This is a genomic window from Paracoccus onchidii (assembly GCF_028294535.1).
GTDB classification, from domain to species: domain Bacteria; phylum Pseudomonadota; class Alphaproteobacteria; order Rhodobacterales; family Rhodobacteraceae; genus Paracoccus; species Paracoccus onchidii.
The window spans coordinates 1-56,323 of sequence record NZ_JAQBIE010000009.1 but is presented as its reverse complement, the minus strand read 5'-3'; the positions used below and the strand labels follow the sequence as shown (position 1 = coordinate 56,323).

The window sequence follows — 56,323 nt, the reverse complement described above, 5'->3', positions numbered from 1 at the left end:
AACGGCGGATCTGATGGCCAAGATGGCCACTGGTCTGGCCGACGATCTGGCCTCGACGCTGTTGCTGGCAACGGACAAACCCGTGCTGATCGCACCGGCGATGAATGTGCGGATGTGGAACCACCCGGCAACACAGCGCAACCTGGACCTGCTGCGACGCGACGGGGTGACAGTTATCGGCCCCGATGAAGGGGACATGGCTTGTGGTGAATTCGGGCCAGGACGCATGTCTGAACCAGATGACATCCTTGCGGCCATTCGTTCGGCGCTGTCACCCACAGCGGTTTCCGTGGGGGCGGGGCCGCTGAAGCTGTTGCCGGAAACCAAGGTTCAGCGCGGTCCGTTGACGGGGCGCCATGCCATCGTGACATCGGGGCCGACGCATGAACCGATTGATCCCGTGCGATATATTGCCAATCGCTCGTCCGGGGCTCAGGGCAGGGCCATCGCCGAAGCTCTGCGCGATCTTGGCGCAAGAGTGACCTTCGTGTCGGGGCCCGCCAGCGTTGCCCCGCCCGATGGGGTGGATGTCGTGCAGGTCGAGACGGCGCGCGAGATGCGCGATGCGGTCGAGGCGGCGTTGCCGGCCGATGTCGCGGTGATGGCCGCCGCCGTTGCGGATTGGCGCGTGACCAACGCCACCGACCAGAAAATGAAAAAGGACGGATCAGGTCAGCCGCCCGCGCTCGAGATGGCCGAAAACCCCGATATCCTTGCCTGGGTCAGTCGTCTTGGGTTGAAACGGCCAGAACTGGTGGTTGGCTTTGCGGCGGAAACCGATGATGTGGTCGAGAACGCGACCGCCAAACGTCGCCGCAAGGGATGTGACTGGATCGTCGCAAATGATGTCAGCCCGGATAGCGGTGTCATGGGCGGGCCACAGAACACTGTCACGATTATTCGCGAAACCGGTGCCGATAGCTGGCCGCGGATGCCAAAGGCCGATGTGGCCATCCGGCTGGCGCGCGAGATTTCCGAGGTCTTGCAGTGAACCGTCTGTATCTGGATTGGAACGCAACCACCCCGCTGCGCGCCGAGGCCCGGACCGCGATGATGGCGGCGATGGATCGGGTCGGCAATCCGTCATCGGTGCATGCCGAGGGTCGCAATGCAAAGATGGCGATGGAACATGCGCGCGAAGGCGTTGCTCAGGCGCTGGGCGCCGATGGTGCCGACGTGATTTTCACCTCGGGGGCGACCGAGGCCGCGGCGATGGTTCTTGCGCATCGCGATCTTGCCTGCGCCGCCATCGAGCATGATGCCGTCAAGGCCTGGTGCCGCGAGATATTGCCCGTCTCTGCGCAGGGGCTGGTGCGGGTTGATGATCCGTCGCGCGCAAGCCTGCAATTGGCCAACAGCGAAACCGGCGTGATCCAGTCGCTGCCGGCGGGATTGGCGGTCAGCGATCTGACGCAGGCCTTCGGGAAAATTCCGCTGGCGTTTAACTGGCTGGGCGTGGAGGCTGGTTTCGTCAGTGCGCACAAGCTTGGCGGTCCCAAGGGGGTCGGTGCCTTGATCCTGAAGAAAGGCACTGATTTGCAAGCCATGATCCGCGGTGGTGGCCAGGAACAGGGTCGTCGCGCGGGAACGGAAAACCTGATTGGAATTGCAGGCTTCGCGGCCGCGGCACAGGCGGCCCAACGCGATCTTGAGGCCGGCTTGTGGGAAATGGTCGCAGAACGGCGTGACGCCTTTGAGGCGCGGCTGATGGATAGGCGCCCGGATGTCGTGATTGCCGGAAAGGACGCGCCCCGCTTGCCGAATACCACTTGCATTCTTACATCAGGGTGGAAAGGAGAAACGCAGGTCATGCAGATGGATCTGGCGGGATATGCCGTTTCGGCGGGATCTGCCTGTTCATCGGGAAAAGTCAGGGCCAGCGGTGTTCTTCAGGCAATGGGATTTGATGATAAGCAGGCGCAATCAGCTATACGGATCTCGATAAGCCCGGCTTTGGCCGATGATCAGATGAACCGATTTGCGGATGCGTGGGAAACCGCGTATTCACGCTGGCGCGACAGGAATGGCTAGGCGCGACGCCTCGCCTCAGGAAGGACAAGAGATGACCGAGCCCACCGATCTTGATGTACGCGAAGGCGTCGACCGTGAAACGGTCGAAACCGTGCAGAACATGGGCAGCTATAAGTATGGCTGGGATACCGAGATCGAGATGGAATACGCCCCCAAGGGCGTGAACGAAGATATCGTCCGTCTGATTTCGGAAAAGAACAATGAACCGGAATGGATGACGGAATGGCGGCTTGAGGCCTATCGCCGCTGGGTCACGATGAACGAACCAAAATGGGCGATGCTGAACTATCCTGAAATCGATTTTCAGGATCAGTATTACTATGCCCGCCCCAAAAGCATGGAAGAAAAGCCGAAATCCCTGGACGAGGTCGATCCCAAGCTTCTGGCCACCTATGAAAAGCTGGGCATTCCGTTGAAGGAACAGATGATCCTTGCAGGCGTCGAAGGCGCGGACGAGGCCCCGGCCGAAGGTCGCAAGGTCGCTGTCGACGCGGTGTTTGATTCGGTCAGCGTCGGCACCACCTTCAAGGATGAACTGGCCAAGGCCGGCGTCATCTTCTGTTCGATCAGCGAGGCGATCCGCGAGCATCCCGAACTGGTCAAGAAATACCTTGGCAGCGTCGTGCCGCAATCCGACAATTTCTTTGCCACGTTGAACAGCGCGGTGTTCTCGGATGGTTCGTTTGTCTATGTCCCGCCGGGCGTCACCTGCCCGATGGAGCTGTCGACCTATTTCCGCATCAACGCGGAAAACACCGGCCAGTTCGAGCGCACGCTGATCATCGCCGACAAGGGCAGCTATGTCAGCTATCTGGAAGGTTGCACCGCGCCGCAGCGCGACACCAACCAGCTGCATGCCGCCGTGGTCGAGATCGTGATTCTGGAAGATGCCGAGGTCAAATACTCGACCGTTCAGAACTGGTTCCCCGGCGACGAAAACGGCAAGGGCGGAATCTACAACTTCGTGACCAAGCGCGCCGATTGCCGCGAGGCACGGGCCAAGGTGATGTGGACGCAGGTGGAAACCGGTTCGGCCATCACCTGGAAATACCCGTCCTGTATCCTGCGCGGCGATGAATCGCAGGGCGAGTTCTATTCCATCGCGATCGCCAACAACTGGCAGCAGGCCGATACCGGCACCAAGATGGTGCATCTGGGCAAGAATACGCGTTCGCGCATCGTGTCCAAGGGGATTTCGGCGGGGCAGGCGCAGAACACCTATCGTGGTCTGGTCAGCATGCATCCGCGTGCCAGCGACAGCCGCAACTATACGCAATGTGACAGCCTGCTGATCGGCGATAAATGTGGCGCCCATACCGTGCCCTATATCGAGGTCAAGAACACCAGCAGCCGCGTCGAACACGAGGCGACGACCAGCAAGGTCGATGACGATCAGCTGTTCTATTGCCGGTCGCGCGGCATGGACGAGGAAGAGGCCGTCGCGCTGGTCGTGAACGGGTTCTGCCGCGAGGTCCTGCAGGCGCTGCCGATGGAATTCGCCATGGAAGCGCAGTCGCTGGTCGCGATTTCGCTGGAAGGCTCGGTTGGGTAACGGCCCGATCCGGGCAGACAACAAAATGATGATGGTGCCGGAGGCCGGCACCGCCGACACCATCTGATGAGGTAAAAATGCTGAAGATCGACAACTTGCACGTCAAGCTGGAAGAAGAGGACAAGCAGATCCTGAAGGGTCTGAGCCTGGAGGTTCCCGCAGGCGAAGTGCATGCCATCATGGGTCCGAACGGTTCGGGCAAATCCACGCTGTCATATGTGCTTTCGGGCCGCGACGGTTACGAAGTGACCGAAGGCGGTGCGACGCTTGAGGGCGAGGATTTGCTGGACATGGACCCCGAAGAACGCGCCGCCGCCGGCCTGTTCCTGGCGTTCCAGTACCCGGTTGAAATTCCGGGCGTGGGCAACATGACCTTCCTGCGTACCGCCGTGAACGCGCAACGCAAGGCCCGTGGTGAGGAGGAGCTGTCCTCGGGCGAGTTCCTGAAGTTGGTGCGCGCCAAGGCGAAAGACCTGCAGATCGACGCCGAGATGCTGAAGCGTCCGGTCAATGTGGGTTTCTCGGGCGGTGAGAAGAAACGCAACGAGATCCTGCAGATGGCCATGCTGGAACCGCGCATGTGCATCATGGACGAAACCGACTCGGGTCTGGATGTCGATGCGATGCGCCTGGTGTCCGATGGTGTGAACGCCCTGCGCGACGCGGGCCGCAGCTTTCTGGTGATCACCCATTATCAGCGCCTGCTGAACCATATCAAACCGGATGTTGTTCATATCATGTCCAACGGCCGCATCGTGAAGTCGGGTGGTCCTGAACTGGCATTGCAGGTCGAGGAAGAAGGTTATGGCGATCTGTTGGCGGAGGCTGGCTGATGTCCGAAACTGCTGTCCAGACCAAGGAAGTGACGCCGCAGGTCAGCGGTGCCTCCAAGGCGGCTGACGCCCTGGAAGCGCGGCTTGGTGCGCTGTCACTGCCCGCCGGCGGGTTCACCGCCGGTGCACGCGCCGAAGCATTGGCACGTCTGCGCGATATGGGTCTGCCCGGACCGCGCGACGAATACTGGCGCTATACCGATCCGCGTGCCTTCAACACCGCGCGTCCCGCCCCCCTGGCGATCGAGGAAAACGCGCCGGATTCGCCGTTGTTCGCCGATATCGACAAGCTGACCCTGGTCTTTGTCGATGGCGAGTTTGACGCCGAAGCATCCGATGACCTGTCGCTGGACGGGATCGTGATTGACACTTTGGCGCAGGCCGATGCGGCGGGCGATCACTGGGCAAGGGATTTGTATGGCGTTCTCGAGGCATCGGGACAGTCGCCGGTCAAGCGCCCCTTTGCGGCGCTGAACACGGTTGCGGCGCGCGATGGCGTGTTGATCCACGTCACGGGCAAGCCCTCCAAACCCGTGCATGTCATTCATCGCCGTGCCGATGAGGCCGCGGATGTGAACTGGCATCACGTGGTGCGGGTGGAAACCGGGGCCGAGCTGACCCTGCTGGAAACCGGTATGGTTGGCGCGCGCTCGAATGGTGTTCTCGAGGCGGATCTGGCCAAGGGTGCCAAACTGCATCACATCACGTCCAAACGTGCCGGGCATCAGACCGTTGGCCTGTCCCACATCTTTGCGCGCGTCGAAGCCGAGGCCCAGCTGAAAGCCTTTGCGCTGTCAGTCAATGGCACCGTGATGCGTCATGAAGGGGTGATCGATATCGTCGGGGATGATGCGGTCGCTCATATCGCCGCGGCGGCATTGGGCGATGGAAATGTCGGTCGCTTCCATCACGACGATACGGTTTTTATCACTCATGCGGCCGAACGCTGCGAAAGCCGGCAAGTGTTCAAGAAAGTCCTGAAAAACGGGGCGGAAGGCGTGTTTCAGGGCAAGATCCTGGTCAAGCCCGGTGCGCAGAAAACCGATGGATACCAGATCAGTCAGGCGCTGTTGCTGGACGAAGCCAGCCAGTTCCTGGCCAAGCCCGAGCTTGAAATTTATGCGGATGACGTGAAATGTTCGCATGGTTCGACGACGGGCGCGATTGATGAAACCGCGCTGTTCTACCTGCGTTCGCGCGGCGTACCCTATGAACGGGCGATCGTGTTCCTGGTGCTGTCCTTCCTTGCCGATGCCTTGGAAGAGATCGAGGACGAGGTATTGCGCGAGCAGATCAACGATCGGTTGGAAGCTTGGCTGACGCGCCGCGCCAAACAGTGACGCGCGGCGGCATCCTGCCGCGGATCGTCGAAAGCTGGTGGGCTCCGCGCCGGGTGGTGCGGGGCCTGTCGGCAATGCCGGAAAGTGGCAAGCTGATTGTCCTGATGCTTGCGATGTTGATCTTTCTGATCGCACAGGCCCCCCTGCGCGCGCGCGAGGCCCAGCTTGACCCCTCGGTGCCCTTTGATGCACGGATGGGCGGGGCGCTGTTGGCGGTTATGTTTCTGATGCCGCTACTGGCCTATGGGCTGGCATCGGCCATGTCGCTGATGATGCGTGCCACGCCCTGGCGGCTTGCGCCCGAACATTCGCGCCTGGCGCTGTTCTGGGCCTTGCTGGCAGTCGCGCCCGCGATGCTGCTTTGGGGAATAGTGGCGGGAATGATCGGACCGGGTGCGGCCTTGACCCTAGTGCAAATGCTGGCCGGGATCGGTTTTCTGGGTATCTGGTTCGGTGGAATATCAGCCCTGACGAGGCGAAAATGAGCTTTGATGATCTGAAAGGTTTGCTGGGGCTGACCCTGCGCAATCCCGAAGGTGCCGCCGCGGTCCTGATGCGAACGGGTTTGCCGATGCAGGCCCGCTGGATGGCGCTGTTCGTGGCGGTTGCTGTGTCCGCGATTCTGGCGTGGATCTCGGCGCAGATGTTTCCGTTGCCTGAAGGCGAGGCAATGGTGCTGTCGCTGACCGCGCAACCACTGGCGATGGCGGGGATGCAGCTTTGTGCCATCGTGCTGGCGGCTGGGCTGATGGCAACGATTGGCCGCCTGTGTGGCGGTCAGGGCAGCTTTGCCGACGCATTGTTGCTGACCGTCTGGATCGAGGTGGTGTTGCTGGTCGTGCAGGCGGTGCAAGTGGTTGCAACACTCGTCCTGCCGCCCTTGGCGGGCATATTGGGCATTCTGGCGGTCGCCCTGTTCCTGTGGCTGACCGTTCATTTCACCAAGGCGCTGCACGGGTTTCGCAGCGGTCCCAAAGTGTTTCTGGGCCTGATCGCGACGGCATTCCTTGCAGGCTTTGCCCTGTCCGTGATTGCCGCGGCACTGGGCCTGTTTCCGGAGATTCCGCAATGAGTTTCGACGTTCAGAAAATCCGGTCGGATTTCCCCATCCTTTCGCGCGAGGTCAACGGCAAGCCGCTGGTCTATCTGGATAGCGGCGCCAGCGCGCAAAAGCCCCGGCAAGTGATCGATGCTATCTCCACGGCCTATGCGGGTGAATATGCGAATGTTCATCGTGGCCTGCACTATCTGTCCAATCTTGCGACCGACAATTACGAACGTGTTCGCGCCACGATCGCGCGTTTCCTGTCGGCCCCCCGTGAAGACGAGATCATCTTCACATCGGGGACGACCGAAGGGATCAATCTTGTCAGCTATGGCTGGGCGGCACCCCGGCTGCAGGCCGGGGACGAGATTGTCCTGTCCGTGCTGGAACATCACGCGAATATCGTTCCATGGCATTTTCTGCGCGAACGGCAGGGCGTCGTTCTGAAATGGGTCGAGCCCGAGCCTGATGGCAGCCTGCCCCCCGAAAAGGTTCTGGCAGCCATCGGTCCGCGCACAAAGCTGGTCGCGGTGACGCATATGTCGAACGTCACCGGCACGGTCGTTGATGTTGCCGCGATCGCACAGGGGACCGATGTGCCTGTACTGGTCGACGGATCGCAGGCCTCTGTTCATATGCCGGTTGATGTCGGCGCCATCGGTTGCGATTTCTACTGTATCACCGGGCACAAGCTGTATGGTCCGTCGGGGTCGGGTGCGATGTGGATCCGGGCTGAACGTCAGGCCGAGATGCGGCCGTTTCTGGGCGGCGGTGACATGATTCGAACCGTGACACGCGACGCGATCGAATATGCCGATCCGCCCTTGCGCTTCGAGGCAGGCACGCCGGGTATCGTCAATCAGATCGGTCTGGGCGCGGCGCTGGAATATCTGATGCAGGTCGGCATGGACAACATTGCCGCGCATGAACGCAAGCTGCGCGATCATGCGCGCGACAGCCTGCGCAAACTGAACTGGCTGAGCATTCAGGGCGATGCAGCCGATAAGGGTGCGATCTTTTCGATGACGATGCAGGGCGCACATGCCCATGATCTGTCAACCATTCTCGACAAGAAAGGCATCGCGATTCGTGCGGGTAGCCATTGTGCGATGCCGTTGATGGATTTCTATGGAATCAATGCCAGCGCCAGAGCTTCGTTCGCGATGTACAATACCACCGACGAAGTGGACGCCCTTGTCGAAGGTTTGACCTTCTGCCGCGAACTTTTTGCCTGAATCTTGCAAAGTTTTCGACAACAGTCGAAGAAAGCGCGAAATTTCTTGCCCGTAGGCGACGGAATCTGCATCCCTCGAACAACGGTTCGACAAGGAGGCAGTCATGTCCGAGATTCTGGTTCTTGGCGCGGGAATGGTCGGGGTCACATCCGCTTTGGCGCTGCAGGCGCGCGGCCATGATGTAACGATCATAGACCGCAACGCGCCCGGGCGGGAAACCAGCTATGGCAATGCCGGGTTGATTCAGACCGAAGCTGTCGAACCATATGCAATGCCACTTGCGCCCGGCGCGCTGCTGCAAATCGCGCTGGGGCGTGGATATGACGTGAAATGGAACATTCCGGGCCTGTTGTCTCAGGCCAGTGCCGTGTTTTCGTATGCGCGCAATTCACTGCCCGCGGCGCATCGGCGCGCGTCCAAGACCTGGGGGCGCTTGATCCGTCAGTCGACCGACCGTCATGGTCCGCTGATTCAGGCAGCGGGTGCCGATAATATCATCCGCCGCAACGGCTATATCGAACTGCATCGCACCACCGCCAAACTTGAAAAGGCCCGCGTGGTGGCTGAAAGGTTCCAAACTGAATTCGGGGTCGAGGCGACGATCCTTGACCAGGCCGCGCTGCGTCGCACCGAACCCGCGATCCGGGTTGATGTCGCAGGCGCAACCCATTGGTCCGACAGCTGGAACTGTTCGGATCCGGGGGCGTTGGTCGCCGCCTACGCGGCATTGTTCCAGAAGAATGGCGGGCGCATCCTGAATGGCGATGCGGGCGATCTGCATCGCAAGGGTGCCGCTTGGGTCGCGGATGAAGCGCAGGCGGAACATGCGGTGGTGGCACTTGGCCCGTGGTCGCCGATGTTGCTCGGGCGCTTTGGCCTGAAGGTTCCAATGGTCTACAAGCGGGGCTATCACCGCCACTACCACATGGATGTTCCGCCCCAGCATCCGATTGCCGATTTCGCCAATTCCGTGGTCCTTTCGCCCATGCGTCGCGGCCTGCGTATCGCGACGGCCGCCGAGTTGACGCGCAACCCACGCATGACGCCGCCGCAACTGCGCCACGGGGAAGAGGCCGCGAAGGAACTGTTCGACATCGGCGCCCCGGTCGAGGCCGAGCCGTGGACCGGCCGGCGGCCCTGTATGCCCGACATGCTGCCGGTGGTGGGGCGCGTCCCCGATCAGCCCAATCTCTGGACGCATTTCGGTCATGGTCATCAGGGGTTCACGCTTGGTCCTGTCACTGCGGAAATCCTGGCTGACGAAATGGATGGCGGTCAGGGTTGGTCTGAATTGGCACCAGATCGTCTGGGGCGTTGATCCGATGACGCAAGGTTGACTTTCGCGAAGAAGGGCACACCTTCTAGGGGCCTTGCGACAATACGGATTCCCCATGGGTCATAACAACACCAACGCCCCCGTTGCGCGTTTTCCAGAAGTGTCCCGCCCCAAGCTGGAGGGCGGGAAACGCTTTGTCATGAACACCGAATTCAACCCAGCCGGCGATCAGCCCACCGCCATCAGGGAATTGTCGCAAGGCGTGCTGGATGGTGAACGCGATCAGGTTCTGTTGGGCGCAACCGGCACGGGCAAGACCTATACGATGGCCAAGGTCATCGAAGAGACCCAGCGCCCCGCCATCATCCTGGCACCCAACAAGACGCTGGCAGCGCAGCTATATGGTGAGTTCAAGGGTTTCTTTCCCGACAACTCGGTCGAATATTTCGTCAGCTTCTATGATTACTATCAGCCCGAAGCCTATGTCGCCCGCAGCGACACCTATATCGAGAAGGAATCGCAGATCAACGAGGCCATCGACCGTATGCGCCACGCCGCGACGCGGGCGTTGCTGGAACGTGACGACGTGGTGATCGTGGCCTCTGTCAGCTGCATTTACGGGATCGGGTCGGTCGAAACCTATTCGGCGATGACCCAAGACATGATCGTCGGTGAAAACTATGATCAGCGCGAATTTCTGGGGCAACTGGTGGCGCAGCAATATAAGCGGCTGGATACGGCATTCCAGCGCGGCGGATTCCGCGTGCGCGGTGATGTGGTCGAGGTCTGGCCTGCCCACCTCGAAGACCGGGCATGGCGTTTCGATTTCTTTGGCAACGAGCTTGAAGCGATCATTGAGTTTGATCCGTTGACGGGTGCCAGGTCCGACAGCTTTCAGCAGATCCGCATCTATGCCAACAGCCACTATGTGACGCCGCGCCCGACCATGCAGCAGGCCATCAAGGGCATCCGCAAGGAACTGCAAGAGCGGCTGAAACAGCTGCAGGACGAAGGCAAGCTGCTCGAGGCACAGCGGCTGGAACAGCGCACCAATTTCGACCTCGAAATGCTGGAAGCGACCGGGGTGTGCAACGGGATCGAGAACTATTCCCGCTATCTGACCGGGCGCGCCCCCGGCGAGCCCCCCCCCACCTTGTTCGAGTTCATACCGGACAATGCCATTGTGTTTGCCGATGAATCCCATGTCAGCGTGCCCCAGATCGGTGGCATGTATCGTGGCGATTTCAGGCGCAAGTTCACGTTGGCCGAGCATGGTTTCCGGCTGCCGTCCTGTATGGATAACCGGCCGCTGAAATTCGAGGAATGGGACGCGATGCGCCCGCAATCGGTTTTCGTCAGCGCCACCCCCGCGCAATGGGAAATGGACCAGACAGGCGGGGTATTCACCGAACAGGTGATCCGCCCGACAGGTCTTCTCGATCCCCAGATCGAAATTCGCCCGGTCGAGATGCAGGTTGATGATCTGCTGGACGAAGTGCGCCGTGTCACCGCCGCGGGTTACAGGACATTGGTCACCACCCTGACCAAGCGCATGGCCGAGGACCTGACCGAATACCTGCATGAGCAGGGTATCCGTATCCGCTACATGCATAGCGATATCGATACGATCGAACGGATCGAGATTCTGCGCGATCTGCGATTGGGGGCCTTTGACGTGCTGGTTGGCATCAACCTGCTTCGCGAAGGACTGGATATTCCCGAATGTGGGCTGGTGGCCATTCTGGATGCCGACAAAGAGGGTTTCCTGCGCTCTGAAACCTCGTTGATCCAGACGATCGGGCGCGCCGCGCGCAACGCTGACGGGCGCGTCATCATGTATGCTGATCGTGTGACGGGCAGCATGGAAAGGGCAATGGCGGAAACCGAACGCCGTCGCCAGAAGCAAATCGCCTATAACGCGGAACACGGGATTACCCCGCAAACCGTCCGCAAGAATGTCGATGACGTGTTGGCCGGGCTGTGGCAGGGCGACACCGATCAATCGCGGATCACGACCAAGGTGGACAAACCCTTGGTCGGCGCGAATCTTCAGGCACATCTGGACGCGCTGCGCACCCAGATGCGCAAGGCAGCCGAGGATCTCGAATTCGAAGAGGCAGCCAGACTGCGTGATGAAGTCAAGCGGCTCGAGGCGGTTGATCTGGCGGTCTCTGACGATCCCCTGTCGCGTCAGTCAGCCATACAGGAGGCCGTCGAGGTCGCGGTTGGTGGCTCTGGCCGCTCGACCGCTGGCCGGGCCGGACAGCGAGGGGGCAACAAACGATCCAAGCGTCGACGTTAGGGCGGGGGGGCAGGGTCAACCGCAGCTGATCCTGGTGATCCAGCCCTTGTCGTCCACATGGATGTTCAGGCGCCGGGGGTTCATGTCCTGCCTGATGACGCTGTCTGGAATGATCACGCGCTGGGGCAGGCTTTCGGGCAGTGACACATCGCCGATGTTTTTGCCGACAAGGCTTTGATGCGCCGAGGTCGAGCAGCTGGTCAGCGGTGTGGGTTGCGGTTGGCACGCGGCGGTCAGGCCAATGATGGCCAATGGCATGGATGCGGCACGAAGTCTCATCTGCTGCCCTTCTTCTGTTTGTCTGGGACCTGATCGTCAGGCTTGGGGACGGGGTGTGATCACCTTGCAAGACTAACCTGTGCCGGGGTCCGTTCAAGCCCTGATCCACGGTTGACCTTTGCCTGTGCAAAGGATGTGGCATACAGCGAACATGGGGCTTGATCCGGCTTGTTGCATTGGCGATAACATCGGCGGTCCAAGCCAGAGGAAGCCAGCTATGCGAGTCCGCATTTATCAGCCCGCCCGCAACGCCATGCAATCGGGCACTGCGCGCAGCAAGGGATGGGTGCTTGAATTTCCCGCCGCAGACCCCCGCGAAATCGATCCGCTGATGGGATGGACCAGCAGCGATGACACGCAAAGCCAGGTCAGGTTGCGCTTCGATACCCGCAAGCAGGCGATCGCCTATGCAGAAGATCGCAAGCTGGAATATGTCGTGCAAGAGCCCCACAAGCGCAGCGTGAATATACGTCCGCGCGGCTACGGCGAAAATTTCGCAACCGACCGCCGCTTGCCCTGGACCCATTGACTTCGTGTAAATCGGGATCAAGTTGCGGCCGTATGGACCACATGATCCGGCCGAGGTCTATTTTGAAGGGCGTGGATGTACCCGCTTTCAGTCGGCTTCGCGGTTTTTCCTTTCGGCATCTGGCCCAGTGAGACGCTTCGACCGACCATCGGCTCTCGCATGGACTGGCTTGAACGGTGCGCTTGTTGAAGCCACTGAAATGAGAGGCCGATCGCTTCGGCGAGGCGTAGTCAGAGAAAGCAGGTGAATGCGCAAACGGAAGCATAAGTCTGCGCAAGGGGTGTCAAGGGCGAAACGTACCGCCTGGTGTCTCTGGGCTGCTCTCTGAAAGACGGTGATAGAGGCGCTGGCGCTGATGCTCCGGCGCTTTTCGCGTATGGAGAGGATTCGGCGGTTCAAGGCATGGGGCCACGGATCCAGCGGAGTGCCGTTGTGCTCTCCCCGTATGAGCCTGAGCATGGCGCAGTGGGGCTGGCTTGCGATAGTGAGCCCCTGGACACGAGGTCGCTTGGAAGCGGTGGGAACTCCGATGAAGACCATGAAATCAACGCAAGCTGTCGCTACGATACTGACCCGATATCAGCGTTGGAGATCATGTCAAAGTCGCGCATGAACCGGCGTGCGAAGCTCTTGGCAGCCTCCTGATCCCCCAGTAGGTCGAAGTCAGTCCAGAGGGTGGCGCAGAGATACCGGTCACTTCGATGGCGGAGTTCGGTTGGCCCTGTCGGAGATGCTCGCATCTCTGCAGGCCATCCAGGACAACAAGGAGCACCTGCAGGATTGGACCCGGTGGGTCGAAGTCCGTGCACAAGCCAGCGGCGCAGGGCTTGAGCCCCTCGTCCATGCCGTCGAAGACGGCCAGATCGAGGGCGATGTCGATGCAGCCTTCACCTCGGCCTATGCGGCCTGGTGGTTGCCGCAGGCCATGGATGCGCAGCCAGAATTGCGGCGGTTCTCCCACTGGTCGCACGAGGATGCGATCAAGCGCTTCCGCGAGTTGGATGATCGTGCAACGGAGATGGCAGCCGGGCAGGTCCTGTCCCGCATCCAGCATGGCTTTCCAGCCCAGGATGCTGTTGCGCGCCGGTCTGAACTTGGCACGCTGCGGCATCAGCTTGGGCTGCAGCGGCCCAGCATGCCGATCCGAACGCTGATCTCGGAAATGCCCGACGCCTTCTCCAAGCTGGCCCCCTGCGTGCTGATGTCCCCGCTTTCGGTGGCGCAGTACCTCCCTGCGGGGCAAGCGGCCTTCGACGTGGTGATCTTCGACGAGGCGTCACAGATCACCACCTGGGACGCAATTGGTGCGATCGCGCGGGGCAAGCAGGCGATCATCGTGGGCGACCCGGCGGACCTTCTATGACCGGCGTGCAAAGCATCCAGATTTTGCGGAGGCGTGGGACGAGGCTCTGGCAGCTTTCGAAGAAGAATTGACCATGCGGGTGGTCCAGACGGCCTTAGAGATGGGGACCGGCAAATGGGTTAAGTGCTTCGATCCTGAGACGGGCGAACCCGAGTTGGATGATGACTTTGAGCCGGTTTATCGTTTCGAGACGGCGAGCGTTGATCCCCGTGTCCTGAACAAGCTCCTATCCCTGCGGATGAGTTCGGTGGATGGACCTGCCCAAACGAATGTCCAGATCAACAATGCCACGAGCGTTCAAACCTCCCTGCCAGCCAAACCCAGGCTGGTTCAGCCTGAAGGGGCTGTACGGAGGCCCGTGGTGACCGAAACGGCCTCAGGTAAGCCCCCGTCACGATCGACGCCGAAGTCGTCCAGGGGACGCCACAGGAGACCGGGGGGAGCATCTGATGACTGATCCGATTAACCAGATAAACCTGGTGCGACCTGGTGGCGTTGCCACTGTGGCATTTGCCGACGGCGGTGAGACCATGCGCATCTGTCTGGGCTATTTGCATGACCCCGACGATGGGCTTCTAGCGGAGATGAAGGCCAACCGCGATCCCGTTCCCTGGCAATCCTCCAAGGTTCGAGACGAAGCAATCGGGGCAGTCGAGAGGCGCAAGGACCTTGACGTCGAAACCCGCACTCAGTTGCTTGATTGGATCGTAGCCACGCCATATTTTGAGGACACATGAAGCATTCGGCTGTGCTCAGTGCTGTGTTCGTCAGCGAATGTGGCTGTTAAGCCATTGTCGTATATATGATTTTCCCAAGCTGTCCCGCTGATCCGTGATCAAATGCTGTTGACATCACAGTGCAACTGACGCGTGCTGCCTAAGAGGCAAGTTTATAGCGGGATGTTTCATGGAATTGTTTTTGGGTGCCATTAATGGAAACTACTTACGGAATATCACGGAAAATGCCGCTCAAGAGACAGATGAGGTCTTGGCCTCCGTTGCCTACGCGACCGACAATTCTCTCTTGTTTGATTGGTGCATTGAGCACGATATTCCACTAAAGTTCTGGGGGCGGTTGGACTCACAAGTTGCGGTCAACACCAACGTTCTTTCCAAATTCCTGAAAAAGAAATCAGCAAAGTTCACCTGCAAGCTTGTTAAGAAACACCATGCAAAAGTCATTTGGTGGCGAGGCTACGGGGTTTATGTCGGCTCGGCAAATTTGACTGGCGGCGCTTGGAACACAAATGTCGAGGCTGGGTTCTTTATTCAAGAAACAGATATTGATGATAGGCTCGCAAATGACCTGCAATCGATGTTCTCCGTTCTCGATAAGCATGCTACGCCGCTGACACAGGAACTCTTCGACCTGATGGTGAAACGCCAAAAAGAGCTAGCCATGAGAGCGCCGGACGACAAGGCGTTCTGGGAAAATTCCAGCATAAATAATTGGAGTGGATTGGTTACTACATCACCCAAGAAAGCCAGCGATGCAAAACGGGATAGCTTCCTTGCTGAATGGTACTCGACACTTCAAGTTCTCAGGGACATAAGTAGCCAGGTAATTTTACCTGAAAACCGTCCAACTTGGATCACTGACGATGCTCCATCCGGTGCACAGGCCGACCAATTTCTACATGCTTTCTATTACCAAAAGACCTTTGAAGGGCAGAAGGCACGCTATCTGGACTTCTTTGATCGAAACAAATCCAATCCGGACATAGCCAGAGCGGAAGCGCTCAGGTGGTGGGCTGGCCTTAAGGCTGCACCGCAAGGCGAAGACGTCATGCTAAACACCACTGCGCCGTTCCTCAGAAACGCATTGTCTCAAGAGATCCTGCCAACCTTGAAATACGATGACTTCAAGGAGGTTTGCTATTCAGTTCATTCGATCAAAGACTATGCACGCCGAGTAAGAAATACCTCGGTCGGATTACCGTCGACTGGTCAGGCGTACGACATTCCCCAAAAGGTCGCTGCGCTCTCAAAGACGATCTGGGAACAAAGAACGGACGCCGGGCTGGATGTTAAAGAGGTGCTTTCGTACATCTTCTACGGCGGCAAATTGGATGAACTGCCAGATCGTCTGTGGCAGGCGATAGATGATCCGAAGTTCAAGATTGACGGCCTCGGCATCAGCGCCTTGGGGGAGCTGGTTGGTTGGGCATTGCCTGACCATTACCCGCCCAGAAATGGCAGAACGTCAAAGGCACTGAAAGCCCTTGGGTATGATGTGACTGTTCACGTTCAATAGCTTGAATCGGTCAGCCACCGACGCAGATGCTGTGCTCAATTCTGTGCTTCTGAGGTTGGATGGTCTCTATGCTTCAGAAATCAATATGTTTTAGGGGCGTTTCTCATTGATCGAATGTCAGAGGGGTAGCTTGCTGGCTTACTTGCCTGCAAGATAACGGCACGATGGCCTAGATGCCAATGACAAGGAGACTTTTTATTCTTCCGAGTATTGGCATCATCACCATGCTTGCCAATGCCAAAGCAGATCTTGGTTTCTTTGTTCCAAATTGGCTTGAAGTAATTGATGAGGAAGTTTTCGGCGGTTACCTGAAATCCGCTAGCGGTCACAAGGTACCGAACTTCAAAATCATCTAGGCTTATGCCACCTTCGCCGGACACCAACTCTATGCTCTTGCGGTGCTCATTGATGCGTCGACTCAATGACTCGCCCTGCTCGGTAGGGTTTTCAGCATGCGCAATCTTAGGATCAGCCTTGCCAGTATAAAGAGGCGTCTCCTTCGGGCAGTGTTTTCTGTACATATTCTGTGCTCTAAAAGAAAAAGGACTTAGCGGATGAGCGCTAAGTCCTTGAAATCTTTGGCTCCGGCGGTAGGGATCGAACCTACGACCAATTGATTAACAGTCAACTGCTCTACCGCTGAGCTACGCCGGAACACGAGAGGCGATATAGCAATGGGTTTCGGGGGCGTCCAGAGGCATTGAGATGTTTTTTTTACAAAGTTGAAAATTTTGCCTGCGCCAGGGTGTCGCCTGCGGCCTGAACCGCTCCGAGTTCGCTGAGCGCCAGCAAATGCGCGAGGACATTGCGTGATGCTGCGGGCAAAAGGGTGGGCGGAATGTCATAGATCCGGCGCACGATTCCCTCGGGGGTGTCAGGGCATCCATGCAAGGCAGCAAGGATTTGCGCTGTTCGGTCGCGGCGATGTTGCGCCAGTTCCGCGATTCGCTGGGATGGCGCGTCGATCGGGTTGCCATGTGCGGGCATCAGGCGGTGCGGACCCAGTGCTTCGATCTTGTCGAGAGATCTGAAATAATCCGCCAGATCACCGTCGGGGGGCGAGATGAGTGTTGAAGACCATGCCATGATGATGTCGCCGCAAAACAGCAGGTCGTTCCACAGGAATGAAAGATGGCCGGCGCTGTGTCCGGGCGTATGCACGGCCTGCAGCGACCATTCGGCCGTGGTGATGATCTGGCCATCCGCCAGAAGGATGTCGGGGGAAAAATCATGATCCAGACCTTCGTTCCCCTTCAGACCTTGCATTGCCAGTTTCTGCATCAAGGCCGAGCGTCCGGCCCGCGCATCCCCGAATGCCAGAACGGGTGCATCGGTTGCCCTGGACAGCGCCACGGCACCGGCGCTGTGATCGAGATGGGCATGGGTCACGAAAATATGCGACACGCGACCCTCGGTCGCGGTCAATATCGCGTTTAGATGTTCGGGGTCGTCGGGGCCGGGATCGATGACGGCGACTTCCTTTTGCCCGATCAGATAGGTATTCGTGCCCGGCCCGGTCAGGGGCGAAGGGTTTTGCGCCAGGATGCAGCGCGGCTCTTTTACGGGAATGTCCATGAGGGTAGCTTAGCCCCGTAACATCAGGGTTTCCATGTCGAACAATTCCGAAACAAGCTTTCTGAAGGCGCTGTTGCCGCGCGGGCTGTATGGCCGCGCCGCGCTGATCCTGTTTCTGCCTGTCGTCGTGGTCACGCTGGTTGTCAGCGTCATGTTCCTTCAGCGTCACTTCGAAGGTGTGACCCGGCAGATGACCTCTAACATGGCGCGTGAAATCAGCTTTGTTGCGCAGCGAATGAACCGGTCGGAAAACGCGGCGCTTGCCCTGCTGTCGGGGCGGGCGGTTGCCGTGCCGCTGGAATTGACGCTTGAACTGCCGGCAAAAGAGGAAATCAGCGACGCGCGGCTGTTCTATGATTTTTCCGGTCGGGTCGTGATCGAAGAGCTCCGGCGTATCGTGCCCGACATCATGTCCATTGATCTGGCCAGCGACGACAAAAGGGTCATGGTCGTGGTCGAGGGGCGCTATGGGCCGTTTTCGCTGACCTTCGATCGGCGGCGGGTCAGCGCATCGAATCCGCATCAGCTATTGGTGCTGATGATCTTTACATCCCTGCTGATGACGGGAATCGCGACGATATTCCTGCGCAATCAGCTGCGTCCGATCCGGCGTCTGGCGCGGGCCGCCGAAGAATACGGAAAAGGGCGCTTTGTGCCATACCGGCCCGGCGGCGCGGTTGAGATTCGCAGCGCGGGCACGGCCTTTCTGGATATGCGCAATCGCCTTGAACGCCAGAATGAGCAACGCAAACTCATGATGTCCGGTGTCAGCCATGATCTGCGGACACCGTTGACACGGCTGCGGCTGGGTTTGTCGATGCTGTCGCCCGACATGCCCCCGGACGAAGAGGATATCGCCGCGATGGACGGCGATATTTCCGAGATGAATCGCATGGTCGACACATTTCTGGACTATTCACGCGACGAGGCGCGTGATGTTGCCCCCGAAGCGACGCAGGTGTCGGGCTTTTTGCAGGGTATCGTCGACGATGCACAGCGCGCAGGTCAGCGGGTCAGCCTGCACAGGCTGGAAGGCGATGTTGACGGCCAGGCAGTGTTTCGCCCCGATATGCTGCGCCGCGCGGTCGAGAACCTGATTGGCAATGCCGTGCGTTATGGCACCTGTGCCGAGGTCGAGGCAGCTCTGGGGCCGCGCAGCCTGCGCATCAGCATCGAGGATGACGGCCCCGGAATCGCCGCCGAAAGCATGGATGCCGCGATGCGTCCCTTTACGCGGCTTGACCCGTCCCGCAACCGCAACAGCGGTCAGGGCGCGGGGCTGGGCCTGGCCATTGCCGCTGATGTGGCGCGTGGCCATGGAGGGCAGCTGCGGCTGGGCCGTGGTGCGCGTCTGGGCGGTCTACGGGCCGAAATCGTGATTCCGCGCTGAGGGGGTGCAAACACCGTCTGTGGTGGCAGGGCGGCGGCATGTCGAAATATATGGTATTCTTATCGTCGTATTGAACGTGGCGGCCTGCGAACCTAGATTGATGCGACGCAGGGGCCGTGCGTCGCCATTGACGGGGCCACGGCTTCGGGCAGGAAAGGAATGAATATTATGAATGAACTGTCTTCTCAGACCTATCCGGTGCTGCCGCTGCGGGACATTGTGGTCTTTCCCCACATGATCGTTCCGCTGTTCGTGGGGCGCGACAAATCCGTTCGCGCGCTGGAAGCCGTGATGGAATCGGACAGCCCGATCCTTTTGGCCGCTCAGAAAGATGCCTCGGTCGACGAACCCGACGAAGAGGGGATCTATCGCACGGGCGTTCTGGCGAATGTCCTGCAATTGCTGAAGCTGCCTGACGGAACGGTCAAGGTCCTGGTCGAAGGTCATGATCGCGTCGAGATCACCGGTTTCATCGAAAATGACGATCATTTTGAAGCCGCAGCCGTGCAGATGCCCGAAGTCAGTGGCGACGAGGCCACCGAAACAGCGCTTGTGCGTGCGGTCGCCGAAGAATTCGAACGTTATGTGAAGGTCCGGAAGAACATCCCCGAAGAGGTCGTGACCGCCGTGTCCGAGGCGCGCGAACCCGGCAAGCTGGCCGATCTGGTCGCCGGCCATATGGGGGTCGAACTGGACAAGAAGCAGGATCTTCTGGAATCGCTCGATGTGACCGAGCGGCTGGAAAAGGTCTATGCGCTGATGCAGGGCGAAATGTCGGTTCTGCAGGTCGAGAAGAAGATCAAGTCGCGCGTCAAGACCCAGATGGAGAAGACCCAGCGCGAATACTATCTGAATGAGCAGATGAAGGCCATTCAGAAGGAACTGGGTGATGGCGATGAAGGTCAGAACGAGATCGCCGAGCTTGAGGAAAAGATCGAGCAGACCAAGTTCAGCAAGGAAGCGCGTGAAAAGGCCGAGGCCGAGCTGAAAAAGCTGAAATCCATGTCGCCCATGTCTGCCGAGGCGACGGTCAGCCGGAACTACCTCGATTGGCTGCTGGCGCTGCCATGGGGTGTGAAGTCGCGCACCCGCAAGGATCTGGGCCGCGCCGAGCAGGTTCTGGATGCCGATCACTATGGTCTGGAAAAGGTCAAGGAGAGGATCGTCGAATATCTGGCCGTGCAATCGCGCAGCCAGAAATTGAAAGGCCCGATCCTGTCTTTGGTGGGTCCTCCGGGCGTGGGCAAGACCTCGCTGGGTCGGTCGCTGGCCAAGGCGACCGGGCGCGAATTCATCCGCATCAGCCTTGGCGGTGTGCGTGACGAATCCGAAATCCGCGGCCACCGCCGGACCTATATCGGTTCGATGCCGGGCAAGATCATCCAGGCGCTGAAAAAGGCCAAGACGACCAATCCGCTGATCCTGCTGGATGAAATCGACAAGATGGGGCAGGATTTCCGCGGCGATCCGGCCAGCGCCATGCTTGAGGTTCTGGACCCCGAACAAAATTCGACCTTCGTGGATCACTACCTTGAAGTGGAATACGATCTGTCGAACGTGATGTTCGTGACCACGGCCAACAGCTATAACATGCCCGGCCCGTTGCTGGACCGGATGGAGATCATTCCGCTGTCCGGCTATACCGAGGATGAAAAGCGCGAGATCGCCCGTCAGCACCTGTTGCCCAAGCAGATCAAGGCGAATGGCCTGCGCAAGGGTGAATTTTCGGTCAGCGATGGTGCCTTGACCCATGTTATCCGCTATTACACCCGCGAGGCCGGTGTCCGCTCGCTCGAGCGCGAAATCGCCAAGCTGGCACGCAAGGCGGTGACCGAGATCCTGAAGAACCAGACCAAATCGGTCGCGGTGGATGCGGACAAGGCCGAGGAATATCTGGGTGTGCGTCGCTATCGTTACGGTCTGGCCGAAAAAGAGGATCAGGTCGGGGTCGTGACCGGTCTGGCCTGGACATCGGTTGGCGGCGATCTGTTGCAGATCGAGGCGTTGCGTTTGCCCGGCAAGGGGCGGATGAAAACGACCGGGAAACTGGGCGATGTGATGAAGGAATCCATCGACGCCGCGTCCAGCTTTGTTCGTTCGATCTCGCCCGAGATCGGTGTCAGGCCGCCGGAGTTCGACAAGCGCGACATCCATGTCCATGTGCCCGAAGGCGCAACGCCCAAGGATGGCCCGTCGGCAGGTGTCGGCATGGTGACCTCGGTTGTGTCGGTCATGACCGGCATTCCCGTCCGCAAGGACGTTGCCATGACTGGCGAGGTCACCTTGCGCGGCAATGTGCTGGCCATTGGCGGGTTGAAGGAAAAGCTGCTTGCCGCATTGCGTGGCGGGATCAAGACCGTTCTGATCCCGTCCGACAATGAAAAGGATCTGGCCGAGATCCCGGACAATGTGAAAACGGGGCTGCAGATCATTCCGGTCAGCAATGTCCGCGAGGTGCTGCGGCACGCCCTGGTCCGGATGCCCGAACCCGTCGAGTGGGACGAGGCCGCCGAAGAGGCCGCCGAAGCGGCGCGACTGGCGGCGCGTTCGTCAGGCGGCAAGGGCGAAAGCACGATCGCGCATTGACCATCTGGGAACTGATATCCAGATCGTGTTTGGCCGAGCCGGGAAACCGGCTCGGCCTTTGCATTTCATGCACTTACGCCGAAATATGTTGACCTAGCGTCAATCCGCCGCCAATCTGAAAGGCAGGTTTCACTCGTGCGGAGGGCAGAATGCCATGAAAAAGCAGCCGGTGAAAAACAATGTCGGTCGGCGGTCCAACGGTCTTGCTTCATCCGACCCCCAACCTGCGCAGGTGATCCACAAGCGGGATTTCGTCGATCGGGTTGTTGCCGCGACCGGAGCCAAGAAATCCGAGGCGCGCCCAATCATCGAGGCCACGTTGGAGCAATTGGGCGAAGCGCTGTCGGCGGGGTATACTTTGGCTGTGCCGCCATTGGGACGAGGCCGGGTCAATCTTGAAAAGGACCAGCGCGGCGGCGATGTCATCACGCTGCGCCTTCGCCGCCGTGGTGGAACGGCCAGTGCGTGAAATCACGTTTCGCGACGGTGTGATTGCGAAACCCTCTTGCGTCATTCATTTGCGGGTTATAAAAGCCGCTCCACCGGGTGATTAGCTCAGTGGTAGAGCGCTTCGTTCACATCGAAGATGTCAGGAGTTCAAATCTCTTATCACCCACCATTTCCCCAGCTTCGCTGATGATGTGACCCGGTTGGGGCGGGACTCTGGCGTTTTGTGCATGGCCTAACCATGTTCCTCGGCGGCGGTTTCGGCCAGTGCCTGGTTCAGCGCGCGCAGGGCATCCACGTGATACACGACCCCGACAATGCCGGGTTCACTGTCACCCGATGACTCGGGCGGGCGGATTACAGGTAGGAATGCCGCATCGGTACGCTCGAACTCCTTCAGGGCCTCGTCAAGGGGCATGGCTTCGGTCAATGCCTGACCGGAATCATACAGGTTGCGCGCCAGATCTTCTGAAGGGGCGTCATCGGAATCCATCAGGCGGATGATCGCGGTGATGCGCATTTTCTGGGGCAGCCAGACCTGCGGCCCTTCGGCAATGCTGACGCCCCGATTTTCAAGCTGTGTCAGAAAGAACGAACGATGCACCAGCCGCGACGCAAGGGCCGAACTGAGCGACACCGCGGTCATGACGGCGATACCGGTTTGCCAGTCTCCGGTCATTTCGAACACGATCAGCGCCGTTGAAATGGGTGCCCCCAAGACTGCCGCACCAACCGCCCCCATACCGGCAAATGCGTAGATATTCACATTTCCGGAAAGCTCGGGCAGCAGACCGGTGGCAACGATGCCAAATGCCAGACCGGTTAGCGATCCCATCACGAGCGCAGGCGAGAAAACGCCCCCGCCCATGCGTCCGCCAAGGGTGATTGCAACAGCCACCGCCTTGATCAGCGCAAATATGATCGCTTCGCTCAGCCCGATGCGTCCTGACAGTGCCGCAGCCGTTGTTTCATACCCAACCCCGATAATATGGGGGAAAGGGATTGCGATCGCGCCCAGCAACAGGCCCGCAAGGGCCGGACGGCTCCAACGTGGCCAGCGGCTTTGGCCCATCAGCCAATCGGCCACGCGCTCGGCCCGGAGGATGCCGGAAATCATCGCGGCGGCCACCAATGCCGACACCAGCCCAAGGATCATGAAGGCGGGAAGTTCGACATAGAAGGCAAGGTCCATATCCTGTTGAAGGGTGAATTCGGTCAGCCCGCCGAATTGCAGGCGATTGATGACAGTTCCGGCAACCGCGGCGATGGCGATGGGCGCAAAGGCGTGAAGCGCGAAATGGCGCAGCACCACCTCGTGCGCGAATAGCGCGCCGGCGATCGGAGCGTTGAAACTGGCCGCGACGGCGCCGGCGACCGCACAGCCCAACAGTTCGCGCCCGGTGATTGGACTGGCCTTGATGCGATCCGCCACGGCAGTCGAGATCACCCCGGCCAGATGAACGACCGGGCCTTCGCGCCCCGAACTGCCGCCGGTTCCCAATGTGATCAAGGATGCCGCTGCCGAGGCCAGCCCGGCCCGGGTCTCGACGCGCCCGCCCTCCAATGCGGCGCCCTCGATTACATCCGCGACTGCACGAACACGCCCGTCAGGGGTGAAGCGGTCAAGGATGATCCCGACGACCAGTCCACCGATCATTGGCACTGTCAGCACCCAATACCACGGCAGCGTTCCCGCAGTGGTGGCCAATGTCAGATCGTCGGCACCATAGATCCTGCGTTGGATCGCGCCGATTCCCATTCGGAATCCCAGTGCGGCAAAACCTGCGCCGATGCCGATCAACAGGGCCAGAAACCAGAACTGCAACTGGCTTGGCCCCCGGCTGCGCAAGATATGCATAGCGCGCTGACAGCGGTGGCGGATATATCCAAGGCCCGCCATGAACCAGCGTCCGCTGAGGGGCCGGGGCGCTTTGGGTGGTTGCTGTGTCGTTCGATCCGGCATGCCGATCCTGCTCCTTTCGGATCAGGTCAAACGAATCATACTTGGGGGGCAAGGTCCAGCAGCCGCGGCATGGTTTGTTCCAGTTTGGCGATTCCGCCCGGGCGCCATCCAAGGCGGGCCAGCGCCGCGCAGCCGGCGATACGCATGTCGACGGCATCCGCGCGATCAGGCAGGGCTGTGCGACAGCCGGTATGTTCGGCCACCAGCCGCAGCAGGTCTTGACGGTCCAGCGCAAAGTCGCTGGCATTTACGGTGGCAGGGGGCAGGGGATGCGCCAGAAGGCGCAGCATCGCATCGGCCAGATCCGCAATATGCAGTTCGGTTCCGACGCGGGGGGCAAGTCTCGCGCCCTGTTGGAATTGGCGGAACAGTTCGCGCCACTTGTTTCGCGGGCCGGGACCATAAAGCCCGGTGGCGCGAATCGCAGTGCCCTTGATCCCGGTCTTGCTGAGCAAGTAGCGTTCGCCATCGGATTTGACCTGTCCGTAAAGATTGACAGGGCGGGGCGGCAATGTGTCGGTCAGAAAGCTGCCCGCTGGATGGCCGTCATGCACCGCCCGCGTGGACAGGAAAATGACCCGGCTGACACCGCATTTCTCGGCTTGATCGAACAGAAGCCGGGTTCCGGTCTGGTTGGTTTCGACAAAGCCTTGTGGATCGTCACCCTCGCCACCGCGAAAACAACCGGGCTGATGGGCGAAGGCACAATGAATCAATGCGTGATGCCCGTGCAGGTCGGGGCGGGCACCCAGAGAGAAGCCGTTGTCGTGCCCAAGGGGCGTGACCTGATGGCCCGCCTGTTGCAGCAAAGGCCGGATCGAGGCGCCGACAAAGCCGCTGGCACCGGTCAGGGCAATGCGCATCAGGCCGCGGCAGGACGAATCTGGGTGGACAGGTCGGGTACCGGCTGGCCGTTTGCGATGGCTTGCCACAGATCGATCAGAGGGCGCAGCAAATCGGTCTTGGCATGGCTTTTCCACGGCTTTTCATATTGGAAATGCAGGATTCGGATGTCCTGCCAGCTCCATAGTTCCGGCATGTTGAACCACACATATTGCAGCATGTTGTGGTGGATCGACAATCCTTGCCAGTCACTGAAATAGTCCTGAAGGAAGGTCTGGTCAGTGCGCCTCCAGAATGCGCCGGGGCGATCCAGACATGCCAGCATGTCGCGAAAGCGACGAATGTCGGGGCGGGCAGTGAAGACACCCGAATTCATCCTGTGGAAACCATCAAGACCGTCATAGACGTTGGGTGCGGCGCAGAATTCGGGCATGTCGAACAGCTTGTCCACCGATCGCAGCACGATAGCGTCGGCATCGATGAACACGCAGCGCGCGTAGTCCAGTTGCCACAGGCGCAGCTTGACGAAATTGTCCAGCGGTGTGTGGAAATCGGGCTTGCCGCCCCGTGTGAAGGCGGCGCGCGAATGCAGCGCGTCACGGGCATGGGCGAGGTCGAATTCGACCGAGGTGGGCAACAGTTCCGCGGCGATCAGGCGCGCACCATGAAGCCGCAACCGTGCCAGATGGGCCGGCTGCAAGCCGCGATGCATGACCACCAGGTCGGCCTGGGTGCCGGTCAGCCGCAACGATCGCAGCAGGGCCTCGGCACCGGGAAGATAGTCGGGATTGGTGACCAGTGTGACATAGGCGCGGTCCGAGCTTGGCGGGCTTTCGGCCAGAAGTCCGGCAGGCATCATGGCGCCGTGCGGGTCAAGAATTTCGGGGCGCGAAGATGGGGTCCAGCTGGTGTCCATACTGATTGGGTCCTGCCTTACAAGTTGCAGATCCGGTCTACTGATTGGTCCGGCGCCACGCTATGGCGATTTCGTGAACAATACATGACAGAACTGCAATCGCATCACCAAGTTCCTTTCCTGAGGCAATTTCTTCCATCGGCGGCGAAATTCCGCTTCCGTGACAGGGCCTTGATGGGCGGCATGCGGTCCGGGCAAAGTTTGGACGGGGCAGGGAACCCTGTTCTTCGGGCATGTGTTGGTCGGGCAGAAGCTGAAAGGAGCTGAGATGTCCCATAACGAACAAGATCCGACGCGCTCTGCCCGCAAGCACAGGCCCGCGCTGATGGCGATCGCACTGGCGGTCGCGGCCGCAATCATCCTTTACTTCGTTTTCCCGTTTGCCGCGGATGATCAGGACCAGAACATGACCGTGCCCCCCGACGACGCGCAGCCGGTTCAACAGTAAATGATATGCTGACGCGTTCGTGACCGTAACGGCACGGTGACTTTCCCTCACGCCTTTGCGATAGTTTCATCAAGCTGCCGGATAGGATGCAGCGGATCAGAGGATTTGTGGGGCGGGAATGCGACACCTTGGCAAGGTATTATTGGGATTGATGCTGGTTCTGGCGGTCGCGTGTTCGCGCACTCCGCCCCAGGGTGGTGGCGGGGGCGGGCGATATGTCGCCGGAACCGTGCCGCAGCTTGGCGATAGCCAGCCACATGAATGGCGCAACGGGCATCCGTATAACCACGCGGTGCATGGCATCGATATTTCCCGCTGGCAGGGCGAGATCGACTGGGCGCGGGTGCGCCACGCCGGCATCAGCTTTGCCTTTATCAAGGCGACCGAAGGGGGCGACCACAACGATCCCAACTTCCAGAGATACTGGCGCGAGGCAGCGGCGGCACGGATTCCGCGGGGCGCCTATCATTATTACTATTTCTGCCGCACCGGGCGCGAGCAGGCCGAATGGTTTATCCGCAACGTCCCGCGCGAGGTGGGGTCATTGCCGCCGGTGCTCGATCTGGAATGGACCCATTCCAAGACTTGCCCACGGCGTCCGTCCTCGGCCGAAATCAAGCGCGAGGCGTCGAATTTCCTTGATATCGTCGGGCGGCATTACGGCCAGCGGCCGATCATCTACACGACCGTCGATTTCTATCGCGACAACAATCTTGGCGACATGCGGGCCGAGTTCTGGCTGCGTTCGGTCGCGGATCATCCGCGTATGACCTATCCGGGGCAGCGTTGGGCGTTCTGGCAATATACCGGAACCGGAACAGTTCCGGGTATCAAGGGCGATGTGGATCTGAATGCATTTGCCGGTTCATCGGCGGATTGGAAACGATGGCTGTCGACACGCCTCACCCGGTGAAATCGCATGACTGGCTGATGATCGAGTTCGTGGCGCTCTATTTCGGGGCGCCACTGGCGATTGCGCTGTTCCTGCCTCCGCAAGAAATGTTTGCGGCGTTGTTCCTGTTCTCGGTTGTCGGCCTGGTTCTGTTGTGGCGCACGGGTGGGTTCCGCTGGCGGAACCTGGTTCATGGTCGGCGTATCCCGTGGTACGAGGTCGCCGGTATCGCGGTGGCGACGCTGGTGTCCGGGGCGCTGATCATGTGGCTTGCGCGCCCCGAGGGCCTGTTCGCGATCCTGCGCACGCGGCCAGACTTCCTGTTGCTGATCTGGGCGCTGTACCCGATCTTGTCGGCATTGCCGCAAGAGCTGATCTTTCGCCCGTTGTTCTTTCACCGCTACGGGGCATTGCTGCCGTCGGGCAAGGGGGCCATCGCAATCAACGCGGCCGTCTTTTCCTTTGCGCATCTGATGTATTGGTCATGGGTTGTCGCGGTGATGACCTTTGTGGGCGGATGGATATTCGGCCGTGCCTATCTGCGCCATGGCTTTCCGGCGGCCTGGCTTTTGCACGCGGTGGCGGGAAATATCCTGTTCGCGGTCGGCATGGGCTATTATTTCTACAGCGGGAACGTCGTCCGCCCCTTCTGACCGGTTGACTTCCCGCCTGTGGCGCTGTTGATGCGGGGGCTGAACAACTGGGGACCGATCATGCACGCCTATCGCAGCCACAACTGCGGCGATCTGACTGCCGCCAATGCCGGTGAAACCATCCGTTTGTCGGGTTGGGTTCATCGTGTCCGCGATCACGGGGGCGTTCTGTTCGTCGATCTGCGCGATCATTATGGCATGACGCAAGTTCTGGCCGACAGCGACAGCCCCGCCTTTGCCGAGATGGAAAAGCTGCGCGCCGAAACCGTCATCCGCATCGACGGGCGCGTCAAGCTGCGCGATGAATCGCTGATCAACCCCAAATTGCCAACGGGCGAGATCGAAGTCTATGCCACCGAGCTAGAGGTTCTGGGCGCGGCAGACGAGCTGCCATTGCCGGTATTCGGTGATCAGGACTATCCTGAAGAAACGCGTCTGACCTATCGTTTCCTGGACCTGCGCCGCGAGACGCTGCACAACAACATCATGCTGCGCAGCAAGGTGATCCAATCGATCCGCAAACGGATGTGGGAACGCGACTTCACCGAATTCCAGACGCCGATCATCACGGCATCCAGCCCCGAAGGCGCGCGCGACTTTCTGGTGCCGTCGCGTCTTCATCCGGGCAAGTTCTATGCTCTGCCGCAGGCCCCCCAGCAGTTCAAGCAGCTGATCATGGTCGCGGGTTTCGACAAGTATTTCCAGATCGCGCCCTGCTTCCGTGACGAGGATCCGCGCGCCGATCGCAGCCCGACCGATTTCTACCAGCTGGACATGGAAATGTCCTTCGTGGACCAAGAGGATGTCTTTGCCTCGATCCAACCGGTCGTGCAGGGCCTGTTCGAGGAATTCGGCAAGGGCCGCAAGGTCGATACCGAATGGCCGCGCATCCCCTATGCCGAAGCCATGCTGAAATACGGCAGCGACAAGCCCGACCTGCGCAACCCGATCGAGATGCAGATCGTCAGCGAGCATTTCCGCGGCTCGGGCTTCGCGATCTTTGCCAAGCTCTTGGAACAGGACGGCACCGAGGTCCGCGCCATTCCCGCGCCGACCGGCGGCAGCCGCAAGTTCGCCGACCGCATGAACGCCTTTGCCCAACAGCAGGGCCTGCCCGGCATGGGCTATATCCTGTGGCGCAAAGGTGAGAATGGCGAGATCGAGGCCGCCGGCCCCGTCGCGAAAAACATCGGTCCCGAGCGGACCGAGGCGATCCGCCAGCAGCTGGGTCTGGGCATCGGCGATGCCGCGTTCTTCCTTGGCGGCAAGCCCGAGGCGTTCGAGGGTGTCGCGGGCCGCGCCCGCAACGAGATCGGGCGCGAGCTGGGCCTGACCGACGAGAACCAGTTCAAATTCGCCTGGATCGTCGATTTCCCGATGTACGAGAAGGACGACGAGGGCAAGATCGACTTCAGCCACAACCCGTTCAGCATGCCGCAGGGCGGTCTGGACGCGCTGAACGGCGATCCGCTGGCGGTCAAGGGCTATCAGTACGATCTGGCCTGCAACGGCTACGAGCTGATCTCGGGCGCGATCCGGAACCACAAGCCGGAAATCATGTTCAAGGCGTTCGAGCTGGCCGGCTATGGCGCCGACGAGGTCGAGAAGCGCTTTGGCGGCATGGTCAAGGCGTTCCGCTATGGCGCGCCCCCGCATGGCGGTTGCGCTGCCGGCATCGACCGGATCGTGATGCTGCTGGCGGATGAGGCCAATATCCGCGAGGTCATCATGTTCCCGATGAACCAACGCGCCGAGGATCTGATGATGAATGCGCCATCGGAGCCCAGCAATGAACAGATGCGCGAACTGCGTTTGCGCGTGTTGCCGAAAGAGTGATCTGAATTCGGCTTTGCCTTGTGCCACATTGCGGCCCAATATCGGGCTGCAATGTGGATGGCAAAGCAGGCATGATCGATTATTCTTCAATTGCCGCACTCAAGCTGGGCTATGGTCTTGGCCCTGATGTGCATGCACCGGAAACGCCCGCCGGACTGGTCGCCGAAATCGGCGCGTCCGGGCCGGATGATTCCTCGATCTCTTTGGACCAGATCGAGGAATTGCGCCTGCAATACACCAAGGCTGTCAAGGAAATGCGCAAGAATGGCGGCGGTGATCGCAGCGCCATCCGTGCCGAACGACGTAAAACGGTCAAGCTGGGGCGTGTCGCAAATCAGCGGCGCATCGCGCGCGCTGTTGGCGGCGGGGCCGGGTTCGGCGAGAGGTTGGTCCAGTTCTGGGCCGATCATTTCACCGTGGTTGGCGGGGCAAATATCTTCAATGCCACCATGGCAGCCGCCTTCGTGGAAGAGGCGATTCGCCCAAATATGACTGGCAGTTTTGCGGATATGATGCTGGCGGCCGAGATCCATCCGCGCATGCTGACCTATCTCAATCAGGTCCGGTCCTATGGTCCCGGTTCGGTCATGGCACGCAAACGGCCGGATCGGAACCTGGGCCTGAACGAAAATCTTGCACGGGAAATGATCGAGCTTCACAGCCTTGGAGTGAACGCTGATTACACGCAGAAAGATGTCCGCCAGCTTGCAAAGCTGTTGACCGGACTGACCTATAATTTTCGCAATGAACGCAGGTTTCGTCCGGCCATGGCCGAACCGGGGCCGGAAACGGTGCTGGGGAAAAGTTACGGTGTCAGCCGCTGGGGAAGCATCCGTGACGTGCGCGCCGTCATCGGTGATCTGGCCCGTCATCCGGCAACAGCCGATCACATCGCGCAGAAACTGGCCGTCCACTTCGTTTCGGATACCCCGCCGAGGGATCTGGTCGCGCGACTTGCCGCAAGTTTTCGCGAAACCGATGGAAACCTTGCAGAGCTGTATCTGACACTGGCCGAAGCGCCGGAATTGCAATCGAATTTTCGCGCCAAGGTCCGCCAGCCATTCGATTACATCATCGCTTCGTTGCGTGCGGTTGGCATGGGGGCGGCTGATGTCATGTCCCTGCCGCCACAGCGGGTGAATGCCCTGCTGATTCGGCCCATGACGGCAATGGGCCAGAAATGGCAACTGCCGCGCGGCCCCGATGGATGGCCAGAAGAGGCCGAGGCATGGGCAACGCCGCAGGGCCTGGCTGCACGAATCGATTGGGCGACCCGGCAATTGCCCAAGCTTGTGCGTCAGCCCCCGGATCCGCGCGCTCTGCTGCGCGACTGTCTGGGTGACACCGCGACAGAGCCGTTGAACTGGGCGGTTCCAAAGGCCGAAACCGAACTGGAAGGCCTGGCTGTTGTCCTTGGTTCGGCTGATTTCAACAGGAGATAGGTCGATGCTGTCGCGCCGCCTTTTTGTCAAATCGACTGCGCTTCTGGGCTGTTCAGCCGCGGCGCATCCGTTGTTTTCCAACATGGCCTTTGCTGATGCGCCGGGCGACAACCGTTTGGTCGTCATCATTCTGCGCGGGGCTATGGATGGTCTGGATGTGTTCCAGCCCTATGGCGACAACAACCTGCGCAAGCTACGCCAGAAATTGTCGCTAGGGCCGGATCAGGGGGCGCTGGATCTGGATGGCTATTTCGCCCTTCACCCTGATCTGGGTGGTCTTATGCCCCTGTGGCGGGCAGGGGAGCTGGCCTTTGCGCCGGCTGTATCGACCCCCTACCGAGACAAGCGCAGCCATTTCGACGGACAGGATATGCTTGAGGCGGGGACCGGAACCGATCTGGACCTGATCCAGCAACGTGATGGATGGCTGAACCGTCTGCTGCAAAACATGCCGGGGGTGCGATCCGAAACCGCCTATTCGGTCGGGTTGGAAGACATGAAGATCCTGGATGGGCCGGCGCCGGCCAAAAGCTGGGCGCCCCAGACGCGGTTCAATCTGAGTGCGCAGGGTCAACGGTTGCTGGAACATGTCTGGCATGAAGATCCGCTGTTTCGCTCGGCAGGTCAGCAGGCGATCGATATCGTTGAAAGTGGCATCGGCACGGTCACGAAAGAGGATGGCAAGGAAAAGGGTGGGCCTACGCGCGATGTCAGGGCGCTGGCGCGGTTTTCAGCGGATCGGCTGAATGGTGCAACGCGGATCGCGACATTTTCGATATCGGGTTGGGATAGCCATGCCAATCAGGCGCGGGTGATCGGAAGGGCGCTAAACCGTCTGTCAGACGCGATTCTGACCCTGCGTGATGGGCTTGGACAAAACTGGCAGCGGACTACGGTTCTGGCCATGACCGAATTCGGGCGCACCGTGCGCGAGAACGGCAGCGGAGGAACCGATCACGGAACCGGTGGCGCGATGCTGATGGCTGGTGGCGCAATTCGCGGTGCGCGGGTCTATGGTAAATGGCCGGGCATTTCCGAGCAGGATCTTTATTCCGATCGCGACCTGATGCCGACGCAGGATATCCGGGCCTATGCGGCCTGGGCGTTGCGCGATTTGTTCGACATGCCCCGTGATGTTCTGGAACGTAGCGTCTTTCCACATCTGGATATGGGCGAAAACCCCGGGTTCCTGGCGTGATCCCGGCCTGCCGGACCTACATCTCGGCCACATCCGCAAGGCGATCTTTGACCATGCTGCTGATACGGGCCAGATCTGCCGCCAACGCGTGACCGGCCTGATGATCATTGGCCAGTGCGGTTGCTGCGGCCTCCAATGCCGGATCATGCGCCGAACGCGCAACGCCCGCCAGAAACCGTGCGATGTAATCGATGGCGCGCGTGTCATGCGCATTGCTGAGAATTTCAGCCACATGGAAAAGATCGTCGCGCAACCCGGAGGCATCGGGATGGATCACGTCATCAGGCAAGGCCCGCAACCCTGTTCCACGTGATTCGGCGGGCAGACCCGACAAGATGGCCTGTTGGAATACTGCAAGGCTTTCGACCGGTTTGGCCAGAAAACCGTCGGCACCCGCCGAAATCGCATCGTTTTCACGCTCTGGATCGCCGGAGATTCCCAGTATGACGGGCACACGCGGCGTCGCGCATGAGATCTGCGCGATCAGGTCGGCCCCGTTTCCGTCAGGCAGGCCGAGATCAACGATGACCACCGCCGGACGATAGTTTTGCAGATGTCGCGCAGCCGAACGAAGACAGTCCGCGCGGCGGATACGCGCCCCCGAGCGCAGGCACAAAAGGCGCACCGCCTCGCTGGCAAAGCGCGAATCTTCGACCACAAGCACCGTCAGGCCCGTCAGTGGTCGCCCCGGCAGGGACATGCGCCACATCGGCAAGGTTTCTTTCGGCTCGTTCCCGAGATCGGTCAGCATCTTCCGTCTCCCCGTTCTGGATCGCTGTCCATCTCAGTTAGCCGTTGATTCGCTAAGAACCGGTTAACACGCGACAAGCTGTCTCTTTTGATTTTGGCGTGGAGGGCCTAGAAACAACGGAAATGGAGATTGCGATGATCGGACGACTGAACCATGTGGCTATTGCCGTGCCGGACCTGCAAGCGGCTGCCGCGCAATACCGGGACACGCTGGGTGCGACCGTGGGTCCTGCCCAGGACGAACCCGATCACGGTGTGACGGTGGTGTTTATCGAATTGCCCAATACCAAGATCGAGTTGCTTTACCCATTGGGTGAAAACAGCCCGATCCAGGGCTTTCTGGACAAGAACCCTGCGGGCGGTATTCATCACATGTGCTATGAGGTCGAAGACATTCTGGCTGCGCGCGACCGGCTGAAATCCGAAGGTGCGCGGGTTCTTGGCAGCGGTGAACCCAAGATCGGCGCGCATGGCAAACCGGTCCTGTTTCTGCACCCCAAGGATTTTAATGGCTGCCTGATCGAATTGGAGCAGGTCTGATGAATCTGACCGGCGGAATCGTTCTTTATGCCGTTTTGTGGTTTCTGACCCTGTTCGTCGTCATGCCTTTTGGTCAGCGCAGCCAGCAGGATGCCGGGGAAATCGTTCCCGGAACCCCGGCGGGCGCGCCCGCAAATCTGCCCGTCAAGCGCAAGATGCTTTTGACGACGCTGATCTCGGCTGCGATCTGGGGCGTGATCGCCTGGATCATTCTGGGGGGCATCGTTACCCGTGCCGATATCGAGGCGCTGGACCAGATGTTCCGCTGAGCATGTGAAACAGATGCGTGAATGCCGCCGCCGCCAACAGGGGGACGGCGATATTCACGAAAGGTATCGTCAGCCCGATTGCAACCAATGCGCCGGCAAAGGTAACGCGTAGCCCGTTGTGTCGGCGCAGCGTATTTGCCTGTTCTTCGTTCAGGTGCCGGCGTGCGGCCATCTGAAAGAACTCTCGTCCCAACAGCCAGCCATTCGCGGTGTAGAACAGAACAGGCGAAAGCGGCCCGATAAACGGCGTCAGGATCAAGGTGACAATACCGACCCCGATCACCGCTGCCACCACTGCCAGGGATTCAAGCAGGCCATCCAGAAAATCCAGCGAACGCCCGCGTCGCGTCGGATAGTGGATTGCCTCCACGGCTTCGGCGACACGTTCTGCAAACAGACCTGCAAATCCCGCAGCGACCGGCGCCATCAGGAAGAACCCGAGGATCGGGAATAATGCCAGAGATCCCCAGGACAAGACGTTGCCGATATCGAACTGGCCCAACCATGGCAGGGTAACGCTGCCCGAGGTGATGAACCGTATAAGCCAGAAAGTCGCGGCTTGCAGCGCGACGAACAGCATGATCGTCAGTGCGATTCCCGTCAGGACCAGCGACAGTATCCTGGGTCGCAACATGTCCGCCCACCCGGCCAGCAATGCGCGAACGGCAATCATGGCAGCCAGGTCGTCTTTTCCTGCACGTCGGGGCGGGGGCGTTCAGGAGGCGTGTCGCCACGCGTGCCGATATGGACGAGGCCCGCGACCCGTTCATGCGCGGCCAGTCCAAGATGTGCCTCGCCAAATCCCTTGTTCAACGCGGCGTGACCCGTCAGCCATGCCGCGCCCCAGCCTGATGCAAGCGCCGCATTCACAAGGCCAAGGCAAAGCGCCCCGGCCGACAGGAATTGTTCCCATTCCGGTATCTTCTCGCTTGCGACGGGCGAAGAAATCACGGCAACCACAAGGGGCGATCCAAAGGCTGCCGCCGCCTTTTCGGCCGCCGCACCATCCTGGCCGCTGGCCAGCACCTCTTGGCGCAGAACCGGCGCCAGACGATCGAGTGTTTCGCGTTCAAGTATGACAAAGCGCCAGGGCTCCAGCTTGCCGTGATCGGGCACGCGGGCGGCCAGCGTCAGCAGTTCGGTCAACTGGCTGCGGGTCGGGGCGGGGCCGGTCAACAGCTTGGGCGGATGAGAACGACGTTGGGCCAGAAAGCTCAGGGCGGCTTCGTTGCGATACTCCATGCGGGTCTCCTCTGTCCTGTCGCGCCCGGCGGTTCTTGCAGAGGGTTGAGCATAGCACAAGCCAAAGACGCTTGTGCCGGGCCGGGCTGCGCGGTCAGAATGACGGCATGACAGATCTGCGCCATCTTGCCCAGCCGGGTGCCGAAATCGCGCTGCGCGCCACCCCGCGTGCCGCGCGCAATCAGATAAGGCTGGAAGATGGCCTGCTGCGTGTCTATGTCACCGCCGCCCCCGAAAAGGGAAAGGCCAATGACAGTATCAGGAAGCTGTTGGCCAAATCCCTCGGGGTTGCCAAGACGCGCCTCGTTCTTGTTCGTGGCGAGGCATCGCGTGAGAAGATGTTTCGCCTTGATTAATCATCCGTGCGCTGGATGCGGTAATTGCCTTCGGGCAAATTCAGCGCCAGCCGCAATTCCGTAAGCTGATGCATGGTAAAGGCCACGCGCGCCACCTGATCGGTCTGTGGGTCCATTTGTTCGATGACGACGCGATCCTCGAAGGACAGGATCACGACATCTTCGTTCAGCGGACGGGTGTTGGGTTCGGCCTCGTCGATCAACGTGATGACCGTGGCGTCGAAATCATGCTCGATCGTGAACATCAGGTTCTCCTTGTTGTTGCCTAACATTCGCGCGAACTGGCCCGCGCGACAAGGCGAGAGGGTTTGCGCCTGCTGCCTCTGGCGGATAAACATGACTTCAAGATCGTGATGAACACGGTCAATGCATGGCGTGAGGCAATCATGAGCAAGGGCACCTGGTCTCGCTGTTGGGCGACTGCCATGCTGGTCGCGGTTCTGGCGATCACGGCATGCGCACCGATTCCGGGGAATCAGACCCAAGGCCCTCCTCCGACCCCGGAACGCGCCCCGGTGCTGGAAAATGATGGCACGCCCGAAAGCACGGCCCGCACGTTTATCGGTGTCATGAGCCGTATGGAACCGGCGGTCGAGCGGGAATGCAGGCAGCGACGGACGCAGCCGATCAATTGTGATTTTCAGTTCGTGATCGATGACAGACCCGGACTGGAACCCAACGCCTTTCAGACCATCGATGCGACTGGCCGCCCGATTATCGGCATGACCCTGTCCCTGATCGCGGCAACCCGCAATGGCGATGAAATCGCCTTTGTCGTCGGGCATGAGGCCAGCCATCATGTGCTGAACCACCTTGACCGCAAGGCCGGTGCGGCAGCCGCCGGAGCCGTGATTCTAGGCAGCATCGCGTCGGTTTACGGTGTCGACGAAGCCACGATCGAGGCGGCACAGGAAATCGGGGCGTCCGTCGGGTCACGCTATTATTCCAAGGAATGGGAATTGCAGGCCGACTATCTCGGGGCGATCATGGCGCTGAATGCGGGATATGACCCAATGAACGGCGCAAAGTTCTTTGAGCGCATCCCGGATCCGGGGGACCATATTCTTGGTTCGCATCCGGCACGCGCCGCGAGACTGGCCGAAGTCAGGCGCGCGGTCGACGATGTTCGCAGTGGTCGGGCGCGCTAACCGGCGCGAGCAGGTTGCGATTCGTCCAGATTATGGCGCCTGTATTTTTACAAGGTACACAACCCTGAATTGATCAGACTCTTGCCTGAATGCGCGGTTTATTGCTGGATGCCTGCACAGATCTGTAACAAAAACGTCGTAAATTGCCCCGGCCATAGTGCTTTGTCTGTGGCATATTCGCCGCACCAGTAAAGGAAACCCGTCTCTCTATCCTTCGTATTTTGTTTGTTAACAGTAGCTTGCCGCGATTCTGGGTTGGATTTCATGACATATGCGCAATTTTACCTACGACGAGGCGGAAAAAAGCTGGATCATCGGCGGATTTTTGCTCTAGTTAGTTAACAATGTACAAAAATACAGTATCGGACTGATTGACCCGATCGTGTTGAGTCGAATGTCGAAAGAGGTGCCCATGATCGGGGTTGTCGTCTGGAGCAATGCAGAACGAGAAAAAGCCGTTATTTGGTGCGAAGATCAGGCTTCGCTGGCATATCTGCAAGGACGTGTCGATTTCTTGGAATCGAAGCCCTGGACAGAACCGGGTGATCTTGTCGAGCTTGAATCAGAGATGGTGGGAAAGCTGCGCCACGCCCGGAAAGTACGGGTGCTGAGCGAGCATGCCTGCCCCGAACTTCCCGAGATGCTGAAGGGGAATTCAACCGAACCGGCGGACGATCTGGGCTATTCCGAGGAATGTCACCTGCGTGTCGTGTCGCGGCAAGATGACGACATCGCAGGCCCGGCCAATATCGCAACACCGGGAATGCCCGGCCCGGGCAAGCTCTGCGTCGGGCGCTGACCCTGCCAGCGCCCGCATGGGGTGCCCTTACGCGCCGCGCGCCAATGCCGCCACGCCGGTGCGCGCCAGATCGCTAAGGCCCAGAGGGCGCATCAGGTCGGCAAATGCATCCAGCTTGGTAGATGTACCAACCAGTTCGAAGACAAAGCTTTCCAGGGTTGAATCCACGACATTCGCACGAAAAATCTCGGCGATGCGCAGTGCTTCGACGCGTTTGTCCCCCTGACCCGCGACCTTGAACAGACCCAACTCGCGTTCAACCGACGGCCCTTCGACGGTCAGGTCATGGACTTCGTGGACCGGAACGATCCGCCCCAGCTGAGCCTTGATCTGTTCGATCACGGCCGGCGTGCCACGGGTCACCACGGTGATGCGCGACTGATGCCCTTCGTGATCCACTTCTGCCACTGTCAGGCTGTCGATATTGTAACCGCGGCCGGAAAACAGTCCGATCACGCGGGCCAGGACACCGGGTTCGTTCTCGACCATGACGGCCAGCGTATGGCGTTCTTCGTAGTCGGCATTCGGGTCGCGCAGATCATAAGCCGAATGGCTGGACGCGCCTTTTTGGATGTTCAATGCGTTCATGTTCAGCCCCTTATGGTGCATCAAGATTGGAACTGCGGGGGATGGCCCCCGCAGGCGGTCGCTACACCAGAACGGCGCCGTCGGCCTGAATTGCACCCTGGGTTTCCGCTTCGCCCAGCAACATTTCGTTGTGAGGTTTCCCCGAGGGAATCATCGGAAAACAGTTTTCGTGCTTTTCGACCAGAACGTCCAGAATGTAGGGGCCGTCATAGTCGAGCATGTCCTGAATGGCGGCATCCAGATCCTTGGGGTCGCGCACTTGCGCGCCCTTGCAGCCAAAGGCCTCGGCCAGTTTGATGAAATCCGGCAGGCTGTCGGACCAGCTTTGGCTATAGCGTTCACCATGCAAAAGCTGCTGCCACTGCCGGACCATGCCAAGGCGTTCATTGTTCAGGATGAACTGCTTGACCGGCAGCCGGAATTGAACGGCGGTGCCCATTTCCTGCATGTTCATCAGCCAGCTTGCATCACCCGCGACATTGATCACCAGTGCCTCGGGATGCGCCATCTGAACGCCGATCGAGGCAGGCAGGCCATAACCCATCGTTCCCAGTCCGCCCGAAGTCATCCAGCGGTTGGGTTCGTCAAAGCCCAGATATTGCGCGGCCCACATCTGGTGTTGCCCGACCTCGGTCGTGACATAGCGGTCACGGTCCTTGGTCAGCGCCTCAAGGCGTTGCAGGGCGTGTTGCGGCTTGATGATGGTGTCGCTGTTGCGGAAGAACAGACAGTTCTTGGCCTTCCAGCCCTCGATCTGTTCCCACCACTTGCCGAGCGCGGTCTTGTTGGTCTTGCGTCCGCGTGACTTCCAGACCTTCAGCAGATCTTCCAGAACATGGCCGACATCGCCCACGATGGGCAGATCGACATGAACGACCTTGTTGATCGACGACGGATCGATATCGACATGCGCCTTGATCGAGTTCGGGCTGAAATCAGCGATACGCCCGGTGATCCGGTCATCGAAACGTGCGCCCAGATTGATCATCAGATCGCAGCCATGCATGGCAAGATTGGCCTCATACAGACCATGCATCCCCAGCATCCCGATCCAGTTCTGCCCCGATGCCGGGTAGGCGCCCAGACCCATCAGCGTCGAGGTGACCGGAATGCCGGTCGCGTCGGCCAGTTCGCGCAGCAACTGGCTTGCGCCCGGGCCGGAATTGATGACGCCGCCACCCGTATAAAGAATCGGACGCTCGGCCTGTTCGATCATTTCGACTAGGCGCGTGATCGCCGCAAGGTCACCCTTGCGCACGGGCTGATAGCGACCGGTCTCGACCTGTTTGGGTCCGACATACCCATCCGTGGCAAATTGCACATCCTTTGGAATGTCGATCAGCACGGGACCGGGCCGGCCTGACGTCGCAACCTGAAACGCCTTGTGGATTGTTTCGGCCAGCTTTCCGGTATCCTTCACCAGCCAGTTATGCTTGGTGCAGGGGCGGGTGATGCCAACGGTGTCTGCCTCTTGAAAGCCATCGGTGCCGATCATGAAGGTCGGAACCTGCCCGGACAGCACCACCAGCGGAATCGAATCCAGCAGCGCATCGGTCAGGCCCGTGACGGCATTGGTTGCACCCGGGCCAGATGTCACCAGAACGACGCCGGGCTTGCCTGTCGCGCGGGCATAACCCTCGGCCATGTGAACGGCACCCTGTTCGTGGCGCACCAGCACATGGGTGATGTCATTCTGCTGGAAAATTTCATCATAGATGGGTAGCACCGCCCCGCCCGGATAGCCGAATACGGTATCGACGCCCTGATCGCGCAGCGCTTCGACAACCATTCTTGCACCCGTCATCATTCGGGACATCTTCTTCACTCCATCTTGTCACAAATCACCGCGTCCTATCAAACCCGGTGTCGGCGCAAATTATGGAGGCTGTTAGGCAGGGTCAATGGGGTGTCGCAGATAAAATGACGCGACACGGTGAAATATTGTAATTTTCTTTCGCGCCTTTGCGCGGGCTAACGGTCGAACTGCGGCAGGGCGATCCGGGCGACCTGTTCGACGATCGGGTCGACCGAGAGCGGATGTGATTGGTTGGAATGATCTTCCGGGTCGCCGATGTCCTGCCAGACCCCGCCCTTGTAGATTTCCAGCGCCGAGAAGCGGGCCTTGTAATCCATCTTGCGACTGCCGGGCACCCAATATCCAAGATAGACATAGGGCAGTTTGGCGGCACGGGCGATTTCGATATGGTCCAGAATCAGATAGGTGCCAAGGCTGGCCGCGCGCATCTGCGGATCATAGAAACTATATACAAGGCTCAACCCGTCATCGAGCACATCCGTCAGGCACACCGCAGCCAGATGGTCATCACCTTCGGCGATTTCCTTGGCGCGCTCGGCGGTGCTGCGATATTCGATGACGCGGGTCTTGACCGGTGTTTCTTCGACCATGGCGGCGAATTCGAAAATATCCATATCGGCCATGCCGCCATCGGCGTGACGTTGGTCAAGATACTGGCGGAACAGGTCGAACTGTTCTTCGGTGGCCCATGCGCTGGTGGCCAACCGGCGAATTTCACGGTTTTTGCGCAGCAATCGGCGCTGGGTCCGGCTCGGCTTGAAATCGGCGACGCGGATGCGTGCGGACATGCAGGCGACGCAACTTTCGCAGCTGGGGCGATACAGCACATTCTGCGACCGGCGAAATCCCTGTCGCGACAGCGCGTTATTCAGCTCGGCTGCGTTTTCACCATGCAGCGCGGTGAACAGTTTCCGTTCGGCGCGCCCGTGCAAATAGGGGCAGGGCTGCGGAGCGGTGACATAGAATTGCGGCGCATGGGGCAGCGTATGGCGCATCAGGGGCACCTCGCAGAGCGAATGAACAGGTCACATTGTTTCATGTGTGCGCTTACGAGTCCGGGGTCGCCTTCGTTGATTTCGACCAAAGCCTAGCAATGAAACTTCGATGCGCCAAGCGCCGAAAGGTTAATTGGTCAAGAACCGGCGGCGGTGTTTTATTGACGATGCAACGGCATTCTCTACTGTGGCGCCCATGAATTTCGCAGATGCAATTACCCGCTTTCCCCTGGCGCTCGAGCATGAGCGCGTCGGTCATATCCGTGATCTGTTTGCCGATATGGCACAGCCCGTGGTCGATTTGCTGACCGCAACGGCAGGCTGCAGCCCTTATCTTGCCGGGCTGATCGAAAAAGAGGCCGATTGGCTGCGGCAAGGGGCGCTGGATCGCCCGGATGTCGTGGCGGTCGAAACAGAAGGTTTCGAAACGCTGGATGCGGCGCAGCTGGGGGTAGCGCTGCGAGGGGCGAAACGGCGGGTTGCGCTGTATGCTGCGCTGGCGGATCTGGGCGGGGTGTGGCCGCTGGAACATGTTACCAAAGCGTTGTCTGACCTGGCGGATCGCGCCGTTGATCTGGCGCTGCGCGTGCATGTCGCGCAGGAAGAACGGCGCGGAAAACTGCCCAAGACCTCAGCTGATGCGGGGGGGATCTTCGCCCTGGCCATGGGCAAGGGCGGTGCGGGAGAGCTGAACTACAGTTCGGACATCGATCTGATCGTCTTCTATGATGACAGCGCATATGATCCCGAGGACCAACACGAAGCCCGCGCGGCGTTGATTCGCGCAACGCGCAAGATGGCTGCCACCTTGTCGGATGCGACCAGTCACGGCTATGTGTTCCGCACGGATTTGCGCCTGCGCCCGGACGCGGCGGTGACGCCGGTCTGCATCTCGGCGTCGGCGGCGCTATCATATTACGAAGCGGATGGGCGGACATGGGAACGGGCGGCGTTCATCAAGGCGCGCGCCGCTGCGGGGAATATCGCCGCAGGCGAGCGTTTCCTGCACGAGCTGCGCCCCTTTGTCTGGCGCAAGCATCTGGATTTCGCGGCAATCCAGGACGCGCATGACATGCGCTTGCGCATCCGTGATCACAAAGGGTTGGGCGGCAGGCTGGAGGTTCCCGGCCATAACATGAAACTGGGACGCGGCGGCATTCGTGAAATCGAATTCTTTACCCAGACACGGCAATTGATCGCCGGGGGGCGCGACCCGGAACTGCGCAATCGCGACACCGTTGGCGGGCTGAAGGCATTGGCGACCAAGGGGTGGGTGCCCGAACCCGTAGCCGATGAACTGATCGATCACTACCGGCAGCATCGCGACATCGAACATCGTATCCAGATGGTCAATGACGCGCAGACCCACAGCCTGCCAAAAGACCGGGCCGGGCTGGCGGTAGTGGCCGCGATGATGGGATGCGATGATGTTCAGGCATGGTCGGACGCCCTGAAGACCCGCCTTGAACGTGTGCATGAACTGACGGAATCCTTCTTTGCCCCGGGCGAAGAGGCCGAGCGCCCCGAAATGTCCGTCGAGGCGCAGGAAATCATCGACCGCTGGCCGGGCTATCCGGCATTGCGCTCGGCCCGTGCGCAGGAAATTTTCAAGCGGGTCGAGCCTGAACTGTTGAATCGCATGGCGCGCACTGGTCATCCTGATGATGCCCTGCAGCGATTTGACGGGTTCCTTTCGGGGCTGCCTGCCGGTGTGCAGCTGTTTTCGCTGTTCGAAGCAAATCCGCAATTGATTGAACTGATTGTCGATATTTGTGGGACGGCGCCCGGACTGGCAAACTATCTGTCGCGGCATTCCTCGGTTCTGGATGCCGTTCTGGGGGGAAGTTTCTTTTCCGCATGGCCCGGACGGGCCGGGTTGCAAGATGATCTTGCATCGGTGTTGAACAGCGCATCGACCAGTCCGAATGGGGGGTATGAAAAGGCGCTGGATGCCGCGCGCAGATGGGCGCATGAATGGCATTTCCGGATCGGCGTGCATCACCTGCGGGGGTTGATCGATGCCGATGAGGCAGGGGGGCAATATGCCGATCTGGCGGATGCCTGTGTCGCGGCGCTTTTCCCTGTGACTGCGCAGGAATTTGCACATCGTCATGGGCCATGTCCGGGGCGGGGCGCGGTGGTGCTGGGCATGGGTTCGCTTGGGGCCCGCATTCTGCACGCAAGTTCGGATCTTGATCTGATCGTGATCTATGATGCTGACGGCGTTGATGCGTCCGAAGGCCCAAAGCCTCTGGCGTCCCGGCCGTATTATGCGCGTCTGACACAGGCCTTGATCACGGCTGTGTCCGCGCTGACCGCGGAAGGGCGCCTGTACGAGGTGGACATGCGTTTGCGGCCGTCGGGGCGGCAAGGGCCTGTGGCAACCTCGGTTCAAAGTTTTCAGAACTATCAGCTTTCCGAAGCCTGGACATGGGAACATCTGGCCCTGACCCGTGCCCGTGTCACTGCTGCCGTCGGATCTGGTGCCGCCGAACTGGCGCAACGGGTCGAGGCATTGCGACTGGATGTCCTGAAGCAGCGGGGAAGCGATGCGCGCGTCATGCCGGATCTGGCATCCATGCGCGCCAGGATTTTCGCGGCCAAGTCTCCGGGCGGGCCATGGGAAACCAAGATCGGTCCGGGCAGGTTGCAGGATATCGATCTGTTCGCGCAATCCTGCGCGCTGCGGGCAGGGGAAAGCGCGCGGGGCACACTGGCGCAGTTGCGCGCCGGGCGCCGGGCGGGATTGCTGGACGATCAGGGTTATGGCGTGCTGACAAAGGCGTTCAGATTGCTTTGGCGCCTTCATGCATCGGGACGTCTGCTGACCGAAGGACCATTGTCAGCCGAAGGGATTGGTCGAGGCGGTCAAGAGTTTCTGCTCCGCGAGACTTCTTGCATACAGGTCGGGGATCTGCGTGCCGCGCTTGACGATTCAACGCAGGCAGCCGCACAGCTGATTGGCGCGCGACTGCCGGCCGACTAGCCGGCGCGGGCGATCTGTTCCACAGGCTGCACCGCGTCCCCTTGAGGCTGCGGTGCAGGTGGTGTCTCTTGCAGTTCGGCAATGTCGGCAAGGCTTCGACCACCGATCGGGCCGAGTACCGGCAACATCACGGTTCCGGGGATGGTGACGGGCTGTTCTTCGCTGTCAGTGGCTTCATAGATGCCATGTGCGGTCTTGTCCCAGTAGAACGGTTTGACGATGACCTCATAGATCGCTTTCCAGCCCGCGACACAGCCCAACGGAAAATACGCATGCAATGTCGCCACCCACGGCAGCAGATGACGGTGTTTTGCACCCCTGACGGCATAGAGCCCAATGACCAGGTTGATGGTTTCCGAAACGATGAACAGACCAATCAGCGCCATCAGGGCGTATCCGCCGACCAGCGGCCCCAAAGTGTCGGTGACGGGATGGGGCAGCCCGACTGACAACAGCCAAAAGCTCCAGAGCATGGGTGCCAGAAGATATTGCGTCAGCATGGCCAGAAACTGGATCTGAAACCCCATGAACCGTCGTGGTCCGAGATCCCGCCACAGGCCTATGGGGTTACGCATATGCACCCCCCAGGTCAGCGCGAACCCTTTCAGCCAGCGCGATCGCTGTTTTATCCAGGGCAAGACGCGGCAATTCGCCTCTTCGTCGGTGGTGGTCTGAACGATTTCGGTCTGCCATCCCCGCCGGGCAAGCCGCACGCCCAGATCGGCATCTTCGGTCACGTTCCATGCGTCCCATGCGTCGACATCATCCAGTGCGGCGCGCCGGAAAAAACAGGTTGTTCCGCCCAATGGCACCACCAGACCCAACCGCGCGATGCCCGGCAGCAATACGCGAAACCAGGCCGCATATTCCACGGTAAAGCATCGCGCCAGCCAGTTGGTGCGAGGGTTGTAGTAATCCAGGGCGCCTTGAACGCAGCCGGTGTCGTCGGGCGCAAAATGGAACTGCCGCGCGATACGGTGCAACTGGTCGGGGTCTGGTCGGTCCTCGGCGTCCCAGATGCCGATGATCTGTCCCCGGCAGAAGTTCAGGGCATAGTTCAACGCGCGGGGTTTGGTCTTGATTGGTCCGTCCGGCACCTCGACCACACGGATCCAGTTGGGCAACGTCGCGCCATGCAACGCGTTCAGGGTTATGGTGTCGCTGGTCTCGATGGCCAGAACGATATCAGTCAGTTCACGCGGATAGCTTAGCCTGGACAGCCGTGCCACCAGCTTGGTTGTGACGTCGCTTTCCTCATATAACGGCACGATGACCGATATGACCGGCAGGGGCGCGCGCATTTCGCGCATGGCGGGGTGTTGTTCCAGCGGTTCAACTGAATTGCGTCGCGCAACGCGGTCTGCACCGAGTGTCGACAGAAACGCCACCAGCTTCAGTCCGGTCTGGGCGATCAGGCCAATTGCGACAATCGCGGTCAGCACGGCAAACAGTAAAGCGGGCATCAGAACCAGCCCGGCCAGCATGATGCCGATCAGCATGACCGCGATACGGCCAATCAGGGCCTCGTTGCGGCTGCGGCAGCTTTCCTCGGGGGCGACACGCAATTCAGCCGCGCGGATCATATGCCCGCGCCGCGTGGACAGGATGGCGTCGCGCACCTGATCTTCCTGGCACAGCAACATACGGATATTCCCAAGCTTTTCGCGCAGATCGTCCTGAATGTCAGCGAATAGCTCTGGTCGTGCCGTCGCGACCCATGTTGTGCCCCCGATTCGTCGCCATGGCAGGATCGCATGGGTCAGGCAAAACGCGGCGCCGATCGTGTCGATCAACCGTGGGTCACCGGGGGTCCTGACCGGATCCAGCGCCGAGGTCCGCCACTGGCGAGACAGGGCGCGGGTCAGAGCCTCGGGGGTGACCCAGCCATGGGTTAGCAAGATCTGGCCCAGCCGCGCCTTTTGGCGCTGGCGCATGACGATCGCCTTCAGCAGATCGCCCGAATCGACGGCACCATCTTCCAGCAGGATCTGGCCAAGCGGGGCCATGTTCCTTGCCGCCATGGTCGAGGCGGCAAGGTCCTGACCTGTTTCGATTGCCGGGGCGGGTGCGGGCTGCCGCAGGAAATGAAGGTCCGGTGCATGATTGGCCATGGGCAGATCCTTTCGGGATTGCCCAAGGCTTGGCACAGGTCAGGTTAACAGGAGGTTAAGGCCCGTCTGGTTGTCAGTCAGTCGCGGCGCGCCTGCATCGAATCCGCGAAACGCCGGAACAGATACATGCTGTCCTGGGGGCCGGGGGCGGCTTCGGGGTGATACTGCACTGAAAAGACCGGCTTGTCGGCGACGCGAAGCCCGCAATTGCTGCCATCGAACAGGCTGACATGGGTTTCGACAACGCCGTCAGGCAGGCTTTGGGCATCCACGGCGAAACCGTGGTTCATCGAAGTGATCTCGACCTTGCCGGTTTCGTTGTCGCGCACGGGATGGTTCGCGCCATGATGGCCGTGGCCCATCTTGACCGTCTTCGCCCCCAGCGCCAACGCAAGCATCTGATGCCCCAGACAAATGCCGAAAATCGGCATGTCGCGGCGCAGCAATTCCTGAATCATCGGGACCGCGTATTCGCCAGTTGCGGCGGGATCGCCCGGCCCGTTGGACAGGAACACGCCTTCGGGTTCATGTGCCATGATCTCGTCGACGGTGGCGGTTGCCGGCAGCACGGTCACCTCCGCGCCATGGGTGACAAGCGAACGCAGAATGTTGCGCTTTGCGCCGTAATCAAGCGCAACCACCTTGTAGGGTTTGTCCTGCGTTGCCGCGCCAAAGCCCGCCTGCCATTCCCAGCTGCCCTCATCCCAGCGATAGCTTTGGGTGCAGCTGACCTTTTTGGCCAGATCCAGCCCGACCAAGCCTTGCCATTCGCGGGCCTTGGCAACCAGCGCCTCGATGTCGAAATTTCCGTCCGGATCATGGGCCAGCACCACATGGGGGGCGCCCTGTTGCCGGATGGCCCGTGTCAGGCGGCGGGTATCGACGCGCCCCATGCCGATGCGTCCGCGCCGGGTCATCCAGTCGGTCAGTTCCGATGTCGCCCGCCAATTCGAAGGTTCGGTCGGGTCCCAACGGACGATAATACCGCTGGCAACGGGATCCTCTGCCTCGTCATCTTCGGGGGTGACGCCGGTATTCCCGATATGGGGAAAGGTAAAGGTCACGACCTGGCTGGCATAGGAAGGATCGGTCATGATCTCTTGATAGCCGGTCATGGCGGTGTTGAAGACAAGCTCCGCCACTACCTCACCGGTAGCTCCGAAACCCTGCCCGTAGAATACTGTTCCGTCAGCAAGCGCTAAACAGGCGGTCGGTTTTATGGCCATGTCGGCACCTCTGTCTGAAATCAGCCGGTGAATAGGGTCGTAACGCCCCGAGGTCAAGTCGGGCGGTGACAATGACGCGATGTCTTCTCTTGATTATATGGTCGCGCTTGCCTAAATCGCCAGCTTTCCGGCACGTGCAGATCATGTGCCCAATGGGGTTGCCCAAAGGATAGACAGATGGATTTGCGAGGCAGACTGCAAGCCGCCACCAAAGAGGCCATGAAGGCGCGCGCAAGCGAACGCCTGTCCACGTTGCGCCTGATCGGTGCGGCGGTGAAAGATCGCGAGATTGCGGCCCGCGGCACCGATGGTGACGGGGGCGAATTGGCAGATACGGACCTGATTGCGATTCTGTCCAAAATGGTCAAGCAGCGTCAGGAATCTGCCAAGGCCTATGAAGAGGGTGGGCGGCTGGAGCTTGCGCAGCAAGAAGAAGGCGAAATCAGCGTCATTCAGGAATTCCTGCCCCGTCAGCTAAGTGACGACGAAGCCGCAGCCGCGGTAGATGAGGTCATCGCCCAGCTTGAGGCCGGCAGCATTCGCGACATGGGGCGCGTCATGGCGGAGCTACGCAACCGCTATGCCGGGCAGATGGATTTCGGAAGTGTCGGCGCAATGGTCAAGGCACGACTTCTGGGCTAGGCGAAACCACCTGCCCCTGCCGCGCGTTGTCACGGCAGGAGGTCAGAATGCCCGCCAAGTCAAAAGCACAACAAAGGGCCGCAGGTGCGGCCCTTTCCGCAAAACGCGGAGAAACCCCGGTCAGCGACCTGCAGGGCGCTTCGCGCGACATGTATGACAGCATGTCCGAAGATCAGCTTGAAGATTTCGCATCGACCGGACTGGACGGTCTGCCCAATAAGGTCGAGGGCGACTGATATGGGTTACCGGGCCTGCCGGACGATTTGCAGATTGCGCTGAAGTTCACGGCACAATGCCCGGCGTTCTTCAGGTGTCAGAAACGCCCCCAGCTCGATTTCGCGCTGTCCGTCGGTCAGTGTCAGATAGTCTTCGACCGGACCATCGCGCAGCATTGCGCGCACCCAGTAGCTGTTGGTCGTCCAGACCCGATCGGCCCGGCCCGTATCATGGCGGGTCAGATTCAGACTGCGATCGTTCAGTGACAGGATTTCCTGGGTTTCACCGCTGCGATAGCTGCGTTGCAGCCCATGCCACAGGCCCCAAAGCGTCAGCGCGACAAAAGGCAGCAATCCCCATAAAACCACGGTTCCAAGCACGGCGATCATCGGCAGTGCGATCAGAACCGCCGTAACTGAAATGAACCAGACAAAGCCGCGGCGGGGCAGGGACCGGAACGGCCATAACCTCAGCTCAAACGAAACGGCCCCGGAATCATCCGGGGCCGTGTGTATCCATTCATAGGGCATCAGTGCGAATGCGCATGGTCCCAATCTTCGCGCTTCGGCAGTTGCTCGAACGTGTGTTCGGGCGGGGGCGAAGGCAGGGTCCATTCCAGGGTATCTGCGTATTCGTTCCAATAGTTGTTGGCGGTCACGCGCTGGCCATAGCGCAGCGTGTAGAACATGACACCAATGAAGAACAGGAACGAGGCAAAGGACAGATATGCGCCGAGCGAGCTGATATTGTTCCAGAACGCAAATTCGACCGGATAGTCGATATAGCGGCGCGGCATGCCCTGACGACCCAGGAAATGCTGGGGGAAGAAGGTCAGGTTGGCACCGATGAACATCATCCAGAAATGCAGCTTGCCGGCCCATTCAGGATATTGGCGGCCCGACATCTTGCCGACCCAGTAATAGACACCGGCAAAGATAGCAAAGACCGCACCCAGCGACATCACATAATGGAAGTGCGCCACGACGTAATAAGTGTCGTGATAGACGCGATCCAGCGGCGCCTGGCTTAGAACCACACCGGTCACACCGCCGACGGTGAACAGGAACAGGAAGCCAAAGGCCCACAGCATCGGGGTCTTGAACTCGACGCTGCCGCCCCACATCGTCGCGATCCACGAAAAGACCTTGATGCCCGTGGGCACGGCGATCGTCATGGTGGCCAGCATGAAGTAGCTTTGCTGGGTCAGCGACATGCCGACGGTGTACATGTGGTGCGCCCAGACGACAAAGCCCAGAACACCGATCGCGGCCATGGCCAGAACCATCGGCAGATAGCCGAAGATCGGTTTCTTGGCGAAAGTCGCGATGACATGGCTGATGATGCCAAAGCCGGGCAACACGATGATGTAGACTTCCGGATGGCCAAAGAACCACAGGATGTGCTGGTACAGGATCGGGTCACCGCCGCCGGCCGGGTTGAAGAAGTTGGTGCCGAAATTGCGGTCCATCAGCAGCATGGTGATGGCACCGGCCAGAACCGGCAGCGCCAGAAGGATCAGCCATGCGGTGATAAAGACCGACCAGGCGAACAGCGGCACCTTGAACAGGGTCATGCCGGGGGCGCGCATGTTCAGGAAGGTGGTGATGATGTTGATCGCACCGACGATCGAGGAAGCGCCCGAAACGTGGACGGCAAAGATTGCCAGGTCCATCGAATAGCCGCCCTCGGTGGTGGAGAGCGGCGGATACAGAACCCAGCCGACACCCGAACCCATCTGCTGGTTGCCACCCGGCGTCAGCAGCGAAGCAACGCCAAGCGCCACACCGGTCACATAGAGCCAGTAGCTGAGGTTGTTCAGCCGCGGAAAGCTCATGTCCGGGGCGCCGATCTGCAAGGGCATGAAATAGTTGCCAAAGCCGCCGAACAGCGCCGGAATCACGACGAAGAACATCATCAGGACGCCGTGATAGGTGATCATCACGTTCCACAGATGGCCGTTCGGCGTGCATTCGACCGTCGAATCGGCGATGAAGCGTGCGCCTTCAAGGCACATGTACTGCACGCCGGGGTGCTGTAGCTCCATCCGCATATAGACGGTAAAGCTGACCGAGATCAGCCCGACCAAAGCGGCCGTGAAAAGGTAAAGAATACCAATGTCCTTGTGATTGGTGGACATGAACCATCGGGTAAAGAACCCGCGCTGGTCGTGATGGTCTTCGTGGCCGTGAGCGGCTGCGTCTGCCATACCCGAACTCCCTCAGAATGTCTTCGAGCCGGTCTGGCAGACCGGCATAGTTCCGCGCTTCTTCTAGACCAGCGCCGCGCACCCGGCAATGGATCGCGGTATCGGAAAATTGAAAGCTCCCGCAAGAATATCACATTCAGCGGGAGCGATGTGGCCCGAAACTGCGACCTTAGGCCGCAGTGTGGGTGCTTTTACTCGGCCGCGTCGGGCGAGACGCTGGCAAGATAGGCCGCAACATCCGCCTGATTCTTCCGCATTTTAAAGGTCATCTTGGTCTTGGCCTTGTCGTCACCGGTCTTCTCGCGCACGAAAGTGTTAGGGTCGGTGATATAGGCGGCCAGATCCTCGACGGTCCAGACCTCGCCCGAGGCCTGCAATTCGACCAGGGCGTCAGAATATTTGAAGCCTTCCTCGCTGCCGGCCGCGCGGCCGATGATGCCGTAAAGGTTGGGGCCGGTCTTGCCGCCCTTGACGATGGATTCACCCTCGGGTGATTCGATCATGTGGCAGGCTTTGCACTTGCGAAATTCCTTTTCGCCCGCGGCGACATCGCCGTCCTGGGCAAACGCGGGCATGGCTAGGGTCGCGCCCAGAAGGGTGCCGATCATTACAAGTTTCATTCTTGTCTCCTCGCTAAACCAGTTAATTCCATTCAAATAACGGTCCCTACCTCTATAGGGCGTGAAAATCTCATTTCCATCCCTAGAAAGGTCGTATGCGGCAATCTGTAGCTGTCGTGGATTTCAGTCGAAGACGCGCTCAAAGCTGTCGCGCAGCGCGACGTCAAGGTCGCTCATGCTGACGGGCAGGCCCAGATCGACAAGGCTGGTCACGCCATGGCCGTTGATGCCGCAGGGCACGATGCCGCCGTAATGTTCCAGATCGGGTTCGACATTGATCGAAATGCCATGAAAGCTGATCCAGCAGCGCAGTTTGACGCCGATCGCGGCAATCTTGTCCTCGCGCGCAGAGCCGTCGGGCAGGGCCGGTTTCTCGGGGCGCGGCACCCAGACCCCGACACGACCCTCACGAATTTCGGCCTGAACGCCGAATTCCGAAAGGGCGGCGATGACCCATTGTTCCAGCCTGGAGACGAAGCGGCGGACATCCTTGCCGCGCCGGTTCAGATCCAGCATCACATAGACGATCCGTTGTCCGGGGCCGTGATAGGTATATTGCCCGCCGCGCCCGGCAGCATGGACCGGGAATCGTGCATCCAGCAGATCGGATGCCTGCGCGCTGGTGCCGGCCGTATACAGGGGCGGATGCTCGACCAGCCAGACAAGTTCATCCGCGCTGCCCTGATGGATGGCGGCGACGCGCGCCTCCATGAAGGCAACCGCATCGTCATAGCCTGTCAGGCCTTCGCTGATGATCCATTCAACCATGCCAGCGCAATTGGCCCGAAAGGCCGCGATCGTCAAGCGCCGGCGATGCGAAAGCCAAATGTTCAGGGGCGTAAAATCCCTCTTTTCATTTCCGTGCGGCTGGGCTAAGACCCGCGGCACTGCCCGGATGCGGTCGTGGCGGAATTGGTAGACGCGCAGCGTTGAGGTCGCTGTTCCTTAACCGGAGTGGAAGTTCGAGTCTTCTCGACCGCACCAAAATATCGTTGAAAATTGATGTTTTTCAATCGCTTAGGTTGGTTTGGTTTTTCCCAGTCCTCCTTGCGGTCCCCCTTTGGGTTTTTGCTTGGCGTTGTGGTAGGCTTGCTGTTTGAGCGAAAAACTCTCCACCCTCCATTGATATCACGCGCCACGATTGGTTTTGGCGAGTTCAGGGTGCTGAAACGCTTCAAGTGAGCGGTGCTGATTCGGTTTTTCCGATTTTTTGTCGTATCCTTGAAGTTAATAGCTCCATCAAATGCCTTCGCCCGGGCCTTGTTGCACATATCGGTGAGAGGGATTCAGTTCGGGAATCCGGATAGTTAGATCTCTGGCATGCCCAAGCCTGTGAACTCCCGCTACCGCACGACGAACTGGTCCGACTATAACGCTTCCCTACGGAGACGCGGCTCACTGTCAGTCTGGTTTGATCCGGAGATGCCCTGGCATGCAGGGCGCAGCGGAAGGCGCGGGCACCCGGAGACCTTCTCCGACAGCGCAATCCAGACCTGTCTCACGTTAAAAGTCCTGTTCGGCCTGCCGCTGCGTCAGACCGTCGGGCTGGTTGCGAGCCTAATCGAAATGGCGGGGCTCGACTGGCCGGCGCCCGACTATTCGACGCTGTGTCGCCGCCAGGCCCGCATCAGGATTCAGAACCCGTACCGGTGCTCTGGCCAGCCGCTGAAGCTGTTGGTTGATCGTACCGGTATCCGCTTTCGCGGCGACGGCGAGTGGCTGGCCCGCAAGCATGGTGCGACGCGCAGGCGGGAATGGCGGAAGGTTCATCTGGCGATGGACACCGCGACAGGCGACATTCGCGGGGTTGAGTTCACGTCGAGCCGGCAGGGAGACAGCCCCATCCTTCCAGAGCTGTTGTCCCAGATCCCCGCCAACGAAACCGTCGAGACGGTCACTGCCGACGACGCCTATGACACCCGCCGCTGCCATGCGGCAATACTCGAGCGCGGAGCGGAGCCGATCATACCGATCCGTCGCAATGGTCGCGCTTGGAAGCCGGATTGCCCGGCCGCGATCTCGCGCAATGACATCCTCAAGGCGACAGGCCGCTTGGGGCATTCGATCTGGAAAAAGTGGGGCGGCTACCACGCGCGAAGTCGCGTCGAAGCCCAAATGAACCGCTTGAAGCTCTGCGGCGAACGGATCATGTCACGCGATCCCGACCGCCAGACCGCCGAAATCCAAATCCGTATCGTCATCATGAACCGCTGCTCGGCCCTCGGAAGAGCTGCGGTCGAAGCCTTGGCCTGAAACCGATGGGGAAAGGGGATCCTCATCCTCTCGTTCGATTAGCGCAACAAGGCCGGTTTCAGGCGGCGTACCTCTTCGCTCCCGCGACGCAAAGAACGACGGCTAACGCACTGGCGATCATCGGCCATGCGACAGGTTCGTCCAGCAGGAGTGCGGCCAGCAACAGGCCAAAGAAGGGCTGCAGCAGCTGCAACTGACCAACCCCCGCGATTCCGCCGAGGGCCAGCCCGCGATACCAGAAGACAAACCCGACCAGCATGCTGAAGATGGCGACATAACAAAGGCCCAGCCATCCAGGCAAGGTCACGGCGCGCAGGCTTCCCGGCCATGTGATCGCGGCCAGTCCGGCCATGAACGGTAAAGAGAGAAGCAGTGCCCAGGAAATGACCTGCCAGCCGCCAAGGCGCCGCGACAGTGTTGCACCTTCTGCATAGCTCAACCCGCAAACAACGATCGCACCCAGCATCAAAACATCGCCCTGAAATGTTCCCTCACCGCCTTGCGACAGCGCAAAACCCGCAACCGTCGCCGCACCAAGCAGCGAAAACAGCCAGAAGGCCGGGCGGGGGCGCTCTCCGCCACGGATCACGCCAAACAGCGCCGTCGCCAGTGGGAGTAACCCGATGAACACAATGGAGTGCGCGGCCGTAACTTGCTCCAGCGCCAGTGCGGTCAACAGCGGAAAGCCGATCACTACGCCGAGCGAAACGATGATCAGGGGCAGAACGTCGCGCCGCCCGGGTCGTGTTTGACGCAGCATTGACAGCGCCAATCCGCCCAGCATGGCGGCGATCACCGCCCGCGCGCCCGTCAGAAACAGGGGTGAGAAATCCGCAACCGCCACGCGCGTCGCCGGCAGCGATCCGCTGAAAATCAGCACCCCGATAAACCCGCTGCTCCATCCCGCCAGTCTCTGTTCCATCATGCCCATCCGTTTTGCCTTGGGGTAGGCGATCATGGCTGGCCGCGATAGAAACAATCCCATACAATTTGAACAAACTGTATTGCCAATGTGACCCAAACAATCTCGCGACCGATGAGCCAGCCAAAGACAAAAACCGAAACCCTGATGCAGGCGTTGCGCGACCGCATCGCTGGCCGCGCACTTGGCCCTGGCGACCGCGTGCCCTCGATCCGGCGCTTTGCCGAGGTAATGGGCGTGTCGCCTTCGACCGTGGTAGAGGCCTATGACCGCCTGGCCGCTGAGGGGATGATACGGTCGCGGCGCGGGTCGGGATTTTACGTCGCCGCGGCGAATATCCCGCCGATGAAGGTGGCGCAGATGGGGCCGCCGCGCGCTCGCGATATTGACCCGTTCTGGGTGTCGCGTCAGGCCCTGAACGCAGGGCCCGGCACCTTGCAACCGGGTTGCGGCTGGTTGCCAGAGGATTGGATGCCACAGGAGGCCCTGCGCAAGGGCCTGCGCGCGCTAGCAAAATCCGGCGGAGCCGTGCTGACCAGTTACGCCAGTGCGCAGGGCTCCGACGCGCTGCTGCGGGTGCTGCAAACCCGCTTTGCCGAAGAAAACCTGCCGGTTGCGCCCGATCAGGTCATGCTGACCGGCTCGGCCTCACAGGCAATGGACCTGATCTGCCGACTGCTGCTGAATCCGGGTGATACCGTACTTGTAGACGACCCGGGCTATTTCAATTTCCACGCGCTGCTCCGGGCGCATCGGGTGCACGTGATCAGCGTGCCTTACGGACCAGACGGCCCCGACCCCCACGCCTTCGCAGCCGCGATGCAACAGACACCACGCCTGTATATCACCAATTCGGCGCTGCATAATCCGACCGGGGCAACGATCTCACCGCAGAACGCCCATCGTGTGCTGTCGCTGGCAGCTGCCCACGATCTGACCATCGTCGAAGACGAAACTTTCGCCGATTTGGAGCCCGAACCATCGCCGCGCCTTGCTGTGCTGGACGGGCTGAACCGGGTGCTGCGGATCGGCGGGTTCTCCAAGACGCTGTCGGCTTCGTTGCGCTGCGGCTATATCGCGGGGCGCGCGGACTGGATCGAGGCACTGGTTGATCTGCAGGTCGCTACCAGCTTTGGTGGCCCAAGCCCCGCAGCCGCCGAATTGCTGGCCGGGGTGCTGATCGGCGGCGGCTATCGCAAGCACCTGACCAATCTACACCGCCGGCTTGCGACGGCCCGCAAGCGTGCCACCGCGCAGCTTGCACTATTGGGCATCGCGCCCCTGATAAGGCCGCGCGGCGGCTTCTACCTGTGGTGCCGTTTCTCCGACGGTATCGATACGGGCGAAATCGCCAGGCGCTGCGTGGCCGATGGCGTGATACTTGCGCCCGGTAATGTCTTCAGCCCCTCGGAAAACGCTGATCGCTGCATGCGCTTCAACGTCGCCCAGATGGACAATCCTCACATCTATGTGGCGCTAAAAAAGGCGATGGCCTAAGAACGGGCCAAGGGTTCGCATCGCGGAGGGGTCGGCCCTGAGCCGGCGTTCGCCGGAATTGGCCTCGCTGCAGTGCAGCTTCCCCGAACCGGACGTTCAAGTCTTGCGCAACAACTCAGCCGACGCAAAGCTCTCCGATAAGCAGGATGATTCACCAAAAAATACGAAGGCTTAGAGCATGACGCTGTTTCTCGGATACGATCCAGGCGGAAAAGGAAAAAACGGTGTCGCGGCGATTCAGGTGGTTTCTGACATGCCAAAGATTGTGGACAAAGCGACTGTTCGCGATGCGGCTGAGGCGCTGTCTTGGCTTCAGCCTCATGCAAAAACAGCGGTTGCACTCGGCATAGACACCCTCCTGGCCTGGTCCCCAAAAGGTGGGAGGGCCTGCGACGATGCTCTGCGACGCAGGTATGGCGGCAACTCGATTATCGCTCAAAACTCCCTGTACAGCTCCATGACCTTGAATGGCGCGATTGTCGCCAAGCGACTTGGATTGCCGGTCTACGAAAGCCACCCCAAGCTGTTGCTCCGCGTATCCGGCGAGAATGCAATCAGCGAGCTCTATCAAGACGCACTGGCAAGCTCAGGAGCAGACCACGAGGGTGATGCCATCGTTGCAGCTTGGTGTGCAGCCATGGGGCACAATCGAAAATGGATTGTGAATCTCTTCTCGGACCTTGAAGATGACATAGAACTTGTGGTGCCCGGAGCTCGCTACCCTTGGTTTGAATAGCCCCTAGATTCGTAGACGCCTTCTTCCCTAATTTTGAGGCAAGGAGGCCGAGATGGGCAAAGGCAATTTCAGCGCCGAGTTCAAGCGTGACGCGGTCGCGCAGATCACCGAGCGGGGCTACCCGGTTGCGGAGGTTTCGCAACGGCTCGGGGTAAGCGCGCATTCTCTCTATGCATGG

General features: G+C 60.0%; 55 protein-coding genes and 3 tRNA genes (1 of these 58 cut by a window edge). 37 read left to right on the top strand and 21 right to left on the bottom strand.

What is annotated here, in order from left to right:
- The 10 genes from coaBC to uvrB all read left to right on the top strand — a co-directional run.
- Positions 1-991, top strand: the 3' portion of a protein-coding gene (coaBC, locus tag PAF17_RS08220; protein WP_271888616.1) for a bifunctional phosphopantothenoylcysteine decarboxylase/phosphopantothenate--cysteine ligase CoaBC. The gene continues 263 nt to the left of window position 1, outside the view; the window shows 991 of its 1,254 coding nt (coding positions 264-1,254); its start codon lies beyond the left edge, outside the window; it ends in the stop codon at positions 989-991.
- A complete protein-coding gene (locus PAF17_RS08215; protein WP_271888615.1) occupies positions 988-2,031 on the top strand; it encodes a cysteine desulfurase family protein in 1,044 nt (347 codons plus the stop codon). Before coaBC ends, PAF17_RS08215 begins: the two co-directional genes overlap by 4 nt.
- A 31-nt stretch (positions 2,032-2,062) precedes the next feature.
- On the top strand, positions 2,063-3,583 hold the full coding sequence (sufB, locus tag PAF17_RS08210) for a Fe-S cluster assembly protein SufB (protein ID WP_271888614.1): 1,521 nt from the start codon (positions 2,063-2,065) through the stop codon (positions 3,581-3,583).
- A gap of 77 nt (positions 3,584-3,660) precedes the next feature.
- Entirely contained in the window at positions 3,661-4,416 is a 756-nt protein-coding gene (sufC, locus tag PAF17_RS08205) for a Fe-S cluster assembly ATPase SufC (RefSeq protein WP_271888613.1), read from the top strand.
- Entirely contained in the window at positions 4,416-5,756 is a 1,341-nt protein-coding gene (locus PAF17_RS08200; protein WP_271888612.1) for a SufB/SufD family protein, read from the top strand. The genes sufC and PAF17_RS08200 overlap by 1 nt, the downstream gene beginning before the upstream one ends.
- Positions 5,729-6,241, top strand: a complete 513-nt coding sequence (locus PAF17_RS08195; protein ID WP_271888611.1) for a hypothetical protein — start codon at positions 5,729-5,731, stop codon at positions 6,239-6,241. The genes PAF17_RS08200 and PAF17_RS08195 overlap by 28 nt, the downstream gene beginning before the upstream one ends.
- Complete coding sequence (locus PAF17_RS08190; protein WP_271888610.1) at positions 6,238-6,828, top strand: YIP1 family protein; 591 nt, start codon at positions 6,238-6,240, stop codon at positions 6,826-6,828. The genes PAF17_RS08195 and PAF17_RS08190 overlap by 4 nt, the downstream gene beginning before the upstream one ends.
- Positions 6,825-8,036 carry an aminotransferase class V-fold PLP-dependent enzyme gene (locus PAF17_RS08185; protein ID WP_271888609.1) on the top strand — a complete coding sequence of 404 codons (1,212 nt, stop codon included), beginning with the start codon at positions 6,825-6,827 and terminating at the stop codon, positions 8,034-8,036. Before PAF17_RS08190 ends, PAF17_RS08185 begins: the two co-directional genes overlap by 4 nt.
- A gap of 103 nt (positions 8,037-8,139) precedes the next feature.
- A complete protein-coding gene (locus tag PAF17_RS08180; protein ID WP_271888608.1) occupies positions 8,140-9,354 on the top strand; it encodes an NAD(P)/FAD-dependent oxidoreductase in 1,215 nt (404 codons plus the stop codon).
- Positions 9,355-9,427: 73 nt separating this feature from the next.
- A complete protein-coding gene (gene uvrB / locus PAF17_RS08175) occupies positions 9,428-11,614 on the top strand; it encodes an excinuclease ABC subunit UvrB (protein WP_271888607.1) in 2,187 nt (728 codons plus the stop codon).
- Positions 11,615-11,629: 15 nt separating this feature from the next.
- Here uvrB and PAF17_RS08170 read toward each other — a convergent pair whose 3' ends face one another.
- The gene (locus PAF17_RS08170; RefSeq protein ID WP_271888606.1) at positions 11,630-11,893 is read right to left on the bottom strand and encodes an I78 family peptidase inhibitor; all 264 of its coding nucleotides are present in this window, start codon (positions 11,891-11,893) and stop codon (positions 11,630-11,632) included.
- Positions 11,894-12,110: 217 nt separating this feature from the next.
- Here PAF17_RS08170 and PAF17_RS08165 point away from each other — a divergent pair, with 217 nt between their 5' ends.
- The 4 genes from PAF17_RS08165 (at position 12,111) to PAF17_RS08150 (ending at position 16,038) form a co-directional block, all read left to right on the top strand.
- Positions 12,111-12,422: an ETC complex I subunit gene (locus PAF17_RS08165; RefSeq protein ID WP_271888605.1), complete on the top strand. Its 312-nt coding sequence runs from the start codon at positions 12,111-12,113 to the stop codon at positions 12,420-12,422.
- Between the two features lie 715 nt (positions 12,423-13,137).
- On the top strand, positions 13,138-13,785 hold the full coding sequence (locus tag PAF17_RS08160; protein ID WP_271888604.1) for a DEAD/DEAH box helicase family protein: 648 nt from the start codon (positions 13,138-13,140) through the stop codon (positions 13,783-13,785).
- Positions 13,786-14,234: 449 nt separating this feature from the next.
- Positions 14,235-14,522, top strand: a complete 288-nt coding sequence (locus PAF17_RS08155) for a hypothetical protein (RefSeq protein WP_271888603.1) — start codon at positions 14,235-14,237, stop codon at positions 14,520-14,522.
- A 169-nt stretch (positions 14,523-14,691) separates the two neighbouring features.
- Positions 14,692-16,038 carry a phospholipase D family protein gene (locus PAF17_RS08150; RefSeq protein ID WP_271888602.1) on the top strand — a complete coding sequence of 449 codons (1,347 nt, stop codon included), beginning with the start codon at positions 14,692-14,694 and terminating at the stop codon, positions 16,036-16,038.
- Between the two features lie 80 nt (positions 16,039-16,118).
- Here the strand turns inward: PAF17_RS08150 and PAF17_RS08145 are convergent, their stop codons facing one another.
- From PAF17_RS08145 to PAF17_RS08135, 3 genes are all read right to left on the bottom strand, one after another.
- Positions 16,119-16,559, bottom strand: coding sequence for an Eco29kI family restriction endonuclease (locus PAF17_RS08145; RefSeq protein WP_271888601.1), 441 nt, complete (start codon positions 16,557-16,559; stop codon positions 16,119-16,121).
- Between the two features lie 58 nt (positions 16,560-16,617).
- A tRNA-Asn gene (locus PAF17_RS08140) sits at positions 16,618-16,692 on the bottom strand.
- Between the two features lie 60 nt (positions 16,693-16,752).
- The gene (locus PAF17_RS08135) at positions 16,753-17,613 is read right to left on the bottom strand and encodes an MBL fold metallo-hydrolase (protein ID WP_271888600.1); all 861 of its coding nucleotides are present in this window, start codon (positions 17,611-17,613) and stop codon (positions 16,753-16,755) included.
- Positions 17,614-17,647: 34 nt separating this feature from the next.
- Between PAF17_RS08135 and PAF17_RS08130 the strand changes: the two genes are divergently transcribed.
- The 4 genes from PAF17_RS08130 to PAF17_RS08115 all read left to right on the top strand — a co-directional run bounded on the left by PAF17_RS08130 (position 17,648) and on the right by PAF17_RS08115 (position 22,208).
- Entirely contained in the window at positions 17,648-19,003 is a 1,356-nt protein-coding gene (locus PAF17_RS08130) for an ATP-binding protein (RefSeq protein WP_271888599.1), read from the top strand.
- Between the two features lie 168 nt (positions 19,004-19,171).
- Positions 19,172-21,589, top strand: a complete 2,418-nt coding sequence (gene lon / locus PAF17_RS08125; protein WP_271888741.1) for an endopeptidase La — start codon at positions 19,172-19,174, stop codon at positions 21,587-21,589.
- 154 nt (positions 21,590-21,743) lie between these two features.
- Positions 21,744-22,058, top strand: a complete 315-nt coding sequence (locus tag PAF17_RS08120; RefSeq protein ID WP_271888598.1) for an HU family DNA-binding protein — start codon at positions 21,744-21,746, stop codon at positions 22,056-22,058.
- A gap of 75 nt (positions 22,059-22,133) precedes the next feature.
- Positions 22,134-22,208, top strand: a tRNA-Val gene (locus tag PAF17_RS08115).
- Between the two features lie 63 nt (positions 22,209-22,271).
- Here PAF17_RS08115 and PAF17_RS08110 read toward each other — a convergent pair.
- The 3 genes from PAF17_RS08110 to PAF17_RS08100 form a co-directional block, all read right to left on the bottom strand.
- On the bottom strand, positions 22,272-23,936 hold the full coding sequence (locus tag PAF17_RS08110) for a chloride channel protein (protein ID WP_271888740.1): 1,665 nt from the start codon (positions 23,934-23,936) through the stop codon (positions 22,272-22,274).
- Positions 23,937-24,034: 98 nt separating this feature from the next.
- Positions 24,035-24,862 (bottom strand): NAD-dependent epimerase/dehydratase family protein, encoded by an 828-nt coding sequence (locus PAF17_RS08105; RefSeq protein WP_271888597.1) that lies wholly within the window; start codon positions 24,860-24,862, stop codon positions 24,035-24,037.
- The gene (locus PAF17_RS08100; RefSeq protein WP_271888739.1) at positions 24,862-25,698 is read right to left on the bottom strand and encodes a glycosyltransferase; all 837 of its coding nucleotides are present in this window, start codon (positions 25,696-25,698) and stop codon (positions 24,862-24,864) included. The genes PAF17_RS08105 and PAF17_RS08100 overlap by 1 nt, the downstream gene beginning before the upstream one ends.
- Before the next feature lie 328 nt (positions 25,699-26,026).
- Between PAF17_RS08100 and PAF17_RS08095 the strand changes: the two genes are divergently transcribed.
- From PAF17_RS08095 to PAF17_RS08070, 6 genes are all read left to right on the top strand, one after another.
- Complete coding sequence (locus PAF17_RS08095) at positions 26,027-26,206, top strand: hypothetical protein (RefSeq protein ID WP_271888596.1); 180 nt, start codon at positions 26,027-26,029, stop codon at positions 26,204-26,206.
- A 118-nt stretch (positions 26,207-26,324) separates the two neighbouring features.
- On the top strand, positions 26,325-27,119 hold the full coding sequence (locus PAF17_RS08090) for a glycoside hydrolase family 25 protein (protein ID WP_271888595.1): 795 nt from the start codon (positions 26,325-26,327) through the stop codon (positions 27,117-27,119).
- Complete coding sequence (locus PAF17_RS08085) at positions 27,092-27,751, top strand: CPBP family intramembrane glutamic endopeptidase (RefSeq protein ID WP_271888594.1); 660 nt, start codon at positions 27,092-27,094, stop codon at positions 27,749-27,751. The genes PAF17_RS08090 and PAF17_RS08085 overlap by 28 nt, the downstream gene beginning before the upstream one ends.
- A 60-nt stretch (positions 27,752-27,811) precedes the next feature.
- Positions 27,812-29,587 carry an aspartate--tRNA ligase gene (aspS, locus tag PAF17_RS08080; protein WP_271888738.1) on the top strand — a complete coding sequence of 592 codons (1,776 nt, stop codon included), beginning with the start codon at positions 27,812-27,814 and terminating at the stop codon, positions 29,585-29,587.
- A gap of 71 nt (positions 29,588-29,658) precedes the next feature.
- Complete coding sequence (locus tag PAF17_RS08075; protein WP_271888593.1) at positions 29,659-31,029, top strand: DUF1800 domain-containing protein; 1,371 nt, start codon at positions 29,659-29,661, stop codon at positions 31,027-31,029.
- A 4-nt stretch (positions 31,030-31,033) separates the two neighbouring features.
- Entirely contained in the window at positions 31,034-32,227 is a 1,194-nt protein-coding gene (locus PAF17_RS08070; protein WP_271888592.1) for a DUF1501 domain-containing protein, read from the top strand.
- A 16-nt stretch (positions 32,228-32,243) separates the two neighbouring features.
- On the opposite strand, the gene PAF17_RS08065 is transcribed toward PAF17_RS08070, so the two are convergent.
- Positions 32,244-32,978 carry a response regulator gene (locus PAF17_RS08065; protein ID WP_408636391.1) on the bottom strand — a complete coding sequence of 245 codons (735 nt, stop codon included), beginning with the start codon at positions 32,976-32,978 and terminating at the stop codon, positions 32,244-32,246.
- A gap of 134 nt (positions 32,979-33,112) precedes the next feature.
- On the opposite strand from PAF17_RS08065, the gene mce reads away from it, so the two are divergent.
- On the top strand, positions 33,113-33,517 hold the full coding sequence (mce, locus tag PAF17_RS08060) for a methylmalonyl-CoA epimerase (protein WP_271888591.1): 405 nt from the start codon (positions 33,113-33,115) through the stop codon (positions 33,515-33,517).
- Positions 33,517-33,786 carry a DUF1467 family protein gene (locus PAF17_RS08055; protein WP_271888590.1) on the top strand — a complete coding sequence of 90 codons (270 nt, stop codon included), beginning with the start codon at positions 33,517-33,519 and terminating at the stop codon, positions 33,784-33,786. The genes mce and PAF17_RS08055 overlap by 1 nt, the downstream gene beginning before the upstream one ends.
- Here the strand turns inward: PAF17_RS08055 and PAF17_RS08050 are convergent.
- The gene (locus tag PAF17_RS08050) at positions 33,743-34,459 is read right to left on the bottom strand and encodes an EI24 domain-containing protein (RefSeq protein WP_271888589.1); all 717 of its coding nucleotides are present in this window, start codon (positions 34,457-34,459) and stop codon (positions 33,743-33,745) included. The two genes, PAF17_RS08055 and PAF17_RS08050, sit on opposite strands and share 44 nt — an antisense overlap.
- Entirely contained in the window at positions 34,456-35,028 is a 573-nt protein-coding gene (locus tag PAF17_RS08045) for a nitroreductase family protein (protein ID WP_271888588.1), read from the bottom strand. The genes PAF17_RS08050 and PAF17_RS08045 overlap by 4 nt, the downstream gene beginning before the upstream one ends.
- A gap of 107 nt (positions 35,029-35,135) precedes the next feature.
- On the opposite strand from PAF17_RS08045, the gene PAF17_RS08040 reads away from it, so the two are divergent.
- Complete coding sequence (locus PAF17_RS08040; protein ID WP_271888587.1) at positions 35,136-35,384, top strand: DUF167 domain-containing protein; 249 nt, start codon at positions 35,136-35,138, stop codon at positions 35,382-35,384.
- On the opposite strand, the gene PAF17_RS08035 is transcribed toward PAF17_RS08040, so the two are convergent.
- Positions 35,381-35,629 (bottom strand): hypothetical protein, encoded by a 249-nt coding sequence (locus tag PAF17_RS08035; protein WP_271888586.1) that lies wholly within the window; start codon positions 35,627-35,629, stop codon positions 35,381-35,383. The genes PAF17_RS08040 and PAF17_RS08035 overlap by 4 nt on opposite strands.
- Before the next feature lie 180 nt (positions 35,630-35,809).
- Between PAF17_RS08035 and PAF17_RS08030 the strand changes: the two genes are divergently transcribed.
- Positions 35,810-36,532, top strand: coding sequence for a M48 family metalloprotease (locus PAF17_RS08030; protein WP_408636393.1), 723 nt, complete (start codon positions 35,810-35,812; stop codon positions 36,530-36,532).
- A 412-nt stretch (positions 36,533-36,944) separates the two neighbouring features.
- Positions 36,945-37,331 (top strand): hypothetical protein, encoded by a 387-nt coding sequence (locus tag PAF17_RS08025; protein ID WP_271888584.1) that lies wholly within the window; start codon positions 36,945-36,947, stop codon positions 37,329-37,331.
- Between the two features lie 27 nt (positions 37,332-37,358).
- Here PAF17_RS08025 and ilvN read toward each other — a convergent pair whose 3' ends face one another.
- The 3 genes from ilvN to PAF17_RS08010 all read right to left on the bottom strand — a co-directional run bounded on the left by ilvN (position 37,359) and on the right by PAF17_RS08010 (position 40,730).
- Positions 37,359-37,919, bottom strand: coding sequence for an acetolactate synthase small subunit (gene ilvN / locus PAF17_RS08020; protein WP_271888583.1), 561 nt, complete (start codon positions 37,917-37,919; stop codon positions 37,359-37,361).
- A gap of 61 nt (positions 37,920-37,980) precedes the next feature.
- On the bottom strand, positions 37,981-39,735 hold the full coding sequence (locus PAF17_RS08015) for an acetolactate synthase 3 large subunit (protein WP_271888582.1): 1,755 nt from the start codon (positions 39,733-39,735) through the stop codon (positions 37,981-37,983).
- Positions 39,736-39,890: 155 nt separating this feature from the next.
- The gene (locus tag PAF17_RS08010) at positions 39,891-40,730 is read right to left on the bottom strand and encodes an arginyltransferase (protein WP_271888581.1); all 840 of its coding nucleotides are present in this window, start codon (positions 40,728-40,730) and stop codon (positions 39,891-39,893) included.
- 196 nt (positions 40,731-40,926) lie between these two features.
- On the opposite strand from PAF17_RS08010, the gene PAF17_RS08005 reads away from it, so the two are divergent.
- Entirely contained in the window at positions 40,927-43,716 is a 2,790-nt protein-coding gene (locus tag PAF17_RS08005) for a [protein-PII] uridylyltransferase family protein (RefSeq protein ID WP_271888580.1), read from the top strand.
- Here the strand turns inward: PAF17_RS08005 and PAF17_RS08000 are convergent.
- Both PAF17_RS08000 and carA read right to left on the bottom strand, forming a co-directional pair.
- The gene (locus tag PAF17_RS08000) at positions 43,713-45,827 is read right to left on the bottom strand and encodes a glycosyltransferase (RefSeq protein WP_271888579.1); all 2,115 of its coding nucleotides are present in this window, start codon (positions 45,825-45,827) and stop codon (positions 43,713-43,715) included. The two genes, PAF17_RS08005 and PAF17_RS08000, sit on opposite strands and share 4 nt — an antisense overlap.
- A 77-nt stretch (positions 45,828-45,904) precedes the next feature.
- Positions 45,905-47,053 (bottom strand): glutamine-hydrolyzing carbamoyl-phosphate synthase small subunit, encoded by a 1,149-nt coding sequence (gene carA, locus PAF17_RS07995; protein ID WP_271888578.1) that lies wholly within the window; start codon positions 47,051-47,053, stop codon positions 45,905-45,907.
- Positions 47,054-47,230: 177 nt separating this feature from the next.
- On the opposite strand from carA, the gene PAF17_RS07990 reads away from it, so the two are divergent.
- Both PAF17_RS07990 and PAF17_RS07985 read left to right on the top strand, forming a co-directional pair.
- Positions 47,231-47,695 (top strand): GatB/YqeY domain-containing protein, encoded by a 465-nt coding sequence (locus tag PAF17_RS07990; RefSeq protein ID WP_271888577.1) that lies wholly within the window; start codon positions 47,231-47,233, stop codon positions 47,693-47,695.
- 47 nt (positions 47,696-47,742) lie between these two features.
- A complete protein-coding gene (locus PAF17_RS07985) occupies positions 47,743-47,931 on the top strand; it encodes a DUF3008 family protein (RefSeq protein ID WP_271888576.1) in 189 nt (62 codons plus the stop codon).
- A 6-nt stretch (positions 47,932-47,937) separates the two neighbouring features.
- On the opposite strand, the gene PAF17_RS07980 is transcribed toward PAF17_RS07985, so the two are convergent.
- The 4 genes from PAF17_RS07980 to lipB all read right to left on the bottom strand — a co-directional run bounded on the left by PAF17_RS07980 (position 47,938) and on the right by lipB (position 51,535).
- Positions 47,938-48,441, bottom strand: a complete 504-nt coding sequence (locus tag PAF17_RS07980; protein ID WP_271888575.1) for a DUF2244 domain-containing protein — start codon at positions 48,439-48,441, stop codon at positions 47,938-47,940.
- On the bottom strand, positions 48,441-50,117 hold the full coding sequence (ctaD, locus tag PAF17_RS07975) for a cytochrome c oxidase subunit I (protein WP_271888574.1): 1,677 nt from the start codon (positions 50,115-50,117) through the stop codon (positions 48,441-48,443). Before ctaD ends, PAF17_RS07980 begins: the two co-directional genes overlap by 1 nt.
- A 191-nt stretch (positions 50,118-50,308) precedes the next feature.
- Positions 50,309-50,737: a c-type cytochrome gene (locus PAF17_RS07970; RefSeq protein ID WP_271888573.1), complete on the bottom strand. Its 429-nt coding sequence runs from the start codon at positions 50,735-50,737 to the stop codon at positions 50,309-50,311.
- A 123-nt stretch (positions 50,738-50,860) separates the two neighbouring features.
- Complete coding sequence (gene lipB / locus PAF17_RS07965) at positions 50,861-51,535, bottom strand: lipoyl(octanoyl) transferase LipB (protein ID WP_271888736.1); 675 nt, start codon at positions 51,533-51,535, stop codon at positions 50,861-50,863.
- A gap of 99 nt (positions 51,536-51,634) precedes the next feature.
- Here lipB and PAF17_RS07960 point away from each other — a divergent pair.
- A tRNA-Leu gene (locus tag PAF17_RS07960) sits at positions 51,635-51,721 on the top strand.
- A 336-nt stretch (positions 51,722-52,057) separates the two neighbouring features.
- Entirely contained in the window at positions 52,058-52,990 is a 933-nt protein-coding gene (locus tag PAF17_RS07955; RefSeq protein ID WP_271888572.1) for an IS5 family transposase, read from the top strand.
- Positions 52,991-53,048: 58 nt separating this feature from the next.
- Here the strand turns inward: PAF17_RS07955 and PAF17_RS07950 are convergent, their stop codons facing one another.
- Positions 53,049-53,912 (bottom strand): DMT family transporter, encoded by an 864-nt coding sequence (locus tag PAF17_RS07950; RefSeq protein ID WP_271888571.1) that lies wholly within the window; start codon positions 53,910-53,912, stop codon positions 53,049-53,051.
- A gap of 114 nt (positions 53,913-54,026) precedes the next feature.
- On the opposite strand from PAF17_RS07950, the gene PAF17_RS07945 reads away from it, so the two are divergent.
- From PAF17_RS07945 to PAF17_RS07935, 3 genes are all read left to right on the top strand, one after another.
- Positions 54,027-55,409: an aminotransferase-like domain-containing protein gene (locus PAF17_RS07945; protein WP_271888570.1), complete on the top strand. Its 1,383-nt coding sequence runs from the start codon at positions 54,027-54,029 to the stop codon at positions 55,407-55,409.
- Between the two features lie 178 nt (positions 55,410-55,587).
- Positions 55,588-56,145, top strand: coding sequence for a DUF429 domain-containing protein (locus PAF17_RS07940; RefSeq protein WP_271888569.1), 558 nt, complete (start codon positions 55,588-55,590; stop codon positions 56,143-56,145).
- Between the two features lie 52 nt (positions 56,146-56,197).
- Positions 56,198-56,323 (top strand): transposase (locus tag PAF17_RS07935; RefSeq protein ID WP_271888735.1); only part of this gene is annotated, 126 nt, incomplete at its 3' end.

Coding starts and splice junctions, on each gene's coding strand:
- sufB (WP_271888614.1), top strand. CDS start 2,063: ATGACCGAGCCCACCGATCTTGATGTACGCGAAGGCGTCGACCGTGAA.
- sufC (WP_271888613.1), top strand. CDS start 3,661: ATGCTGAAGATCGACAACTTGCACGTCAAGCTGGAAGAAGAGGACAAG.
- PAF17_RS08200 (WP_271888612.1), top strand. CDS start 4,416: ATGTCCGAAACTGCTGTCCAGACCAAGGAAGTGACGCCGCAGGTCAGC.
- PAF17_RS08190 (WP_271888610.1), top strand. CDS start 6,238: ATGAGCTTTGATGATCTGAAAGGTTTGCTGGGGCTGACCCTGCGCAAT.
- PAF17_RS08185 (WP_271888609.1), top strand. CDS start 6,825: ATGAGTTTCGACGTTCAGAAAATCCGGTCGGATTTCCCCATCCTTTCG.
- PAF17_RS08180 (WP_271888608.1), top strand. CDS start 8,140: ATGTCCGAGATTCTGGTTCTTGGCGCGGGAATGGTCGGGGTCACATCC.
- uvrB (WP_271888607.1), top strand. CDS start 9,428: ATGGGTCATAACAACACCAACGCCCCCGTTGCGCGTTTTCCAGAAGTG.
- PAF17_RS08170 (WP_271888606.1), bottom strand. CDS start 11,893: ATGAGACTTCGTGCCGCATCCATGCCATTGGCCATCATTGGCCTGACC.
- PAF17_RS08165 (WP_271888605.1), top strand. CDS start 12,111: ATGCGAGTCCGCATTTATCAGCCCGCCCGCAACGCCATGCAATCGGGC.
- PAF17_RS08155 (WP_271888603.1), top strand. CDS start 14,235: ATGACTGATCCGATTAACCAGATAAACCTGGTGCGACCTGGTGGCGTT.
- PAF17_RS08150 (WP_271888602.1), top strand. CDS start 14,692: ATGGAATTGTTTTTGGGTGCCATTAATGGAAACTACTTACGGAATATC.
- PAF17_RS08145 (WP_271888601.1), bottom strand. CDS start 16,559: ATGTACAGAAAACACTGCCCGAAGGAGACGCCTCTTTATACTGGCAAG.
- PAF17_RS08135 (WP_271888600.1), bottom strand. CDS start 17,613: ATGGACATTCCCGTAAAAGAGCCGCGCTGCATCCTGGCGCAAAACCCT.
- PAF17_RS08130 (WP_271888599.1), top strand. CDS start 17,648: ATGTCGAACAATTCCGAAACAAGCTTTCTGAAGGCGCTGTTGCCGCGC.
- lon (WP_271888741.1), top strand. CDS start 19,172: ATGAATGAACTGTCTTCTCAGACCTATCCGGTGCTGCCGCTGCGGGAC.
- PAF17_RS08120 (WP_271888598.1), top strand. CDS start 21,744: ATGAAAAAGCAGCCGGTGAAAAACAATGTCGGTCGGCGGTCCAACGGT.
- PAF17_RS08110 (WP_271888740.1), bottom strand. CDS start 23,936: ATGGCGGGCCTTGGATATATCCGCCACCGCTGTCAGCGCGCTATGCAT.
- PAF17_RS08105 (WP_271888597.1), bottom strand. CDS start 24,862: ATGCGCATTGCCCTGACCGGTGCCAGCGGCTTTGTCGGCGCCTCGATC.
- PAF17_RS08100 (WP_271888739.1), bottom strand. CDS start 25,698: ATGCCTGCCGGACTTCTGGCCGAAAGCCCGCCAAGCTCGGACCGCGCC.
- PAF17_RS08095 (WP_271888596.1), top strand. CDS start 26,027: ATGTCCCATAACGAACAAGATCCGACGCGCTCTGCCCGCAAGCACAGG.
- PAF17_RS08090 (WP_271888595.1), top strand. CDS start 26,325: ATGCGACACCTTGGCAAGGTATTATTGGGATTGATGCTGGTTCTGGCG.
- PAF17_RS08085 (WP_271888594.1), top strand. CDS start 27,092: ATGGCTGTCGACACGCCTCACCCGGTGAAATCGCATGACTGGCTGATG.
- aspS (WP_271888738.1), top strand. CDS start 27,812: ATGCACGCCTATCGCAGCCACAACTGCGGCGATCTGACTGCCGCCAAT.
- PAF17_RS08075 (WP_271888593.1), top strand. CDS start 29,659: ATGATCGATTATTCTTCAATTGCCGCACTCAAGCTGGGCTATGGTCTT.
- PAF17_RS08070 (WP_271888592.1), top strand. CDS start 31,034: ATGCTGTCGCGCCGCCTTTTTGTCAAATCGACTGCGCTTCTGGGCTGT.
- PAF17_RS08065 (WP_408636391.1), bottom strand. CDS start 32,978: ATGCTGACCGATCTCGGGAACGAGCCGAAAGAAACCTTGCCGATGTGG.
- mce (WP_271888591.1), top strand. CDS start 33,113: ATGATCGGACGACTGAACCATGTGGCTATTGCCGTGCCGGACCTGCAA.
- PAF17_RS08055 (WP_271888590.1), top strand. CDS start 33,517: ATGAATCTGACCGGCGGAATCGTTCTTTATGCCGTTTTGTGGTTTCTG.
- PAF17_RS08050 (WP_271888589.1), bottom strand. CDS start 34,459: ATGATTGCCGTTCGCGCATTGCTGGCCGGGTGGGCGGACATGTTGCGA.
- PAF17_RS08045 (WP_271888588.1), bottom strand. CDS start 35,028: ATGGAGTATCGCAACGAAGCCGCCCTGAGCTTTCTGGCCCAACGTCGT.
- PAF17_RS08040 (WP_271888587.1), top strand. CDS start 35,136: ATGACAGATCTGCGCCATCTTGCCCAGCCGGGTGCCGAAATCGCGCTG.
- PAF17_RS08035 (WP_271888586.1), bottom strand. CDS start 35,629: ATGTTCACGATCGAGCATGATTTCGACGCCACGGTCATCACGTTGATC.
- PAF17_RS08030 (WP_408636393.1), top strand. CDS start 35,810: ATGCTGGTCGCGGTTCTGGCGATCACGGCATGCGCACCGATTCCGGGG.
- PAF17_RS08025 (WP_271888584.1), top strand. CDS start 36,945: ATGATCGGGGTTGTCGTCTGGAGCAATGCAGAACGAGAAAAAGCCGTT.
- ilvN (WP_271888583.1), bottom strand. CDS start 37,919: ATGAACGCATTGAACATCCAAAAAGGCGCGTCCAGCCATTCGGCTTAT.
- PAF17_RS08015 (WP_271888582.1), bottom strand. CDS start 39,735: ATGTCCCGAATGATGACGGGTGCAAGAATGGTTGTCGAAGCGCTGCGC.
- PAF17_RS08010 (WP_271888581.1), bottom strand. CDS start 40,730: ATGCGCCATACGCTGCCCCATGCGCCGCAATTCTATGTCACCGCTCCG.
- PAF17_RS08005 (WP_271888580.1), top strand. CDS start 40,927: ATGAATTTCGCAGATGCAATTACCCGCTTTCCCCTGGCGCTCGAGCAT.
- PAF17_RS08000 (WP_271888579.1), bottom strand. CDS start 45,827: ATGGCCAATCATGCACCGGACCTTCATTTCCTGCGGCAGCCCGCACCC.
- carA (WP_271888578.1), bottom strand. CDS start 47,053: ATGGCCATAAAACCGACCGCCTGTTTAGCGCTTGCTGACGGAACAGTA.
- PAF17_RS07990 (WP_271888577.1), top strand. CDS start 47,231: ATGGATTTGCGAGGCAGACTGCAAGCCGCCACCAAAGAGGCCATGAAG.
- PAF17_RS07985 (WP_271888576.1), top strand. CDS start 47,743: ATGCCCGCCAAGTCAAAAGCACAACAAAGGGCCGCAGGTGCGGCCCTT.
- PAF17_RS07980 (WP_271888575.1), bottom strand. CDS start 48,441: ATGCCCTATGAATGGATACACACGGCCCCGGATGATTCCGGGGCCGTT.
- ctaD (WP_271888574.1), bottom strand. CDS start 50,117: ATGGCAGACGCAGCCGCTCACGGCCACGAAGACCATCACGACCAGCGC.
- PAF17_RS07970 (WP_271888573.1), bottom strand. CDS start 50,737: ATGAAACTTGTAATGATCGGCACCCTTCTGGGCGCGACCCTAGCCATG.
- PAF17_RS07955 (WP_271888572.1), top strand. CDS start 52,058: ATGCCCAAGCCTGTGAACTCCCGCTACCGCACGACGAACTGGTCCGAC.
- PAF17_RS07950 (WP_271888571.1), bottom strand. CDS start 53,912: ATGGAACAGAGACTGGCGGGATGGAGCAGCGGGTTTATCGGGGTGCTG.
- PAF17_RS07945 (WP_271888570.1), top strand. CDS start 54,027: ATGAGCCAGCCAAAGACAAAAACCGAAACCCTGATGCAGGCGTTGCGC.
- PAF17_RS07940 (WP_271888569.1), top strand. CDS start 55,588: ATGACGCTGTTTCTCGGATACGATCCAGGCGGAAAAGGAAAAAACGGT.